The organism is Lactobacillus sp. ESL0677 (genome assembly GCF_029392875.1).
Classification (GTDB): domain Bacteria; phylum Bacillota; class Bacilli; order Lactobacillales; family Lactobacillaceae; genus Lactobacillus.
On sequence record NZ_CP113946.1, the window covers coordinates 634,387 to 692,057 of the forward strand.

Consider the following 57,671-nt stretch of genomic DNA (forward strand, 5'->3'; position numbering starts at 1 on the left):
TCCAGAGCAAATACAACATGGACGACAGGTAAATACGCTTTTCCAACATTCGCAACGCAATACTGAATCATGGTTTAAGCATAAATAGGGGATAACATTAATGAATGAAAAAGAATTTTTTCAATTTGCCAAAAATAAAATATTTTTGTTTCAGAGCGGTTATAATGTTCAAGGAAAAAAAGATGGCCCTATTAATGGTTGGTGGAGAGTTTTTTTAATAGGTGGCGAACCAGAAAACTACCTAACAGTTATCTTTAATGTTGATCATACTTTAACTTATCCTGCTAAATTAGGCTTTCTGCCTGGGGAACGCAAGTGGCAATTTGATGAAAAAAACCAACAAATCAATCTTTTTGATGAATCAGGAACAACTTTACTGTCTGCGTACTCATTACCAGCCGACTTTAATGCTGGTCACTTTATTTTAAATAAGGTTAACGATCCTACTAAAAGATATCTTGCTTTTACAACATTTGATATTTTTAAGAAAAAGCAAAATGCGCCAACTTTTGCTAGCCAACGGGTGGTCTTTTTGTGCGATGGTCAGTCAGTTATGACAGAGCAAGAAATTAATCAGTATACAGTTGAACATTGTTGTGAAATTAATACCATTACTAACAATAAAGTGAGTGTATGGGCGTTGCTTAATCAGGTGTGGGATCTAATTACCCAAGATGAGAAATTAAAGGATCTCTGTGTATTCTTAGAGGGCAGACCTGATTTAGATAAGTCTGCTTTTTCGAAAAAATTAGTAATAAAAACGACAAACAAACATCAGCAGTATATTGCGGGGCCACGTAGTGATGTAATAATTGTTTTGTCACAATTGTTGACTTTGCACTATCGAGAGCGGCTGGCAGAAGGCGCAGAATTACATGCGCCAGTGGAATTGTTAAGTCAGGTAATTACCAATTAAAAATTTAATAACTCAAAAATAACCTTGATAGTTAAGACTATCAAGGTTATTTTATATCTGATAAACCAAATTTTTAATTGCGTCATCGCCAAATTGCTTATCTTGGGCAATTAAAATACCAGCGCAGGCCTCGCTGTCGCTGAGGGCATTATGGTGGTGCCACAACTCTACGCTTAAAGCCTCTGAGACCGTATCCAGCTTGTGGTCATGCAAGTCTGGCTCGAATAACTTACTAGTTTGTAAAGTGTCAATCACAAAGTAATGTGGTTCTTGAATATCGTAGCGCGCTAGGCTTTGGCGCATGACGTTAGTATCAAAGCGGGCATTATGGGCTGCTACTAGCATCCCTGGTTGGTAAAGCTCCTTAATTTGTGGCCATACTTCTGCCATTGTTGGGGCATCTTGCACATCAGTTGCCGTAATGTCATGTATTTGAATGTTGTGCGCATCAAACGGCATTTGCGGATTAATTACAGTATAAAAACGGTCAACTATTTTGTTATTTCGGACCATTACTAGCGCTAGTGAACATGCACTTTCTGGATGATGATTAGCGGTTTCGAAGTCCATTGCAATAAAGTTCATTTTTTCTCCTTAAAAACTTAATTTTAGTATAACATAGGATGAAGCCAGTAGATTAATGCGGTAGAATATAACAAGACAGATTGAAGGGATGTTTGGCTTTGGAATTATTAGATTTAAAAAAGCACGGAATTGACATTAAAGAGCAAGTTCCACTCAGTAAATATACATTTACCAAGACGGGTGGTCCCGCGCAGTACCTTGCTTTTCCCAAAAATGAAACAGAATTAACGCAGTTAGTAATAGCTGCAAAGCAAGAACGGGTTCCTTTAACCGTGATTGGCAATGCATCAAATCTGATTATCCGTGATGGTGGCATTAGCGGATTAGTGCTTATTTTAACAGCAATGAACCAAATTACAGTGGCAGCTGAACAAGTGACGGCTCAAGCTGGCGCACGGATTATTGATACCGCATTTACTGCCGCCCATGCTGGCTTAAGTGGGTTGGAGTTTGCGGCCGGCATCCCCGGTAGTATTGGCGGTGCTGTCTTCATGAACGCCGGTGCTTATGGCGGTGAAACTTGTGAAGCCGTCAAGTCAGTTCGGGTTTTAACGCGAACTGGTGAAGTAAAAACATATACTAAGGAAGAAATGGCCTTTTCTTACCGGCATTCACTGGTTCAGGAAACTGGCGACATTGTCATTGCGGCCACTTTTAAACTAGCGAAATCACCCAAGGCACCAATCTTGGCTAATATGCACTACTTAAATGCCCTGCGGCGCTACAAGCAGCCGCTGGAATACCCCTCTTGTGGTAGTGTCTTTAAGCGGCCGACGGGGCATTATGTTGGGCCGATGATTATTCAAGCTGGCTTGCAGGGGCGCCAAATTGGCGGTGCGCAGGATTCGCTTAAGCATGCTGGCTTTATCGTTAATAAAGGTGGTGCAACAGCAACGGATTATTTGGATTTGATCCATTTAATCCAAAAGGTTATTCAAGAAAAATTTGCCGTTGACTTACAGACTGAAGTTAGAATTATTGGCCAAGCGACTGATTAGAAAGGAGTATTTATGCATTTTAATCTGGCAAATATCTTTACGTGGAGTAATTTTTCGCTAGTGCTCGATGTTTTGATTATTTGGTTTTTGGTTTATCACCTGATTATTTTAATTAGGGGGACCAAGGCTGTGCAACTTGCCAAGGGAATTGTGCTGATTTTTATTGTGCGCATCATTGCTGGCATTTTGCAGCTGCACACAACAACGTGGTTGATTGATCAGATTGTGTCGTGGTCGGTGGTTGGGATTATCGTGATTTTCCAACCAGAAATCCGGCGTGGACTTGAGCACTTAGGTCGATTGCCAATCTTTGGCGGTCGTGAAGAAAGCGCGCACGATGAGTCGATTAAGTTCATCAAGGAATTGGACAAAGCCATTCAGTACATGTCCAAACGAAGAATTGGTGCCCTGATTACTATTCAGCAGGAAACTGGACTTGAGGATTATATTGAAACTGGGATTAAGCTGAACGCCGATGTTACCGGTGAATTATTAATTAACATTTTTATTCCTAACACGCCGCTGCATGATGGTGCGGTAATTATTAATCAGGACCACCAAATTGCCGTGGCCGCTGCATATTTGCCGCTGTCGGACAGTACCATGATTCCTAAACGCCTTGGAACTAGACACCGTGCGGCTGTCGGGATTTCTGAAGTGACGGATGCGATTACCATTGTGGTGTCAGAAGAGACCGGTGGCGTCACAATCACGCGTAATGGGCGCTTCTTACTGGATATGAGCCGTGACGAATACCTGAAATACCTTAAGGCAGAGCTCGTCCCTAAAAAAGAAAAGAATACCAAGTGGTACCAAAAGATATTGGGTAAAATTTGGAAGTGGGGTGCTGACCGATGAAAGATTTTTGGCATAAGTCATGGGTTACGCGGGTAGTCTCTTTGTTAATTGCAGTCTTGCTGGTCATTTATATTAACTACACCCAAGAGGGCTTCATGACTCAGGGACAAGCGGATCGGACTAAGCAGACGGCCACTCAAACGCAAACAGTCAAGGTGCCGCTGCAAGTTTCAGTCGATACCGACAATTACTATGTTGTGGGTTATCCGGCTAAAGTCAGTGTTACTTTGGAAGGATCTAATGCCTTGGTTACCTCAACGGTTAATACGCAGAACTTTCGGGCCTACATTGATTTAACGAATAAAAGTATTGGTGAGCATGATGTTCATGTTCACCTCAGCGGGCTGAGTAATCAGCTGGCATATACAATCAGTCCCAAAATTGTTCATGTGAATATTCAACGACGAAAATCAACGACAATGCCTGTTCAAATAGAGTATAATAAAACTGCTGTGGCCCGTGGTTATAAGTTGGGGAAGGCAAGTGTTGACCCGCAACAGGTTGAGGTGACGGGCGCGCGCGGTGAAGTTGACCAGATTGACCAAATCGTTGCCAAAGTTGTCTTACCTAATGACATTACCCATACGTTTGAGCGACAAGTCAATTTGATTGCCGAAGACCGCAAGGGTCGTCAGCTCAATGTGATTATTGAGCCAGCAACGGCTAAGGTAGTGGTACCGATTTCGATTGCTAAAAAAGAGGTCAAGCTGGAATTGATACCTAAGCATGAAAATACTAGCAAGGTTTACTCGCTGACAGCTAAAAATGATTACGTGACAATCTACGGTAATCAATCAGCACTTAATAAGATTAAGACTTTAGCTGTTCCGGTTGACTTGAGCGCTGTTAATGCGTCGACTACCAAGATGGTGCCGTTAAAGTTGCCGCACGATGTGATTAAGGCAAGTATGCCGCAAGTAAGTGTGCAGATTAAAGTTGCAAATATAAATAATTAAAGTTAGAAAAGAAAGGTTGTTTTTAATGTTAAAGTATTTTGGCACTGATGGTGTGCGCGGAGTCGCAAATCAAGATTTATCCCCAGAATTAGCATTTAAGTTGGGTCGTGATGGCGGCTATGTTTTGACTAAAAATAAAACCAAGGAAGAACAGGCCAAGGTTTTAGTATCACGCGATACGCGGATGTCAGGGCAAATGCTTGAATATGCTTTGATTTCAGGCTTGTTATCAGTTGGAATAGAGGTCTTGGAAGTTGGCGTGATTACCACCCCAGGATTGTCTTACTTAGTCCGTGCCCAAGGTGCCGATGCTGGTGTGCAGATTTCCGCATCACACAATCCAGTTCAAGACAACGGCATTAAGTTCTTTGGTAGCGATGGCTTGAAGTTGTCTGACGAAATGGAAGGCGAAATTGAAAAATTAATCGATGCTAAAGAAGATACTTTACCACGGCCGTCAGCTGCAGGTTTAGGAACTGTGACTGACTTCCACGAAGGTAGCTCCAAGTACCTGCAATTTATCGAAAATACAATTCCTGAAGACCTTGATGGGATTAAAGTTGTGATTGACGGTGCTAATGGTGCTGCCAGCAGCCTAATTTCACGGTTATTTGCTGATTGCGGTGTTGATTTCACCACGATTGCCACTCATCCAAACGGGATGAACATTAACGACCATGTTGGTGCTACGCATACTGAGAAGTTGCAAGAAGAAGTTGTTAAGCAAGGTGCCCAATTAGGGCTGGCTTTTGACGGCGATGCTGACCGCTGTATTGCTGTTGATGAAAACGGCAACGAGGTCGACGGCGACCACATCATGTACGTTTTAGGTACTTATATGGCTGAAGGGGGCCGGCTCAAGAACGACACAATCGTGACTACCGTGATGAGTAACCTTGGCTTCACTAAGGCACTTGAGAGAAAGGGCATCAAAAATGTCCGCACGCAAGTTGGTGACCGGTATGTTTCCGAAGAAATGCGCGCTAACGGCTATAACCTTGGTGGTGAGCAATCAGGTCACGTAATCATGAGCGACTATCACAATACTGGTGACGGGATGTTAACCGGCTTGCATTTGATGCTGGTGATGAAGAAGACGGGTAAGTCATTAACCGACCTCTTGTCTGACTTTAAGGAATACCCACAATGCCTTGTTAATGTTCCTGTTACCGACAAGAAGAGCTGGCGTGAACACCAACCAATCCTTGATGTGATTAAGGAAGTTGAAGCCGACATGGGCGATGAAGGCCGTGTTCTTGTTCGGCCATCAGGTACCCAATCATTGTTGCGGGTAATGGCTGAAGGCCCAACGCAAGAAGAAACTGATGCTTACGTTAAACGCATTACCGATGTTGTTGAACGCGAAATGGGAATTTAAATGCTAAGATCACTAAACTAATAGCAAAAATAATATTAATTAAAAAAGTAACAGAAAAAATTTTTTCTGTTACTTTTTTGGTATGATAGACTTTCTAGGTAATAGTCTATACCAATTATGAACTTTGCTACTTGACCAATTTAATAAAAAAGACTAACATTCCTTGCATAACAAGAAATTAAAGTTTAGTCCATAATTAAGAATTGAACTAGACCAAAGGAGAAAAATATGTGTGGAATTGTTGGTGTTGTTGGTAAATCTGCCCGCGATATTGTGTTAAGCGGCTTAACTAAACTTGAATATCGTGGCTATGATTCGGCCGGAATTTATCTTAATGACTTGCAGGGCAAGGAGTACCTGACTAAGGCGGTCGGTCGCATTCAGAATTTGAAAGAACAGATGACTTCTGATGAACAGGGCTTGGTTGGTATTGGTCATACGCGCTGGGCTACGCATGGTAAACCGACAACGAGTAATGCTCATCCGCAATATGATGAAACTGAACGCTTTTATTTAGTTCATAATGGTGTGATCGAAAATTATCAAGAATTAAAAACTAAGTATTTAGCAAATGTTGAGTTCAAGTCAAATACTGATACGGAAGTGGTTGTCCAATTAATTAGTAAAATTGCCCGCGAGCAGGAAGTTGATCCCTTTACAGCATTAAAGAGTGCGCTGAAATTAATTAAGGGATCGTATGCGATTTTACTTGTAGATAATACTAATCCAAGTCATATTTATGTGGCAAAGAACAAGTCGCCGTTAATGCTGGGACTAGGTGCGGGGTTCAACGTGATTGCTTCAGATGCCTTGTCAGTTCTCGATCAAACTAAGACTTTTGTTGACTTGCATGATGGTGAGGTTGCAGATATAACCAAGGACAATTATGTACTAGAAACAATTGCCGGTACGCCAGTAACGCGTCAGTCGCGGACACTTAATATTGATCCTAATGCTGCCTCCAAAGGGACTTATGAATTTTATATGCTGAAAGAAATTTCTGAGCAACCAGGAGTTCTGCGTCATTTAATGCAATACTACTTAGATGAAAGCGGCGAACCAAAAGTTCCTGCTGAAATTATCACGGCTTTAGCACAAGCCGATAAGTTTTACATTTTTGCAGCTGGTACAAGTTATCATGCAGGTTTGGTAGGTAAGGCATTATTGGAAAAGTATACGGGTGTGCCAACTGAGGTTGGCTTTGCCTCTGAAGCTGGCTATCACTTCCCAATGATGTCACAACATCCGGTTTTAATTTTCTTATCTCAATCTGGTGAGACCGCAGATTCGCGGGTAGTTTTGCAAGAGGCAATTAAGCGTCAGTTACCAAGTTTGACACTGACAAATGTGCCCGGATCAACTTTAGCACGGGAAGCAACTTATGCTATGTCACTTGAAGCCGGCCCTGAAATTGCGGTCGCTTCTACTAAGGCTTATATTGCACAAGTCGCGCTGCAGGCGATTTTGGCTAAAGCAATTGGTGAAAAAAATGAGCAGCAAGTAGCTCGCGATTGGGATTTAAAAACTGACTTGAGTTTAACAGCTGAAGGTATTGAGGAAGTTTTATCTGACGAAAAGAAGATTAAACACCTAACCGATAAGTTGATCGTACCATCACGAAATGCATTTTATATTGGGCGAGGTATTGATTATCCAGTTGCACTTGAGGCAGCTTTGAAGTTGAAGGAAGTTTCCTACATTCAAACTGAGGGTTTTGCAGCCGCGGAATTGAAACACGGAACAATTTCATTAATTGAAAAGGGTACACCAGTGATTGCCTTGATTAATGATCCTGTAACTGCTGACTTAATGCGTGGTAACATCCAAGAAGTAATTGCTCGTGGCGCGAGTGTAATTACGGTGGCTAACAAGGAGTTGGCGCAGGCAAGCGATGATCTGATATTACCTGAGGTTAATTATTACTTGTCACCATTGATTACAGTTGTGGTGGCACAGCTGATTGCCTATTATGCCTCGCGTGATAAGGGGCTTGATGTTGATAAGCCACGTAACTTAGCTAAAAGTGTTACAGTTGAATAATTTGCAAAAAGCTTCCTATTATATAGGGAGCTTTTTAGTATGATCTGACATAGCACATGAATTACTGATTTTTGCTTTGAAAAGCTAGGCAGCCATTAAAAGATAGTCTATTTGAAACAAATTATGGTCGTCGAAATTTTTACAATTTTATAAATGAATTTACATGAAAAAGCCAATTTTTAGCTATACCACAGTTAAGTTTACGTAATACAGATTGTCCGCAGCAGTGCTTAAATCAGGCTTAATAATCAAACTTTGTGAATTAAAAATGTTTCACACACAAGAATCCTATTAAATCGGGATTCTTATTTTGGTGTTTCTAACTATTTCACAATGTAAACCAATTAATATGCTTGTCAGCTTAGAGACTGAAAGCGTCTTTTAAATGACCAAAAGCGCTATAATTATGGTAAGGAGAGTGATAATGATGGAAGCAAGAAGGTGGCTAAGGAAACTGTGGCAACTAAGGAATTGACACCTGCCCAAGAAGAGAAAGCTTTTATGTCACAAACTGATCTAAAGAGTTTAACTATTATGGGCATCAAGTTCTCAACCCAAGAAAATTACTGGAAAACTAGGGACAGCATCCTCAACAGCATCTATGAAGGTCATCACCCAACCATTAGGGACGTCAAGGATGCCTATAAACAATTAGAAGAACATGTACCAATAGACCAAGTTGTAGCAGATATTATTAGCGAGTATCAAAATTAGCATGACTGATTGGATAAAACAAACCTTACAACCTAATGGTACCTTGAAAAATAAGCTAAATATCACTGATGCTGATAAATTAGCGGAGGCAGAATATCGGATTACTCAAGCCAGATATATAGGTGCTTCTCGTTATGAGATTAAAGATGTTAGTGCCCTCAACCAGATCCATGAATATCTTTTTGGCGACATCTATGACTGGGCAGGTAAATATCGACCAGGTGACTACCATAAAGGGAATACCAAATTCTTTCCTAGGAAACTTTTTGAAAATGCCATCAAGGACATTAATAGAAAGATTGACCATATCAATGAGGTAGATTATAAATCTGATAGCGTCCTAGCTGTTGATCTAGCAGACTTACTGCTAGAAGTTAATCAGTTTCACCCTTTTAGGGAGGGCAACCGTCGTACTCAGCGTCTATTTATTATCATGTTAGCAAGGCAAAAGGGCAAGACAATGCATTTGAGCAAAGTAGCTCCTGCCTATGAAGATTACATGACTGCCTGCAAAAGGGACGATAATGACCTAATGGCGCAAGCAATCATGAAAGCTTTCCAGAGAGCCATAGGCTATATGAGTTAACCATTGAACAATAGAAGGTAATGTGTTTCTTTCAGTTTATAATTAGCGCTAGTTAATATTCAGCATGATTGCATACCAATTTTAAACATGTTACAATATTGTTGTAAATAAAAAGAAGTCCTACTACTAATAGAACTTCTTAAACACAGGCTTCCGCTTTTAAAGAGCGGTGGTTAATTATAGTTTAACTAAAGGCTATCCCATAACCTGCCAAAGTTATAAGTGGGATGGTCTTTTTTGTCGTGATGGTTGCTGTCGATGTAAGTCAACATTGCAACTATCAATAATCCAAACTGCAACATTAAAGAAATTGCATCGTGGACGCTCATTAACTGTTATGCCTTTCAATAATTTGTCCCATGTTTCCATAGACAATCATCTCCTTGGAATTAAACAGCCACCGCACTTTAAAACTCTACCTATGTTCAATATCAATTATATCTTTATATTAGTTACTAACGCAAGAACAAAAGTCAAAATAAAGTTCCATCAAAACTATGGTATACTTGTCGTGAGAAAGGTGACTATTTGTAACGCGGTGGCGGTCATAATTGACCGCTTTTTATCTACCCAAAATAATATTATTTGGTTAGGGTGGTTTTTTGTCCCAAGTCTTTTGTATAATAAAGGGGATGAGTATGTGGGAGGCAACTAATGACGATTAAATTAATAGCAGTGGACCTGGATGGTACGTTGTTGACATCGACTAAGCAAATTTTGCCGGAAACGGAAAAGGCTCTTAAGCAGGCAAGCGCGCAAGGAGTCAAGGTAGTGCTGGCAACGGGACGACCATTATCTGGAGTGATGCAGTATAACAAGCAGCTGGGGTTAACAGGTAGTAACCAATATAATATTGTGTTTAATGGTGCCGTAATTCAAAATCTGGCGGGCAAGGTCCTAATGGATATGAAGATGAATTATCATGATTTTACAAATATGTTAAAGCTGCAACGGTTGGCGCATGTTAATTTGCACTTTGAGACGCCGGAGTGCTTTTGGACTTGCGATCGGGACCTTGCAATGCATCTTAATGTCAATGCTGCGGTTAATAATAGTATGATTAAGGTGCGCAAGGTTGAAGAAATCCCGCAAGACTTTACCTTTAATAAGGTGGGCTTTAGTATGATTGCAGATGAGGCAGAGGTTGACAAACTCTGGCATAATATTCCTGAGTGGGCCTTCGCGCAGTATGATGTCGTGCGTAGCTTTGCTAATATGGTGGAACTGAATGTCTTGGGTGCCTCAAAGGGTAACGCCTTAATGGATTTAGCAGCGCGGCTCAAGATTGGGCAACAACAAGTGATGGTCTTTGGCGATCAAGGTAATGACATCTCAATGTTTAATAATCCCGAGTTTACTAAGGTGGCAATGGGCAACGCAACAGAGCAGATTAAGACTAGCGCCGACTATGTTACTGATGATAACGATCATAATGGAATTGCGCGCGCACTTAAAAAGTTCGTTCTATAATAAATTTGAGTTGATAAAATGACAGAAAAGATTAAGGAACATAATATTTCTGAAGCAGAGTGGGAAGTCATGCGGATTGTCTGGACCCTGGGTGCAACACACACGGGAGACATAATTAAGCAGCTACAAGCCAAGAAGGATTGGTCAGAATCAACAATTAAGACCTTAATGGGTCGATTGGTCAAAAAAGGCTTACTAAAAACCCGTAAGGATGGGCGGCGGTTTGTTTATACGGCAACAGTAACGGAAAATCAGATGATGGTTCAAGTTACGACTGAAATGATGAGCCACATGTGCGACATGCACAAGGGTCAAATGCTGATTGAAATCCTGCATGGTATGCCACTGTCGCAGGATGACATTGCAATAATGGAACAAGAATTGGCTCAGAAGGCGAAGACAGCACCTAAAATGGTTGATTGCAATTGTCTTAGCGTTCATGATTGTTAGGTAAGGAAGTATCCTTAATGAGGAAAATATTTGCTTGGATTGTGCGCGTAATCATGGTTATCGTGATTGGCACGTCTGGTTATTTAATGTTGAAGAGTCCTGTCACAGTTGGTGTGCCAGATGTGCGCCAAGTAGCACACGTAGCTTTAAATAAAAGCGCAACTAATGATGAATTACGGGCGTCACTCAAGTTGGCACAAAAAACGGGTTTAGAGAATAAAATTTTGCGTCAATTACCAGAGCAGTATCGTTATGACTTGTCTTATAGTCACTTGTATAACTTAGGGGTTACTTATGAAGCTAATGGTGAATTAACTGCGAAAAATCTGCACATTCCGCAAACTAATAATGTCCAAAAGGTATTTAGCAATTATCTGATAAAGGCGCTTAACCAACAGCTGCAGCGGGATGATAAGCAGCTCGAGCAAGTAATTACGATTTTTCATTGTGTGATTTTGGTGATTTTGTTAGCCTTTCTCTTAGCAGCACTAATGGTAGTCTTTGGTAAGTATGGCGCCGCTCTCGTTCTCTTGCTAGCTGCGATAGGGTCGTTCGGCATGCTGCAGTATTGTGCAGGTCAATTAGCACAAAATTTGCGTGTCCAATTAGCTGTTAACATCAGCTTGGTTACCTCAGAAGAGCTTTGGCTGGCACTCTGGTTGGGGATTGGTGGAGCCATTATCTGGCCAGTCTGCTTGCGCCTAACTAAAAAATAGTGTATATAGTAATGTTATAATAAACTTTAATATAGAAAAAACAGTAGTAAAATTTAAATTTTACTACTGTTTTTGTATTGTATTAATTGATGATCGCGCTTATAATGAAAGCGGAAACAATATTTGGATAGAAAAGGAGATAGTTATGATAGGTAAGAATAACTTTTCGGAAAAGTTGAAACAAATATCAAGTATAAATAAACAGCCACACTTTTCGATTAGGAAGTTAACAGTAGGCGCTGTATCAGTACTATTGGGCTTTAGCTTTGTAGCGATTAACCAGCAAGTGGTTAAGGCTGATATTGCTAGTCCAGCGGTAAGTAAACAAGCAGAGAGTTTAAATACGTACTCTGCTCTCAATAAATTTTTGCGTACAGATGCCGAGACTGATAAAACTTCAAATACTGTCGCAACGGAAAAGCCAGCGATATCGTCAGCTACTGAGCAACAGCCACAAAAACCAGCAGTTAATACTTCTACTACTACATCGATTCCTACAGAAAAGCCAACATCGATTGAGCCACAAAAACCGGCAGTTAACAATGATTTAGCTGAAGCTGCGACTCATTTGCAAACTAACATTGCAACTGCTAACACATTTATGCAGACTGAAAATTATGCTCAGGCAGCTGCAGAAGAGAAAGCTGACTTGCAGTTAGCCGTTAATGATGGTCAAGTAATACTAGATAAGTATAGTAAATTGAATACTGTATCTGATATGCAGGTCCAAGTTAAGACTGAGGTAATAGCAACTGATCAAGTTACTGTAGCAGCTTTGAATGATGCAAGTACAAAAATCAAGCGAGCATTGACTATTATTCTGCAGGAACAAGCAACTAACTCTGTTAAAGTTGCTACTGACGGTGATTGTGATTTGTTGTGGGATGATAATTCTGAGACATTACATGTTATGGCGGGAATAAAGGGTAATCATTTAGCTAATGCCTTGTCTGCTAATTTGACTGAGGACTTATATAGTCAAATAGTTCATATTAAGATCGATGATAACCTTGTTTTACCGGCTAATAGTTCCTTTATGTTTTCAGGACCATCAATTTTTAAAGGCTTAAATTCACTAACAGATATTACTGGTTTGCAAAATTTAGATACTAGTCAGGTAACGAGCATGGCCGATATGTTTGCTGGAGATAGAAATTTGCAAAGCTTAGATTTGACAGGCTTTAATACGTCTCAAGTAACAAATATGGACATGATGTTTGACAGTAATATTAAATTAAAAGCTTTAGATTTAAGCATGTTTGATACCAGTCATGTGGGCAATATGTCCAGTATGTTTAATAATTGTCATAATCTAGTCGAGCTAAATGTAAGTAGTTTTGATACTAGTAATGCTCTCTTTATTTCTGGTATGTTCGGTAACTGTTACGGTTTACGAAGCTTAGACTTAAGTAGTTTTAATACTAGTAAGGCAGAATACTTTAATCTTATGTTCTCCGGCATGGGTTCAAAGTATAATTTTATTTTAACTATGCCAGCACAAAAATTTGCGGTTAACAGTGGTTTGAATGATGGTCGTAGCTTTATCCAGGCAGTTGATGCTGCTGATGGTGGCACCATTACGCATCCAGTAGGAACTATCTATAGCCCAGCAGAATTCCAAGCGTTATATTCTTCAGCTAATCCACCAGCAGAAACGTATGTTATAAATTCGACTCATGATAGTGAGCGTTACACCGCAAGTGCTAAGTCAGCACCGTTATATGCAGCTGCTGGACAAGATCTTGCTAGTGCTAGTGAACAATATTTACAATTTACTGATCAAGCTGATCATTCAGTTAAGCCATTAGCAGAATTAGAAGCAACCACTGATTTATTTAATAAGCAAAATAAGATAGTTACTGCTGTTAAGTGGAGTGGTTCAAAAGTTGATGATCAAGGCCGATTAAGTAAGACAGCTACGGGTGAAGTTAATGTAATGGCAACTATTACTTATGGTGACGGTACGACTGCTAATGTACCCGTAACTTTAAAAGTAGTTAGATCAACTTCTACTTATCATGTTAGCGCTAAAGAAGGTGGAGTGCTTCAATTACATGCTGCCGATATTGGGACTGCTGCGACTAATGACTTGGTAGCCTTCCATGATCCAGCTGCTATTGATCGACTATTATCAGTAAATACAAGTGATGGTAGTGCAATTGATCCAAGCGCTGTAATTGATCACCTAGAGTGGACAAATAATGGTCAGCCGTCAACGGATTATCTTGCAATTAGTAATGGTCAGCCAACTAATTATGCATCAGCTGAAATTAGAGTTGTCTATACCGATGGTAAGAAGTCGAATCCAATCCAGATTAAGGCTGATATTGTTGGTGCAATTTTAAAAAATGATGCAAAAATTACAATGAATTCTAGCTTAAAACCTATTTCAGCAAGTGATAAAGTACCTAATGGTGCTGATTATCTCGACTTAAGTCATTTGGCTGATAAATATCCAGTTACTTATTACACTTGGTCTGATGATCCTGATCAAAATACAGATCTTAATATTAATTATGCTGATAATGGTACAACTAAAAATGCCTATTTGATGATTCATTATCAAGATGGGACGCAGCAAGCTGTGCCAGTAACAATTTTGATTAAGAGCCAGGCAGAAGTAGATCACTTTACCCAAATAGCACCAATCCAAGCACATGAAGCAAATGTTGAAAACACAGTTTTGGAAGCATTTCCTCAATTAACTAACGCTAATAATTGGGGCGAATTATTAAAAGGTAATTTAGATGATGTTAAGAGCATTAGCTGGTCGGATGAGGCAGCAGTTAAACAGTTATTGCAGAAAAAGGGTCAACATAGTGCCCAAATTGTGATTGAGTTTAAGGATGAGTCTAAACAAATAATGGAAGTAACAGTTCAAGTTAATGCAATTAATGCGATTGCCGCTGTGCAAAAAGAATTTCTTTCGAGCTTAACACCAGTTGACCATACGGTCAATGATCTTAAGGCAGTTAATTACCTTGACCTTAGTCAAATTGACTCTAGTCAAGTGACAGCTTATACTTGGTCAGGGGATGCCCAAGATACTACTGATCTTGATGTTAATTATGCTCACAGCCAGGGCGGCAGCTTGATGGCTTATATTATTGTTCATTATCAAGATGGGACTAAGCAGGCAGTGCTAGTACCAGTGAGAATTAAACCACAAAACCTGCAGTGGCAATTTAAGCAGACACAACCAATTACAATGCAGTTGAATGCTGTAGAAGCACCAGCAGAATTCAATAAGCCAAGTACTTTCTTAGCAAATGCTGATTTAATCACCAATATTGCATGGGTAGGTAATCCCGACACGAGCGCAGTTGGCTCAACAACGAGTGCAGTTAAGATAACTTTTGCCGATGGCACTAGTTTGATACATCTCATTCAGATTAATGTAGTTAAGTAGTCCTTTATAATTAGAAAATAATTTTGATAGATCAAGTGTTCTTTGTGAACAACTTGATCTATTTTTTCCCTTATATGACATACTTTTAGCTAGCTACAAAAGCGCCACAAGTCCAGCCAAGATTGCAATAACAGTATTCAAAAGATACTGGACTAAACCCTTTCCTTAGAATTTTACAGTTATAGCTTTTTTCTAAAAACCGTTAGTCCTTCAAACTAGAGCGGTTCTTTCGTGCTTACTTAAGAAGCAAAAACTTATTGCTGTTAGCGTAAAGTATTTGTGGGGAAAATAAAAAATAGAAGAGAACCTTCTGCTAAAATGTAGTTTGAACAAAATTTACATTCAGAAAGGTTTTCTTCTATATGACTAGTTTACTACAAGATTTACAGCTTTTGTTAGATAATTTAACTACTGATACTAATAAGCTGCTGGACTGTCAGCTTACTTTCGATGATGTCTTAGAAACATTCATGCAGAAATTGCGCCATTGGGGTTTAAAGCTAATTGGTTCTTATCTTGAGCAGCTTGATGCTAGTTATAAGCAGTTGCCTAGTCGCAAAAAGCAGTATGAAGTTAAAGCCATGCGTACATGTATTAAGCAGACTTTGTATGGGCAATTAACTTTTAAGCGTACTTATTACCAAGATAAACAAGACCAACATTATTTCTTTTGGCTTGATCAAGCCTTAGCTTTCACCAAGTATAGCCGGATGACCTTAGGCTTTAAGGCGGCTGTTTTAGAAAACGTAGCTAAATATCATTATCAGGCAGCCATTGATTTGCTTAAATACAGTGAAATCCATTCTAAAACAACAGTTATGAACATTGTTCATCGTGAGGGCCCACTACTGCCTAATCAGCCTGATCAGGTGCAAGCACGAAATAAGCAAATTGTTTATTTAGAGGCTGATGAAGATCATGTTGCTTTTCAAGATGGCAGTAACCATTTTATGAAGTTAGTGTACTTACACACGAAGGTTATGATGACAGTCAAAAACGCCATCACTTAATTAAGCCTAAATATTTTACTGGTACTTATGCTGGCGCGGCTAATGAACAGCTGTGGGACGAGGTGCTATGTTATTTAGAAGCCAATTATCCGCAAGCTAAGCAGTTTTATCTTGCTGGTGATGGCGCGCCTTGGATTAAGGCGGGCGCTAAATATTTACCTAACTGTAAGTTTGTCTTGGATCGCTTTCATTTGTTAAAGTATTGCCGTCAAGCCGCTGTTAATACTAAGGCAGCTGCTGCTTATAGTTTATATCATTGGGCTTTAAGCGGTCAGCGGGACAAAGTAGAATTATACTTTAAAACTCGCTTTAGTGATCCCGACTTAACATCAACGCAAATTGCCGCTCTTCACCAAGCTAAAACTTATCTATTAGGTAATTGGCAGGCAATTTTAAATACGCAAGAAGCAGCTTATCAGCGTTGCACCGCTGAAGGTCACATTAGTCATTATTTGTCAGAGCGGCTGAGTTCAAGACCAATGGGCTGGAGTAAGGTAGGAGCTGAAAGTGTAGCCAGAAGCATTATCTTCCAGTTAAATGGCGGCGATATTAGCCAATATTTGCTTAACGAGCAACGAAAAGCTGCTAAAGAGCAAAGAATTAGACAAGTAGACCATCGTTTTAAGGCAAAGAACAGACCGTATTATGAGCATTTTCAAGCAGACTTTGGCGAAACGGCCAAGACACATTATTGGAATCAAGGGATCATTAATGGCGGGCAGATATTTGATTTACCCGAGCAAATAATTTAAAAGCGAAAACTACAAATAGCAGCAGGTAAAGGCTTAAAGTTTATTACCCACAAAAAGTTGACACTAACCTTATTGTCACCAAAATTGCATACTAATTGCACGCGTGCTACAATATAGCTGTAAATAAAAAAGAAGTCCTACGGTAATAGGACTTCTTAACATGAGTTTCCGCTTAAAAGCGGTGACTTCACAGATTTTTTAACAAAAACCGTTAGTCCGTTAAACTAGAGCGGTTTTTTGTATGCTTGAATTTTTTCCAAGCAGCAATACAATGCCGTAACTTGTCCGGTGTCTTGGCAGCAGTATCTAACAAACTATTAAATAGCTTAATAATTCAATTTTTAACTTTATTTGGTGCTTACTTAAGAAGCAAAAATTTATTGCTCACCAAAATTGCATACCAACTTTGAGCGTGCTACAATATAGCTGTAAATAAAAATGAAGCCCTACTGGATATAGGACTTCTTAACATGAGTTTCCGCCTAAAAGCGGTGACTTAACGATGTTTTAATAAAAACCGCCAGCCTATAAACTAGAGCGGTTTTTTTCGTGCTTGGATTTCTTCCAAGCAGCAATACAATGCCGTAACTTTTTTGGTGTTTTCGCAGCATTATCTAACAAACTATTAAATAGCTTAATAATTCGATTAGCTAGCCATAAAAGCACCATAAGCCAAGCAAAGATTGCAATAACGGTATCCAAAAGATACTGGACTAAGTCCTTTCTTTAGGATTTTGCAGTTATAGTTTTTTACACCATACGCATCATCTCCCAGTCGAGAAATTAGTCACCGCGTTCTAGCTTCTACTCATGTTAGATTAATTATAACAAAATAAAGTTGCAATTAGGCAAGTTATTTTTTATTCGGAAGCCAAAACTTATTGCTCACCAAAATTGCATACCAACTTTGACAGTGCTACAATATAGTTGTAAATAAAAGAAGCCCTGTTGGTATCAGGACTTCTTAACATGAGTTTCCGCTTAAAAGCGGTGACTTAACAGTTTTTTCTAAAAACCGCCAGACTACAAACTAGAGCGGTTTTTTTCGTGCTTGAATTTTTTCCAAGCAGCAATACAATGCCGTAACTTTTTTGGTGTTTTCGCAGCAGTATCTAACAAACTATTAAATAGCTTAATAATTCGATTAGCTAGCCATAAGAACACCACAAGTCCAGCAAAGATTGCAATAACGGTATCCAAAAGATACTGGACTAAATCCTTTCTTTAGAATTTTGCGATTACAGCTTTTTACACCATACGCATCATCTCCCAGTCGAGAAATTAATCACCGCGTTCTAGCTTCTACTCATGTTAGATTAATTATAGCAAAATAAAGCTGCAATTAGGCAAGTTATTTTTATTCGGAAGCAAAAAACTTATTGTCACCAAAATTGCATACTAATTGCACGCGTGCTACAATATAGCTGTAAATAAAAAAGAAGTCCTACGGTAATAGGACTTCTTAACATGAGTTTCCGCTTAAAAGCGGTGACTTCACAGATTTTTTAACAAAAACCGTTAGTCCGTTAAACTAGAGCGGTTTTTTGTATGCTTGAATTTTTTCCAAGCAGCAATATAATGCCGTAACTTGTCCGGTGTCTTGGCAGCAGTATCTAACAAACTATTAAATAGCTTAATAATTCAATTTTTAACTTTATTTGGTGCTTACTTAAGAAGCAAAAATTTATTGCTCACCAAAATTGCATACCAACTTTGAGCGTGCTACAATATAGCTGTAAATAAAAATGAAGCCCTACTGGATATAGGACTTCTTAACATGAGTTTCCGCCTAAAAGCGGTGACTTAACGATGTTTTAATAAAAACCGCCAGCCTATAAACTAGAGCGGTTTTTTTCGTGCTTGGATTTCTTCCAAGCAGCAATGCAATGCCGTAAATTATCTGGTGTCTTGGCAGCAGTATCTAACAAACTATTAAATAGCTTAATAATTCGATTAGCTAGCCATAAAAGCGCCACAAGTCCAGCCAAGATTGCAATAACAGTATCCAATAGGGTACTGGACTAAATCCTTTCTTTAGGATTTTGCAGTTATAGCTTTTTACACCATACGCATCATCTCCAGTCGAGAAATTAGTCACCGCGTTCTAGCTCCTACTCATGTTAGATTAATTATAGCAAAATAAAGTTGTAATTAGGTAAGGAATTTTTATTCGGAAGCGAGAATTGCATACTAATTGCACGCGTGCTACAATATAGCTGTAAATAAAAAAGAAGTCCTACGGTAATAGGACTTCTTAACATGAGTTTCCGCATAAAAGCGGTGACTTAATGATTTTTTGTCAAAACCGCTAGTGCTTCAAACTAGAGCGGTTTTTTTCGTGCTTGAATTTTTTCCAAGCAGCAATACAATGCCGTAACTTTTTTGGCGTCTTCGCAGCAGTATCTAACAAACTATTAAACAGCTTAATAATCCGATTAGCTAGCCATAAAAGCACCACAAGTCCAGCAAAGATTTCAATAACAGTATCCAATAGAGTACTGGACTAATACCTTCCCTTAAAATTTTGCAGATATAGTTTTTTACACCATACGCATCATCTCCAGTCGAGAAATTAGTCACCGCGTTCTAGCTTCTACTCATGTTAGATTAATTATAGCAAAATAAAGTTGCGATTAGACAAGTAAATCTAAATATTGACCGGACCTTATCCAGTATGATACTTGCTTGCGGCTAAATTGAAAGGTAACAATAAATAACGAATAGTAAAGTTAATAAAGAGCGCAGTAACGCTTTATTTTTTGTGCTTAAAAATAAATTTAGCTATGCAAAAAGTGATAAAAAAAGCGATTATTTGGGGCTTGGTGACGGCTAAAATTACCGCTAATAGTGGCGGATATTTTTAAGTGTATATTTACATTTTAAAATTTATGTTTTAGAATACCTTTGTATTTGTAAGAAAAAAGTAATACATACAGAGGATAATAAAATATGGTAGGAAAAAACAATTTTAAAGAGAAATTACGGCAAATGGTCACACAAAATAAGCGTGAACACTTTGCAATTAGAAAGTTGACTGTTGGTGCAGTCTCGGTCTTGCTCGGCGTGACCTTCTTAGGGGTAAATAACCAGACGGCTAAGGCCGATACAGTAACATCAACTCCAGCTACGCAGACTAAGAAGCAGCCTGACCTTACAACTTATCAGGCATTAAAGTCATTCTTAAAGAGTGACGATCAGGCAGCACAAGCCAATGCCAAGCCAGCACCGACCACTAATACTAACAAGTCGCAAGCAAATGATGTAACTAGTCAACCAGCACCAACTGCGTCGACGAAGCCAGCAGCCACCACAAATACGACCACTAACATTACCAGTAATGATCCTGCAACAACTAAGCCAACTGCTACAACAAATACAAGTACTGATATTACCAATGATGATAATACAACTACTAAACCAGCAGTAACAACTCAAGATCAGGTTAAGCCGCAAGATGGCACGTTAGATTACAATGGGGTGTCACGAGCTACAACTGATGGTAAAGCTTTCGATAAAACTACTGACTCAACAGTTTATGTTGGTAACTGGAATGATTTATTTAATTCATATACAAATTCAAATATTAGTAAGATTGAAATTATCAATAACATTCAGTTCACGGGTACGCCGGGAATGTCAAGTGGCGTCAATATTAGCATCCCTGGTCGAAATTTGATAGTCGAATCAGGTGGAGACAATATTCCGGCTGGAGGCTATATAATTGACTTTAAAATGTACAGTCCCATAGATCTTGATACAGGTAATAAGGCATTAATGGATATTACATATCATAACTTACAATTATATTGCCAAAGTTTCTTGGGTATTATGAATACAGTTGACCAAACTGATGGCTATTCGAAAGTAACTCTTGACAATGTTAAATTTACAGGTTCTCAAGTTTTATATTCAGGACAATTTACTTATGTTTATATCAAAAATAATTTTAATGCTAATGTTGTAAAATCCTATAAAAACCCACTTGACTCTACTGATACTGCCGATTGGCTTACGCAAGGATCTGATGGTCAACAAGCCTTTGAATTAAGTGAGTCAGGTGAAAAAATAACTTTTACCAAAGGCTGCCATGCAGAACTTTCTACCAGTGATGGTAATGTAATCCAAATGTTCAACCATGCCAGTTCAGAAGACGATATGAGTACTGTTGTAGATCCCAATAATCCTAAAAAGTTCTTGCCACTTATGAGTCAAGTTATTATTCAAAGCGGTGCCGATGTAACCCTTAATCCGCGCCGTAACCCTGCGCAGTGGGATGAAAACCCTCAAACGACCTTCAAATCATCAGGAATTTACTTTCGTCAAGGAACTGTTGGCAGGGTTCAAGTTGATAAAAATGCTAAGTTAACAATTAACGTTGGTTCTGACTTTGATGGGGCTCCAGATGCCTTTACGGGTACTCTTGACCGGCATAAAACGTCTGCAATTGTATTGAATGGTGCCAACGCTAAAATCATTGATGACGGTACTATTAATGTCAACACGAACGGTGACATTAGCAACGTTTCTGTATTAAACGTTCCCGGTAATATACTAATCTACGATGGTGGGGATTTACAGGTTAACCCTGGAGCCGCACTTAATATTATTGGTCGAAATATGCAAAAATTTACCGGTAAGCTACTTTATATCGGAGGTAAAGCTGACTTAGATGGTGGTAGCTTGGATATTGAATTACAAGATGATCCTAATTATCCAAATGATCCTGCTCATGGTGCAGGTGAAAAGAGTATTAACTTAGTTGATGTTGCTAGCAACACGGCCTTAAAGGTTAATAACCCTAAAAAGCTGGTTTTGAATGCCTCACTTAACAAGGCTCCTGGCACTAGTATTATTGGTGATAATGAAATTGATATTACTAATGTTCGGCAAAAATTCGACTTTTCGTCATTGTTCCCTGACTTACCCACCATTACCTTGCCACCTTTCCACTTATTAAAGGTTCAGAAGAACAAGGGTAATGGTCACATTGAGGTCTTGGCTAACGGGATTGAAGTTTTAAACGGTAAGTTGCCATTAAGTGAAACCGCTGTAAACAATATCAGCGATGCTATTACTGCTTATCCTGAAATTGGTCAAGTCTTAATGCAGGCATTTAATGCTGATAGTCTAGCTGACTTGTCGCAAAAACTAGACATACTGATTAATGGTATCAGTTATGATGATCTGTTTGTCCAAATTATTGATCAGGCTTTTTCAGACACTAATAATATTGGTTATAATAATATTTCCATGATCCCGACTAATAGCGGAGGCTTTCTCAATATCGAAGATGATAATGGTATTTTAGGAGAAGCTTCATATCATCAAGATATGAAAGATGGTTCAGTAACAATTAGTGGTAAAATTGTCAACTACGACCCTAACCTTGATGGTCCTAAACAATCTAATAATATGTTTAGTCAAATCATGCCCGTTGGTACTGATGCTTATATTATTGCTAAGATCGGTAATGGTAAAGATGTTTATGTTGATCCTAAGAATGTTATACCTGATCCTTATAAAGAAACTAATGATGGTCAAGATTCTACTAATGTAACCAATGATTTGCCACATACATTTACTGCTAAAGCTAACGCAGATGGGACATTTAGTTTTAAGATACCTGCAGGTACAGTTGTTACGGGAGATACAATTAGTTTAACCCCAGAAGCTAACTTTATCGGGCTAGATCCTGAAGATAAGGATCATACATCAGTTATAGTTCAAATTGGGAATATTGCTGACTTGTCTCAAATTAAGATTTCGGCTGATAACAGTATTGATCAAGGCTTAGAAATTGCTAAACAACGGATTATAGCTTCAGGCTTGTCTGAACCTGACCAGCAAGAATTCTTAGATGCTGTCCAAGATGCCCATGACAATGATGAGTATTACATTGATAATGCAACGACCTTTACCACAGTTAATACTTATCTAACGTACGCTTATGACACTTATAATCAAGAAGGTGCTAAGTCAGAGTTTAAGTATTATGTTCAGCAGTGTGAGCAGAAGTTAAATATTACTGATGCGGATAAAGATATGCAGACAGTCATTAATAATACGATGACCTTATGTAATGGGGCAATTGCCACCTCAATTCATAGTGATCACGTTGAGAGTAAAACAGAGAACTGCCTAACTAATCAGAATCGTGACTGGGCAGAAGGTTATGCATTAGATCGGTTCAAGTGTTGGGTTAATGATCAGATGAGTGCATTAGTTACCAAACAAATGAACACTTGTAAAAATAACCCAAGCTTAAACCTAACAGCTGATCAAATCGCGAGTCTAAAGGATAGATCCCATACAGTCTTAATTTTTGCACAATCAGATGTAACCAGTGCTAGTGATATTGATGTAGTAGTAGAGAAGTATCAGGCAGGTGTAAAGCAGATTAATGACTTCTTTACGACTAATTTAAATAGTATTTCACGTGACCAGGCTATCCAAGGATTGAGAGATGAACTTGCAAAAGTTACTGCTAAAATAAGTAATGGTGAAGGTGAATATGCTAGTTTAACAACTTTACAAAGAAATCAATTGATTTCAGTTGTGAATAATGCAGCTATGACTGGGATTTTGGCTGTTATGAATTGCTCGGATGCTGATGTAACAAATAATTATAATGCTGGTTTAGCTGGTATTGATAATGCAGCTAAACTAACTATATAATACTTTTGTAAAGATACTAAATAACCTAATTGTTAAAAGTAACAATTAGGTTATTTTTGTATTGCAACAGATAAAGATGATGTTTTATAATGAAAGCGAATTCAAGTAAGCGTATATTAAAAGGAGAATTTAGCATGAAAAAGCGAAAATATTCTGAGGCGCAAGGACGTTTTGCAATTAGGAAGTTAACAGTGGGGGTAACTTCTGTCTTATTAGGATTAGTCTGTCTAGGTGTTAATCAGCAAGTAGTTAAGGCTGATACTGAGGCTACGGCACAATCTGCAACTACACAACAAACAAAAGAACTTGATAGTTATCAAGGATTAAACAAATTTCTTAAGACTAAGCAAGATGTGCCAGAAGATACTAGAGCCAATCATGATGCTAATCAAGCAAAGGAAAGTACACCAATTGTTCAATCAGCGCAACCAGTAGAAAAAACGCAATCTGATTTTGATTATCATGCACCATCAAAGCCGACTACTGATGGTGCTGATATTACTACAACTACCGATAAGGAAGTTGGTGTTGCTAATTGGCAAGACTTGTGTGGTGCCTTAGCTAATCCTAACATTATTAAGATTAAAGTAACCCATGATATTACTAATAATGCTAGTCAAGGTGACGGCAATGATGGTGATAAATATATCAAGATGAATCAGGATAGTGTTCGTTATTTAACAATTGAATCGGATCCAGATGCTAACACAAGATACACAATTGACTTTAAACACTTTCGCTTGCGACCACAGAATAATGGTGATGCAAATAAAACGGGTTGTGACTTAACTTTTAGTAATTTAAATTTATGGAGTTCAACGTATTATGGCTTGGTTGAAGCTGAAGAAGTTAATAGTAAGATTACTTTTAATGATATTACTTTCCACGGTAGTCAGATGCTCTATACTGGCAACAAGGGAATTGAAATTCATTATAGAAATCGTGTAGAAGCTGATACAGTATTGCGCTATGACAGTCCAGTTGATAATGAGAGGCAAGTCAATTGGGACGATGATACACAACAGTTGTTAGAGTTACGTGGTGATGGCTCACATTATCAGGAAGTTTACTTTGATGATAACTGTAACTTCACGTCGGCTACTACTGGTGGCAATATTATTGAAATGCATGGTGCTAAAAGTAGTATAGTTGTTGGTATAAATGCTAACGTTACGCTAGCACCCAAGCAAAATAATTTTACTGGTGTTAACGTTGCTCAGAATACTGGTAAGGCATCAGCAATAGACATGTCTGGTCAAGGTAAAATTGTAATTAAACAGTGGGGCACGTTAAACATTAATGTTGGCAGTAGTACCTTTAATGGTCAGCTTGATGCTAAAGCTGCGGCAGCAATTACCATGTTAGATGTTGGCTCTGAGATTATCGTTGTTCGTAATGGCAGGATTAATATTAATACCAATGGTGATATTAGTGATAGTTGGCGTGGACAAGCGAACGCACTTGTTTATACTGCAGGAGTATTAAATATTCAAGGAACATTCACTTTAACAGGCACTAATATGCAGGAATATGCTGGTGCGTTACTCGATGTTGGCAACACTATCAATGTAGATTCGGGCTCATTAATTGTTAAAACGACAGGGACAGGATTAACTGGTGCCGGAATGGGTAAGTATCAGTTGGTTAATGCAGAGAAAGTAAATGGCTTGATGATAAATAATCCTAAGCAAATAGTTATTAATTCACAAGCTAATCCGAACGCGCAGGCATTAAAGGTCAGCCACATTACTCTTAATGATACTAGACGTCAATTTACGTTGCCTGATGCGTCAATAATTACGTTACCACCAGTACATGTAGTGTCAGTTAATTTATCTAATAAAACGGTTAAAGTAAGTCACTTAGAATTGTTAAATGGTGAATTATGTCCTACTCAAAGTACTATTGATCGAATTAATGCTCAAAATGATAGCACCAAAGTTGCAGTAGCAAAATTGTGTGGCTTTAGTGATGTTAGTGCAATGCAGGCTCAGTTACAAAAGGATGTAGATAATAAGGTTGACTTTGATCAAATCTTTACTAATGTAATAGGACAAACTGCAACTGATCCTACTAATCCGGGGTATAACAATATTTCCTTTATTTCAGCTAATCCTAGTGGTTATTTGAATATAGCAGACGATAATGGTATTGTAGGACAAGCTTCTTATCATCAAGACATGAAAGATGGCTCAGTCATCATTACGGGTAAAGTAGTTAATTATAATAACGACATTGATGGCCCTGCTCAGCAAGGTAATATGTTTAGTAATGTGATGCCTGTGGGAACAAGTGCCTATGTAATTGCTCAATTTAGTGATCATAGTGTCTACACGGATCCTAAGCACTTAGTGCAAGATCCTTATGAAAATACTAATGATGGGGAGGATCCTACTAACATAACTGATGATTTGTCACATGAGTTTACTGCTAAGGCTAACGCAGATGGTACATTTAGTTTCAAGATACCTGCAAACTATCCTGAACTGCATAGTGGTATGAGCATTGCTTTGACACCAGAAGCTAATTTTATTGAACTTGATCCTGCAGGAACATTAAAGCCAGCTTCAGTTCAAATTGGGAACATTGCCGACTTGTCTCAAATTAAGATTACGGCTGATAACAATATTGATCAAGGCTTAGAAATTGCTAAACAACGGATTATAGCTTCAGGCTTGTCTGAAGCTGACCAGCAAGAGTTCTTAGATGCTGTCCAAGATGCCCATGACAATGATGAGTATTACATTGATAATGCAACGACCTTTACCACAGTTAATACTTATCTAACGTACGCTTATGACACTTATAATCAAGAAGGTGCTAAGTCAGAGTTCAAGTATTATGTTCAGCAGTGTGAGCAGAAGTTAAATATTACTGATGCGGATAAAGATATGCAGACAGTCATTAATAATACGATGACCTTATGTAATGGGGCAATTGCCACCTCAATTCATAGTGATCACGTTGAGAGTAAAACAGAGAACTGCCTAACTAATCAGAATCGTGACTGGGCAGAAGGTTATGCATTAGATCGGTTCAAGTGTTGGGTTAATGATCAGATGAGTGCATTAGTTACCAAACAAATGAACACTTGTAAAAATAACCCAAGCTTAAACCTAACAGCTGATCAAATTGCGAGTCTAAAGGATAGATCCCATACAGTCTTAACTTTTGCACAATCAGATGTAACCAGTGCTAGTGATATTGATGTAGTAGTAGAGAAGTATCAGGCAGGCATTAAGCAGATTAATGACTTCTTTACAACTAATTTGTATAGTATTTCTAGAAATTCTTACTTAGATGAATTACAAGCATATTCTATTACACAAAAGAACGTGTTAAAGACTCTTAAAAAGTTGCCAAGAGCAACAAGAAATAAGTATAGACTTGAAATAAATAATGTAACTTTAGATAGCTTTAATATAATTTCTGACTGTGATGGTGCAGATTTAACCACCAACTATAATGATTTTAAAGCTAAAGTTGATGCTATAATTAGTGCTGCTACCGCTGAAAATAATAAGTTATAATTGACGGATTAAAGTTGAATACTAAATAACCTAATTGTTGAAAGTAACAATTAGGTTATTTTTGATCTCTTTTACAAGTCCTGCTAATAAATTTAAACAATAAATTAAATTCGCTTTAAGTAATTATGTTTAAAATTCTTTTTTAGAACAAATCTAAATCTTAATAATAAAATTTAAAAATATTATTTCCTGCTTAAATTAAGATATGAATTTTAAAATTGATTTTGTATTGCTTTAACTGGTATTGAAACAAAACGGAGCAAAAATGCTAGTAAATCTTAATGCATGCGGTTGAAATTAATGTTGTGCGGTAATTATTAATAATTTTAAGAAGGTCACCAATAATTGGTGATTTTTTTGTGGGAAAATTAATATTTTTAAAATAATTAAATATAATTTAAAGATTTAAAAGCGATTGCAGTAAAATAATGAAAACTATACAAAAAAAGTTTTTTACAAATTTTCAAAATTAGCTATTTTTTCTTAGTTTTTTGCTAAGTTGTTATTTTATCTTACCGCCATGACAAGATTGGTATCTACAGCAGATGATAGATCCTGTGATAATTCGGTTACAAAGTAGTTGCTGTTATTTTTCACTTGTTAAAAAATGTACAAATATGTATTGAAATACAGTTAAATATAATTATAATTAATACAGTATATCGTTAGCTATATGCTAACCAAAAGCTGCTATTCTAGGTTAGATTATGGTTAGTCAAACTAAAGACTCTGCAATTGCATCAGTCTTTTTTTACGAATTAATGATAATTTTGAAATCGTTAGGGCAAGCTAACAGAGCAGATTTTAAAGTAACTAATAATTAAGTTGTAGGTGGAGATATAATGGTAAATTCAGATCAAAATAACAAGTCAGAAAAGAATTTAACTGCTAAGCAAAAAGCGGAAAGAGCGGAGAAAATCCGCGCATTTAAACGAAACTTATTAACCGCAGGGACTGCCGGTATTGGTGGGATACTTGGCGGCTTATTAAGTGCTCCCCAAACAGCCCATGCCGCTACTAATGTACCGATGGTTAAATTAGCTAACAATAAGCATATCTTAGTTAACGCACAGTCGGCTGCTATTCCAGCTTCTGAAAGTGCGCAGCCATTAAGTGCGCCACAATCAAGTCCAGTTAAGCGGGAGAACTCAACTAATACGACTGAAGCTATCAGCGAACAACAGACTAAGGGGGCTAGCTCCCAGTCTGTCAAGGATGCCTTGATGTCACTTGCCAATGACAATCAATGGACTAAGAGTTCTACTGCTAACTCGGCTACCACAACTACTTCTACAACTAAAACTAATTCCAGTTCTACAACTTCTACTTCTGCTACTGTTTCTAATCAAGCTGCTCAAGCTACTGAGCAAAAGGTAAAGCTAGAGACCCAGGCGGATACTACTAATGAAGAAAGGGATACTGATGACCCAGCTTCGTTAGTTTCTAATTATAACGAGACTCATAAAGAAAATTCTAAGATAAATCAATATGTTTCTAATTCGGAATCTGCTAGCTTTGCTAAAGATAGTAATAATTCTAGTGCTTCAAAGAGCTTGTCAGCAAAGGCATCGACTTCACAATCGATATCGGCTTCGACTGAAGATAGTAAAAACAATAGTCAAAACTCAAATGTTTTACAAAATAATGCTGATTTCTTATCTAATTTGAATAATGTTATAACTTCAAATAACCTATCTAATCTTTCTAAGAGTTATGCGTCAATATCTGCCAGTATTGCCAGTCGCAGCAGCTCGCTAAAGAGTGACATTGACAAGAGTCAATCAGATTCGGCTAGTTTGGCAAGCAATTTAAGTTATCAAGATTCCTCTTCGACAGCGCTTTCTAATAGTCAAGAGCAGAGTGAAGAAGATAGTAATGAACTGGCTTCAGCCCAGATATCAGCCTCAGCCGTTCTCGAATCATCTGGTAGTCTAGATCCTGATATTAGTGCGTCACTCTCTGCCGAAGCAACAAGTGCTAACTCATTGAGTGCTTCTAAGAGCTCAGTAGACTCCGCTAGTCAATCTACTAGCGCTTCAGACAATAAATCATCAAATTCTATTTATAATGGAATTACAAGTAATAACACCAGCTTAAATACTGTAGGGTTTAACTACAATACGTCACGCTTAATGTTTAATGTGGCAAGTAACAAGTTTAATGTGAGTCTTACTGCTAGACAAGAGAGTGATGCTAACTTATCAAACTCGGTTAACAAGTCAGCAATCGCCAGCATGAGTGCTGATACAGCTAAGTTAGAAGAACAGATCGCTACTAGTTTATCGCAGGAGGCTGCGAGTTTAGCAAGCTTGAGTGATGTTTCGTTAAGTCACTCGGCAAGCAACTCAGCTAGTCAGAGTGCTAGTCAGAGTACTTCTAAGGTTACCAGTCAGAATTATTCGGCAGTAGTCTCACATTATCACAACGTCAGTGATAGTAACTCGGCAATGCATGCAGCTGTATCTAATCAGAACTCGAAGAACTTGGCCAGTATGGCGCACAAGGATTCAGCTTCAGCAAGTAACAGTTACTCGGCTTCGCAGCATAAGATTAACTCGATGTTGAGTTCTAACTCGTTAAGTCTGCATAACAGTGAGAGTGGATCCAAGTCAACGTCCGCGATTTTCAGTAAGAGTATGCAGTCATATAACTTGGCTTCTAGCAGTGCCTCGGCTTATGCGGCTTCGGCAAGTAAGTCGGCAAGCAATCACAGTACCAGCTTGAACGCAAGTATGCAGTCGCAGGTTGACCATAACTATTCGAGCTTAACTTCGGCTGCAGGTCAGTTATCGGCTAGTTCGATGGCTGATGCTGTGCTTAAGAACAGTCAGTCTAACTCGAAAGTTAACTCGGCAATCGAGAGTCTGTTGGTTGATAACGCGCAGATGAGTGAGGCAAGTCAGGCAAGTTCAGCAGCCGCGAGTGCGAGTGCGTCAGCCAACAGCATGAGCCAAGACATGAGTGCCAATGCCAGTGCATCAGCCGCAAGTGCTAGTGCGTCGGCTAACAGCATGAGTCAAGACATGAGTGCTTCGGCAGCCAGTGCTAGTGCGTCAGCTAACAGCATGAGTCAAGATATGAGTGCTTCGGCAGCCAGTGCGAGTGCATCAGCAAACAGCATGAGTCAAGACATGAGTGCCTCAGCAGCGAGTGCGAGTGACTCAGCCAATAGTATGAGCCATGATATGAGTGCCTCGGCAGCAAGTGCGAGTGCATCAGCAAACAGCATGAGTCAAGACATGAGTGCCTCAGCAGCGAGTGCGAGTGCCTCAGCCAATAGTATGAGCCATGATATGAGTGCTTCGGCAGCAAGTGCCAGTGCCTCAGCAAACAGCATGAGTCAAGACATGAGTGCCAATGCGAGTGCCTCAGCAGCGAGTGCCAGTGCCTCAGCAAATAGCATGAGTCAAGACATGAGTGCTTCGGCAGCAAGTGCTAGTGCGTCAGCCAACAGCATGAGCCAAGACATGAGTGCCTCGGCAGCAAGTGCGAGTGCTTCAGCTAACAGCATGAGTCAAGACATGAGTGCCTCAGCAGAGAGTGCGAGTGACTCAGCCAATAGTATGAGCCATGATATGAGTGCTTCGGCAGCAAGTGCCAGTGCGTCGGCTAACAGCATGAGTCATGCCATGAGTGCCAATGCCAGTGCTTCGGCAGCAAGTGCTAGTGCCTCAGCCAACAGCATGAGTCATGATATGAGTGCTAGTGCAGCTAGTGCCAGTGCGTCAGCCAACAGCATGAGTCAAGATATGAGTGCTTCGGCCGCAAGTGCCAGTGCCTCAGCCAACAGCATGAGCCAAGATATGAGTGCCAATGCCAGTGCTTCGGCAGCAAGTGCTAGTGCCTCAGCCAACAGCATGAGCCAAGACATGAGTGCCTCGGCAGCAAGTGCCAGTGCTTCAGCCAACAGCATGAGTCAAGACATGAGTGCCTCGGCAGCAAGTGCTAGTGCGTCAGCCAACAGCATGAGCCAAGACATGAGTGCCTCGGCAGCAAGTGCTAGTGCGTCAGCCAACAGCATGAGCCAAGACATGAGTGCCAATGCCAGTGCTTCGGCAGCAAGTGCCAGTGCGTCGGCTAACAGCATGAGTCATGCCATGAGTGCCAATGCCAGTGCTTCGGCAGCAAGTGCTAGTGCCTCAGCCAACAGCATGAGTCAAGATATGAGTGCTTCGGCAGCCAGTGCCAGTGCTTCAGCTAACAGCATGAGCCAAGACATGAGTGCCAATGCCAGTGCTTCGGCAGCAAGTGCTAGTGCCTCAGCCAACAGCATGAGTCATGATATGAGTGCTAGTGCAGCTAGTGCCAGTGCGTCAGCCAACAGCATGAGTCAAGATATGAGTGCTTCGGCCGCAAGTGCCAGTGCCTCAGCCAACAGCATGAGCCAAGATATGAGTGCCAATGCCAGTGCTTCGGCAGCAAGTGCTAGTGCCTCAGCCAACAGCATGAGCCAAGACATGAGTGCCTCGGCAGCAAGTGCCAGTGCTTCAGCCAACAGCATGAGTCAAGACATGAGTGCCTCGGCAGCAAGTGCTAGTGCGTCAGCCAACAGCATGAGCCAAGACATGAGTGCCTCGGCAGCAAGTGCTAGTGCGTCAGCCAACAGCATGAGCCAAGACATGAGTGCCAATGCCAGTGCTTCGGCAGCAAGTGCCAGTGCGTCGGCTAACAGCATGAGTCATGCCATGAGTGCCAATGCCAGTGCTTCGGCAGCAAGTGCTAGTGCCTCAGCCAACAGCATGAGTCAAGATATGAGTGCTTCGGCAGCCAGTGCCAGTGCTTCAGCTAACAGCATGAGCCAAGACATGAGTGCCTCGGCAGCAAGTGCCAGTGCTTCAGCCAACAGCATGAGTCAAGACATGAGTGCCTCGGCAGCAAGTGCTAGTGCCTCAGCTAACAGCATGAGCCAAGACATGAGTGCCAATGCCAGTGCTTCGGCAGCAAGTGCTAGTGCCTCAGCCAACAGCATGAGTCAAGATATGAGTGCCAATGCCAGTGCATCAGCCGCAAGTGCTAGTGCGTCGGCTAACAGCATGAGCCAAGACATGAGTGCCAATGCCAGTGCTTCGGCAGCAAGTGCGAGTGCCTCAGCTAACAGCATGAGTCAAGATATGAGTGCCAATGCCAGTGCCTCAGCCGCAAGTGCTAGTGCTTCGGCTAACAGCATGAGTCAAGACATGAGTGCTTCGGCAGCCAGTGCTAGTGCGTCGGCTAACAGCATGAGCCAAGACATGAGTGCCAATGCCAGTGCTTCGGCAGCCAGTGCGAGTGCCTCAGCTAACAGCATGAGTCAAGATATGAGTGCCAATGTCAGTGCATCAGCCGCAAGTGCTAGTGCTTCGGCTAACAGCATGAGTCAAGACATGAGTGCCTCGGCAGCCAGTGCCAGTGCTTCAGCTAACAGCATGAGTCAAGATATGAGTGCTTCGGCAGCCAGTGCGAGTGCCTCAGCTAACAGCATGAGTCAAGATATGAGTGCCAATGCCAGTGCCTCAGCCGCAAGTGCTAGTGCCTCAGCCAACAGCATGAGCCAAGACATGAGTGCCTCAGCAGAGAGTGCGAGTGACTCAGCCAATAGTATGAGCCATGATATGAGTGCTTCGGCAGCAAGTGCCAGTGCGTCGGCTAACAGCATGAGTCAAGACATGAGTGCCAATGCCAGTGCTTCGGCAGCAAGTGCTAGTGCCTCAGCCAACAGCATGAGTCATGATATGAGTGCTAGTGCAGCTAGTGCCAGTGCGTCAGCCAACAGCATGAGTCAAGATATGAGCGCCTCAGCAGCCAGTGCCAGTGCTTCAGCTAACAGCATGAGTCAAGACATGAGTGCCTCGGCAGCAAGTGCTAGTGCCTCAGCCAACAGCATGAGTCAAGACATGAGTGCCTCAGCAGCAAGTGCTAGTGCCTCAGCTAACAGCATGAGTCAAGATATGAGTGCCAATGCCAGTGCATCAGCCGCAAGTGCTAGTGCGTCGGCTAACAGCATGAGTCAAGACATGAGTGCCTCGGCAGCCAGTGCCAGTGCGTCAGCTAACAGCATGAGTCATGACATGAGTGCTGCTGCTGCCAGTGCCAGTTCAGCAGCTTCTTCGCAAATGGCTGCTAATGCCACTGATCAAGAAAGTAGTTTGGCAGAATCGGCTAGTGCAATGAGTCATGACATGAGTGCCAATGCCAGTGCTTCGGCAGCAAGTGCTAGTGCCTCAGCCAACAGCATGAGTCAAGACATGAGTGCCTCAGCCGCAAGTGCTAGTGCCTCAGCTAACAGCATGAGTCAAGATATGAGTGCCAATGCCAGTGCATCAGCCGCAAGTGCTAGTGCGTCGGCTAACAGCATGAGTCAAGACATGAGTGCCTCGGCAGCCAGTGCCAGTGCTTCAGCTAACAGCATGAGTCAAGATATGAGTGCTTCGGCAGCCAGTGCTAGTGCCTCAGCTAACAGCATGAGCCAAGATATGAGTGCCAATGCCAGTGCCTCAGCCGCAAGTGCTAGTGCTTCGGCTAACAGCATGAGCCAAGACATGAGTGCCAATGCCAGTGCTTCGGCAGCCAGTGCGAGTGCCTCAGCTAACAGCATGAGTCAAGATATGAGTGCCAATGCCAGTGCATCAGCCGCAAGTGCTAGTGCTTCGGCCAACAGCATGAGTCAAGACATGAGTGCCTCGGCAGCCAGTGCCAGTGCGTCGGCTAACAGCATGAGTCAAGACATGAGTGCCAATGCCAGTGCTTCGGCAGCAAGTGCTAGTGCCTCAGCCAACAGCATGAGTCATGATATGAGTGCTAGTGCAGCTAGTGCCAGTGCGTCAGCCAACAGCATGAGTCAAGATATGAGCGCCTCAGCAGCCAGTGCCAGTGCTTCAGCTAACAGCATGAGTCAAGACATGAGTGCCTCGGCAGCAAGTGCTAGTGCCTCAGCCAACAGCATGAGTCAAGACATGAGTGCCTCAGCAGCCAGTGCCAGTGCGTCAGCTAACAGCATGAGTCAAGATATGAGTGCCAATGCCAGTGCATCAGCCGCAAGTGCTAGTGCGTCGGCTAACAGCATGAGTCAAGACATGAGTGCCTCGGCAGCCAGTGCCAGTGCGTCAGCTAACAGCATGAGTCATGACATGAGTGCTGCTGCTGCCAGTGCCAGTTCAGCAGCTTCTTCGCAAATGGCTGCTAATGCCACTGATCAAGAAAGTAGTTTGGCAGAATCGGCTAGTGCAATGAGTCATGACATGAGTGCCTCGGCAGCCAGTGCCAGTGCTTCAGCTAACAGCATGAGTCAAGATATGAGTGCTTCGGCAGCCAGTGCTAGTGCCTCAGCTAACAGCATGAGTCAAGATATGAGTGCCAATGCCAGTGCATCAGCCGCAAGTGCTAGTGCGTCGGCTAACAGCATGAGCCAAGACATGAGTGCCTCGGCAGCCAGTGCCAGTGCTTCAGCTAACAGCATGAGTCAAGATATGAGTGCTTCGGCAGCCAGTGCTAGTGCCTCAGCTAACAGCATGAGTCAAGATATGAGTGCCAATGCCAGTGCATCAGCCGCAAGTGCTAGTGCTTCGGCTAACAGCATGAGTCAAGACATGAGTGCTTCGGCAGCCAGTGCCAGTGCGTCAGCTAACAGCATGAGTCAAGATATGAGTGCCAATGCCAGTGCTTCGGCAGCCAGTGCTAGTGCCTCAGCTAACAGCATGAGTCAAGATATGAGTGCCAATGCCAGTGCATCAGCCGCAAGTGCTAGTGCGTCAGCTAACAGCATGAGTCAAGATATGAGTGCCAATGCCAGTGCTTCGGCAGCCAGTGCTAGTGCCTCAGCTAACAGCATGAGTCAAGATATGAGTGCCAATGCCAGTGCATCAGCCGCAAGTGCTAGTGCCTCAGCCAACAGCATGAGCCAAGACATGAGTGCCAATGCCAGTGCTTCGGCAGCCAGTGCTAGTGCCTCAGCCAACAGCATGAGCCAAGACATGAGTGCCAATGCCAGTGCTTCGGCAGCGAGTGCTAGTGCGTCAGCCAACAGCATGAGCCAAGACATGAGTGCCAATGCCAGTGCATCAGCCGCAAGTGCTAGTGCGTCGGCTAACAGCATGAGTCAAGACATGAGTGCTTCGGCAGCCAGTGCTAGTGCGTCAGCTAACAGCATGAGTCAAGATATGAGTGCTTCGGCAGCCAGTGCGAGTGCATCAGCAAACAGCATGAGTCAAGACATGAGTGCCTCAGCAGCGAGTGCGAGTGACTCAGCCAATAGTATGAGCCATGATATGAGTGCCTCGGCAGCAAGTGCCAGTGCTTCAGCTAACAGCATGAGTCAAGATATGAGCGCCTCAGCAGCCAGTGCTAGTGCCTCAGCCAACAGCATGAGTCAAGACATGAGTGCCTCAGCCGCAAGTGCTAGTGCCTCAGCTAACAGCATGAGTCAAGATATGAGTGCTTCGGCAGCCAGTGCTAGTGCCTCAGCTAACAGCATGAGTCAAGATATGAGTGCCAATGCCAGTGCATCAGCAGCCAGTGCTAGTGCTTCGGCTAACAGCATGAGCCAAGACATGAGTGCCTCGGCAGCCAGTGCCAGTGCTTCAGCTAACAGCATGAGTCAAGATATGAGTGCCAATGCCAGTGCATCAGCCGCAAGTGCTAGTGCTTCGGCTAACAGCATGAGTCAAGACATGAGTGCCTCGGCAGCCAGTGCCAGTGCTTCAGCTAACAGCATGAGTCAAGATATGAGTGCTTCGGCAGCCAGTGCCAGTGCTTCAGCTAACAGCATGAGTCAAGACATGAGTGCTTCGGCAGCCAGTGCCAGTGCCTCAGCCAACAGCATGAGTCAAGACATGAGTGCCTCAGCAGAGAGTGCGAGTGCCTCAGCCAATAGTATGAGCCATGATATGAGTGCTTCGGCAGCGAGTGCCAGTGCATCAGCAAATAGCATGAGTCATGACATGAGTGCTGCTGCTGCCAGTGCCAGTTCAGCAGCTTCTTCGCAAATGGCTGCTAATGCCACTGATCAAGAAAGTAGTTTGGCAGAATCGGCTAGTGCAATGAGTCATGACATGAGTGCTTCGGCAGCCAGTGCCAGTGCGTCGGCTAACAGCATGAGCCAAGATATGAGTGCTTCGGCAGCCAGTGCCAGTGCGTCAGCTAACAGCATGAGTCAAGATATGAGTGCTTCGGCAGCCAGTGCTAGTGCCTCAGCTAACAGCATGAGTCAAGATATGAGTGCCAATGCCAGTGCTTCGGCAGCCAGTGCTAGTGCCTCAGCCAACAGCATGAGCCAAGACATGAGTGCCAATGCCAGTGCTTCGGCAGCCAGTGCTAGTGCCTCAGCCAACAGCATGAGCCAAGACATGAGTGCCAATGCCAGTGCTTCGGCAGCCAGTGCTAGTGCCTCAGCCAACAGCATGAGTCAAGATATGAGTGCCAATGCCAGTGCATCAGCCGCAAGTGCTAGTGCGTCGGCTAACAGCATGAGCCAAGACATGAGTGCCAATGCCAGTGCTTCGGCAGCCAGTGCGAGTGCCTCAGCCAACAGCATGAGTCAAGATATGAGTGCCAATGCCAGTGCATCAGCCGCAAGTGCTAGTGCGTCGGCTAACAGCATGAGCCAAGACATGAGTGCCAATGCCAGTGCTTCGGCAGCCAGTGCTAGTGCCTCAGCTAACAGCATGAGTCAAGATATGAGTGCCAATGCCAGTGCATCAGCCGCAAGTGCTAGTGCCTCAGCCAACAGCATGAGCCAAGACATGAGTGCCAATGCCAGTGCATCAGCCGCAAGTGCTAGTGCGTCGGCTAACAGCATGAGTCAAGACATGAGTGCCTCGGCAGCCAGTGCCAGTGCTTCAGCTAACAGCATGAGTCAAGATATGAGTGCTTCGGCAGCCAGTGCTAGTGCCTCAGCTAACAGCATGAGCCAAGACATGAGTGCCAATGCCAGTGCTTCGGCAGCCAGTGCCAGTGCCTCAGCCAACAGCATGAGTCAAGATATGAGTGCCAATGCCAGTGCATCAGCCGCAAGTGCTAGTGCGTCGGCTAACAGCATGAGCCAAGATATGAGTGCTTCGGCAGCCAGTGCCAGTGCGTCAGCTAACAGCATGAGTCAAGATATGAGTGCCAATGCCAGTGCATCAGCCGCAAGTGCTAGTGCGTCGGCTAACAGCATGAGTCAAGACATGAGTGCCTCGGCAGCCAGTGCCAGTGCTTCAGCTAACAGCATGAGTCAAGATATGAGTGCTTCGGCAGCCAGTGCTAGTGCCTCAGCTAACAGCATGAGTCAAGATATGAGTGCCAATGCCAGTGCATCAGCCGCAAGTGCTAGTGCTTCGGCTAACAGCATGAGTCAAGACATGAGTGCTTCGGCAGCCAGTGCCAGTGCCTCAGCAAACAGCATGAGTCAAGACATGAGTGCCAATGCGAGTGCCTCAGCAGCGAGTGCCAGTGCCTCAGCAAATAGCATGAGTCAAGACATGAGTGCTTCGGCAGCAAGTGCTAGTGCGTCAGCCAACAGCATGAGCCAAGACATGAGTGCCTCGGCAGCAAGTGCGAGTGCTTCAGCTAACAGCATGAGTCAAGACATGAGTGCCTCAGCAGAGAGTGCGAGTGACTCAGCCAATAGTATGAGCCATGATATGAGTGCTTCGGCAGCAAGTGCCAGTGCGTCGGCTAACAGCATGAGTCATGCCATGAGTGCCAATGCCAGTGCTTCGGCAGCAAGTGCTAGTGCCTCAGCCAACAGCATGAGTCAAGATATGAGTGCTAGTGCAGCTAGTGCCAGTGCGTCAGCCAACAGCATGAGTCAAGATATGAGTGCTTCGGCCGCAAGTGCCAGTGCCTCAGCCAACAGCATGAGCCAAGATATGAGTGCCAATGCCAGTGCTTCGGCAGCAAGTGCTAGTGCCTCAGCCAACAGCATGAGCCAAGACATGAGTGCCAATGCCAGTGCTTCGGCAGCCAGTGCTAGTGCCTCAGCCAACAGCATGAGTCAAGATATGAGTGCCAATGCCAGTGCATCAGCCGCAAGTGCGAGTGCGTCGGCTAACAGCATGAGCCAAGATATGAGTGCTTCGGCAGCCAGTGCCAGTGCGTCAGCTAACAGCATGAGTCAAGATATGAGTGCCAATGCCAGTGCATCAGCCGCAAGTGCTAGTGCGTCGGCTAACAGCATGAGTCAAGACATGAGTGCCTCGGCAGCCAGTGCCAGTGCTTCAGCTAACAGCATGAGTCAAGATATGAGTGCTTCGGCAGCCAGTGCTAGTGCCTCAGCTAACAGCATGAGTCAAGATATGAGTGCCAATGCCAGTGCATCAGCCGCAAGTGCTAGTGCGTCGGCTAACAGCATGAGCCAAGACATGAGTGCCTCGGCAGCCAGTGCCAGTGCTTCAGCTAACAGCATGAGTCAAGATATGAGTGCTTCGGCAGCCAGTGCTAGTGCCTCAGCTAACAGCATGAGTCAAGATATGAGTGCCAATGCCAGTGCATCAGCCGCAAGTGCTAGTGCTTCGGCTAACAGCATGAGTCAAGACATGAGTGCTTCGGCAGCCAGTGCCAGTGCGTCAGCTAACAGCATGAGTCAAGATATGAGTGCCAATGCCAGTGCTTCGGCAGCCAGTGCTAGTGCCTCAGCTAACAGCATGAGTCAAGATATGAGTGCCAATGCCAGTGCATCAGCCGCAAGTGCTAGTGCGTCAGCTAACAGCATGAGTCAAGATATGAGTGCCAATGCCAGTGCTTCGGCAGCCAGTGCTAGTGCCTCAGCTAACAGCATGAGTCAAGATATGAGTGCCAATGCCAGTGCATCAGCCGCAAGTGCTAGTGCCTCAGCCAACAGCATGAGCCAAGACATGAGTGCCAATGCCAGTGCTTCGGCAGCCAGTGCTAGTGCCTCAGCCAACAGCATGAGTCAAGATATGAGCGCCTCAGCAGCGAGTGCGAGTGACTCAGCCAATAGTATGAGCCATGATATGAGTGCTTCGGCAGCAAGTGCCAGTGCCTCAGCAAACAGCATGAGTCAAGACATGAGTGCCAATGCGAGTGCCTCAGCAGCGAGTGCCAGTGCCTCAGCAAATAGCATGAGTCAAGACATGAGTGCTTCGGCAGCAAGTGCTAGTGCGTCAGCCAACAGCATGAGCCAAGACATGAGTGCCTCGGCAGCAAGTGCGAGTGCTTCAGCTAACAGCATGAGTCAAGACATGAGTGCCTCAGCAGAGAGTGCGAGTGACTCAGCCAATAGTATGAGCCATGATATGAGTGCTTCGGCAGCCAGTGCGAGTGCGTCGGCTAACAGCATGAGTCATGCCATGAGTGCCAATGCCAGTGCTTCGGCAGCAAGTGCTAGTGCCTCAGCCAACAGCATGAGTCATGATATGAGTGCTAGTGCAGCTAGTGCCAGTGCGTCAGCCAACAGCATGAGTCAAGATATGAGTGCTTCGGCCGCAAGTGCCAGTGCCTCAGCCAACAGCATGAGCCAAGATATGAGTGCCAATGCCAGTGCTTCGGCAGCAAGTGCTAGTGCCTCAGCCAACAGCATGAGCCAAGACATGAGTGCCTCGGCAGCAAGTGCCAGTGCTTCAGCCAACAGCATGAGTCAAGACATGAGTGCCTCGGCAGCAAGTGCTAGTGCGTCAGCCAACAGCATGAGCCAAGACATGAGTGCCTCGGCAGCCAGTGCTAGTGCCTCAGCCAACAGCATGAGTCAAGATATGAGTGCCAATGCCAGTGCCTCAGCCGCAAGTGCTAGTGCGTCGGCTAACAGCATGAGTCAAGATATGAGTGCCAATGCCAGTGCTTCGGCAGCCAGTGCTAGTGCCTCAGCCAACAGCATGAGTCAAGATATGAGTGCCAATGCCAGTGCCTCAGCCGCAAGTGCTAGTGCGTCGGCTAACAGCATGAGCCAAGACATGAGTGCCTCGGCAGCCAGTGCCAGTGCTTCAGCTAACAGCATGAGTCAAGATATGAGTGCTTCGGCAGCCAGTGCTAGTGCCTCAGCCAACAGCATGAGTCAAGATATGAGTGCCAATGCCAGTGCATCAGCCGCAAGTGCTAGTGCGTCGGCTAACAGCATGAGCCAAGACATGAGTGCCAATGCCAGTGCTTCGGCAGCAAGTGCGAGTGCCTCAGCTAACAGCATGAGTCAAGATATGAGTGCCAATGCCAGTGCATCAGCCGCAAGTGCTAGTGCGTCGGCTAACAGCATGAGTCAAGATATGAGTGCCAATGCCAGTGCATCAGCCGCAAGTGCTAGTGCCTCAGCCAACAGCATGAGCCAAGATATGAGTGCCAATGCCAGTGCTTCGGCAGCAAGTGCGAGTGCTGCTGCTTCTAATGCCAGTGCATCAGCAAACAGTATGAGCCATGACATGAGTGCTAATGCGAGTGCTGCTGCTTCCAATGCTAGTGCTTCAGCCAACAGCATGAGTCATGATATGAGTGCTTCGGCAGAAAGTACCAGCCATGATATGAGTGCTGCTGCTTCCAATGCCAGTGCTTCAGCCAACAGCATGAGTCATGATATGAGTGCTTCGGCAGAAAGTACCAGTCATGATATGAGTGCTGCTGCTTCTAATGCTAGTGCTTCAGCAAATAGCATGAGTCATGATATGAGTGCTTCGGCAGAAAGTACCAGCCATGATATGAGTGCTGCTGCTTCCAATGCCAGTGCTTCAGCCAACAGCATGAGCCATGACATGAGTGCTAATGCGAGTGCTGCTGCTTCCAATGCCAGTGCTTCAGCCAACAGCATGAGCCATGACATGAGTGCTAATGCGAGTGCTGCTGCTTCCAATGCCAGTGCTTCAGCCAACAGTATGAGTCATGATATGAGTGCTTCGGCAGAAAGTACCAGCCATGATATGAGTGCTGCTGCTTCCAATGCCAGTGCTTCAGCAAACAGCATGAGCCATGATATGAGTGCTAATGCGAGTGCTGCTGCTTCTAATGCAAGTGCTTCAGCCAACAGTATGAGCCATGACATGAGTGCTAATGCGAGTGCTGCTGCTTCCAATGCTAGTGCTTCAGCCAACAGCATGAGTCATGATATGAGTGCTTCGGCAGAAAGTACCAGTCATGATATGAGTGCTGCTGCTTCCAATGCCAGTGCTTCAGCAAACAGCATGAGCCATGATATGAGTGCTAATGCGAGTGCTGCTGCTTCTAATGCAAGTGCTTCAGCCAACAGTATGAGCCATGACATGAGTGCTAATGCGAGTGCTGCTGCTTCCAATGCTAGTGCTTCAGCCAACAGCATGAGTCATGATATGAGTGCTTCGGCAGAAAGTACCAGTCATGATATGAGTGCTGCTGCTTCCAATGCCAGTGCTTCAGCCAACAGTATGAGCCATGACATGAGTGCTAATGCGAGTGCTGCTGCTTCCAATGCTAGTGCTTCAGCCAACAGCATGAGTCATGATATGAGTGCTTCGGCAGAAAGTACCAGCCATGATATGAGTGCTGCTGCTTCCAATGCCAGTGCTTCAGCCAACAGCATGAGCCATGACATGAGTGCTAATGCGAGTGCTGCTGCTTCTAATGCAAGTGCTTCAGCCAACAGCATGAGTCATGACATGAGTGCTTCGGCAGAAAGTACCAGTCATGATATGAGTGCTGCTGCTTCCAATGCCAGTGCTTCAGCCAACAGCATGAGTCATGATATGAGTGCTTCGGCAGAAAGTACCAGCCATGATATGAGTGCTGCTGCTTCTAATGCAAGTGCTTCAGCCAACAGCATGAGCCATGACATGAGTGCTAATGCGAGTGCTGCTGCTTCTAATGCAAGTGCTTCAGCCAACAGCATGAGTCATGACATGAGTGCTTCGGCAGAAAGTACCAGTCATGATATGAGTGCTGCTGCTTCCAATGCCAGTGCTTCAGCCAACAGCATGAGTCATGATATGAGTGCTTCGGCAGAAAGTACCAGCCATGATATGAGTGCTGCTGCTTCTAATGCAAGTGCTTCAGCCAACAGCATGAGCCATGACATGAGTGCTAATGCGAGTGCTGCTGCTTCCAATGCCAGTGCTTCAGCCAACAGCATGAGCCATGATATGAGTGCTAATGCGAGTGCTGCTGCTTCTAATGCGAGTGCTTCAGCCAACAGTATGAGCCATGACATGAGTGCTAATGCGAGTGCTGCTGCTTCCAATGCTAGTGCTTCAGCCAACAGCATGAGTCATGATATGAGTGCTTCGGCAGAAAGTACCAGTCATGATATGAGTGCTGCTGCTTCCAATGCCAGTGCTTCAGCCAACAGTATGAGCCATGACATGAGTGCTTCGGCAGAAAGTACCAGCCATGATATGAGTGCTGCTGCTTCTAATGCCAGTGCTTCAGCCAACAGCATGAGCCATGACATGAGTGCTAATGCGAGTGCTGCTGCTTCCAATGCCAGTGCTTCAGCCAACAGTATGAGTCATGATATGAGTGCTTCGGCAGAAAGTACCAGCCATGATATGAGTGCTGCTGCTTCCAATGCCAGTGCTTCAGCCAACAGTATGAGTCATGATATGAGTGCTTCGGCAGAAAGTACCAGCCATGATATGAGTGCTGCTGCTTCCAATGCCAGTGCTTCAGCCAACAGCATGAGCCATGATATGAGTGCTAATGCGAGTGCTGCTGCTTCTAATGCGAGTGCTTCAGCCAACAGTATGAGCCATGACATGAGTGCTTCGGCAGAAAGTACCAGCCATGATATGAGTGCTGCTGCTTCCAATGCCAGTGCTTCAGCCAACAGCATGAGTCATGATATGAGTGCTTCGGCAGAAAGTACCAGCCATGATATGAGTGCTGCTGCTTCTAATGCCAGTGCTTCAGCCAACAGCATGAGCCATGACATGAGTGCTAATGCGAGTGCTGCTGCTTCCAATGCCAGTGCTTCAGCAAACAGCATGAGCCATGATATGAGTGCTAATGCGAGTGCTGCTGCTTCTAATGCCAGTGCTTCAGCCAACAGTATGAGCCATGACATGAGTGCTAATGCGAGTGCTGCTGCTTCCAATGCTAGTGCTTCAGCCAACAGCATGAGTCATGATATGAGTGCTTCGGCAGAAAGTACCAGTCATGATATGAGTGCTGCTGCTTCCAATGCCAGTGCTTCAGCCAACAGTATGAGCCATGACATGAGTGCTAATGCGAGTGCTGCTGCTTCCAATGCTAGTGCTTCAGCCAACAGCATGAGTCATGATATGAGTGCTTCGGCAGAAAGTACCAGTCATGATATGAGTGCTGCTGCTTCCAATGCCAGTGCTTCAGCCAACAGTATGAGCCATGACATGAGTGCTTCGGCAGAAAGTACCAGCCATGATATGAGTGCTGCTGCTTCTAATGCCAGTGCTTCAGCCAACAGCATGAGCCATGACATGAGTGCTAATGCGAGTGCTGCTGCTTCTAATGCCAGTGCTTCAGCCAACAGCATGAGCCATGACATGAGTGCTAATGCGAGTGCTGCTGCTTCCAATGCAAGTGCTTCAGCCAACAGCATGAGTCATGATATGAGTGCTTCGGCAGAAAGTACCAGCCATGATATGAGTGCTGCTGCTTCCAATGCAAGTGCTTCAGCCAACAGCATGAGCCATGATATGAGTGCTAATGCGAGTGCTGCTGCTTCTAATGCCAGTGCTTCAGCCAACAGTATGAGCCATGACATGAGTGCTAATGCGAGTGCTGCTGCTTCCAATGCTAGTGCTTCAGCCAACAGCATGAGTCATGATATGAGTGCTTCGGCAGAAAGTACCAGCCATGATATGAGTGCTGCTGCTTCCAATGCCAGTGCTTCAGCCAACAGCATGAGCCATGACATGAGTGCTAATGCGAGTGCTGCTGCTTCTAATGCAAGTGCTTCAGCCAACAGCATGAGTCATGACATGAGTGCTTCGGCAGAAAGTACCAGTCATGATATGAGTGCTGCTGCTTCCAATGCCAGTGCTTCAGCCAACAGCATGAGTCATGATATGAGTGCTTCGGCAGAAAGTACCAGCCATGATATGAGTGCTGCTGCTTCTAATGCAAGTGCTTCAGCCAACAGCATGAGCCATGACATGAGTGCTAATGCGAGTGCTGCTGCTTCCAATGCCAGTGCTTCAGCCAACAGCATGAGCCATGATATGAGTGCTAATGCGAGTGCTGCTGCTTCTAATGCGAGTGCTTCAGCCAACAGCATGAGTCATGATATGAGTGCTTCGGCAGAAAGTACCAGTCATGATATGAGTGCTGCTGCTTCTAATGCTAGTGCTTCAGCAAATAGCATGAGTCATGATATGAGTGCTTCGGCAGAAAGTACCAGCCATGATATGAGTGCTGCTGCTTCCAATGCCAGTGCTTCAGCCAACAGCATGAGCCATGACATGAGTGCTAATGCGAGTGCTGCTGCTTCCAATGCCAGTGCTTCAGCCAACAGTATGAGTCATGATATGAGTGCTTCGGCAGAAAGTACCAGCCATGATATGAGTGCTGCTGCTTCCAATGCCAGTGCTTCAGCCAACAGCATGAGCCATGATATGAGTGCTAATGCGAGTGCTGCTGCTTCTAATGCGAGTGCTTCAGCCAACAGTATGAGCCATGACATGAGTGCTTCGGCAGAAAGTACCAGCCATGATATGAGTGCTGCTGCTTCCAATGCCAGTGCTTCAGCCAACAGCATGAGTCATGATATGAGTGCTTCGGCAGAAAGTACCAGCCATGATATGAGTGCTGCTGCTTCTAATGCAAGTGCTTCAGCCAACAGCATGAGCCATGACATGAGTGCTAATGCGAGTGCTGCTGCTTCCAATGCTAGTGCTTCAGCCAACAGCATGAGTCATGATATGAGTGCTTCGGCAGAAAGTACCAGTCATGATATGAGTGCTGCTGCTTCCAATGCCAGTGCTTCAGCCAACAGTATGAGCCATGACATGAGTGCTTCGGCAGAAAGTACCAGCCATGATATGAGTGCTGCTGCTTCTAATGCCAGTGCTTCAGCCAACAGCATGAGCCATGACATGAGTGCTAATGCGAGTGCTGCTGCTTCCAATGCCAGTGCTTCAGCCAACAGCATGAGCCATGATATGAGTGCTAATGCGAGTGCTGCTGCTTCTAATGCGAGTGCTTCAGCCAACAGCATGAGTCATGATATGAGTGCTTCGGCAGAAAGTACCAGTCATGATATGAGTGCTGCTGCTTCTAATGCTAGTGCTTCAGCAAATAGCATGAGTCATGATATGAGTGCTTCGGCAGAAAGTACCAGCCATGATATGAGTGCTGCTGCTTCCAATGCCAGTGCTTCAGCCAACAGCATGAGCCATGACATGAGTGCTAATGCGAGTGCTGCTGCTTCCAATGCCAGTGCTTCAGCCAACAGTATGAGTCATGATATGAGTGCTTCGGCAGAAAGTACCAGCCATGATATGAGTGCTGCTGCTTCCAATGCCAGTGCTTCAGCCAACAGCATGAGCCATGATATGAGTGCTAATGCGAGTGCTGCTGCTTCTAATGCGAGTGCTTCAGCCAACAGTATGAGCCATGACATGAGTGCTTCGGCAGAAAGTACCAGCCATGATATGAGTGCTGCTGCTTCCAATGCCAGTGCTTCAGCCAACAGCATGAGTCATGATATGAGTGCTTCGGCAGAAAGTACCAGCCATGATATGAGTGCTGCTGCTTCTAATGCAAGTGCTTCAGCCAACAGCATGAGCCATGACATGAGTGCTAATGCGAGTGCTGCTGCTTCCAATGCTAGTGCTTCAGCCAACAGCATGAGTCATGATATGAGTGCTTCGGCAGAAAGTACCAGTCATGATATGAGTGCTGCTGCTTCCAATGCCAGTGCTTCAGCCAACAGTATGAGCCATGACATGAGTGCTTCGGCAGAAAGTACCAGCCATGATATGAGTGCTGCTGCTTCTAATGCCAGTGCTTCAGCCAACAGCATGAGCCATGACATGAGTGCTAATGCGAGTGCTGCTGCTTCCAATGCCAGTGCTTCAGCCAACAGCATGAGCCATGATATGAGTGCTAATGCGAGTGCTGCTGCTTCTAATGCGAGTGCTTCAGCCAACAGTATGAGCCATGACATGAGTGCTTCGGCAGAAAGTACCAGCCATGATATGAGTGCTGCTGCTTCCAATGCCAGTGCTTCAGCCAACAGCATGAGTCATGATATGAGTGCTTCGGCAGAAAGTACCAGCCATGATATGAGTGCTGCTGCTTCTAATGCAAGTGCTTCAGCCAACAGCATGAGCCATGACATGAGTGCTAATGCGAGTGCTGCTGCTTCCAATGCCAGTGCTTCAGCAAACAGCATGAGCCATGATATGAGTGCTTCGGCAGAAAGTACCAGCCATGATATGAGTGCTGCTGCTTCCAATGCTAGTGCTTCAGCCAACAGCATGAGTCATGATATGAGTGCTTCGGCAGAAAGTACCAGCCATGATATGAGTGCTGCTGCTTCCAATGCAAGTGCTTCAGCCAACAGCATGAGCCATGATATGAGTGCTGCTGCTTCTAATGCCAGTGCTTCAGCCAACAGTATGAGTCATGATATGAGTGCTTCGGCAGAAAGTACCAGCCATGATATGAGTGCTGCTGCTTCTAATGCAAGTGCTTCAGCCAACAGTATGAGTCATGATATGAGTGCTTCGGCAGAAAGTACCAGCCATGATATGAGTGCTGCTGCTTCCAATGCTAGTGCTTCAGCAAATAGCATGAGTCATGATATGAGTGCTTCGGCAGAAAGTACCAGCCATGATATGAGTGCTGCTGCTTCCAATGCCAGTGCTTCAGCCAACAGCATGAGTCATGACATGAGTGCTTCGGCAGAAAGTGCCAGTCATGACATGAGTGCTTCGGCAGAGAGTGCCAGCCATGACATGAGTGCCTCGGCAGAAAGTACCAGCCATGACATGAGTGCTTCGGCAGAGAGTACCAGCCATGATATGAGTGCTGCTGCTTCCAATGCCAGTGCTTCAGCCAACAGCATGAGTCATGATATGAGTGCTTCGGCAGAAAGTACCAGCCATGATATGAGTGCTGCTGCTTCTAATGCAAGTGCTTCAGCCAACAGCATGAGTCATGATATGAGTGCTTCGGCAGAAAGTACCAGCCATGATATGAGTGCTGCTGCTTCCAATGCTAGTGCTTCAGCCAACAGCATGAGTCATGATATGAGTGCTTCGGCAGAAAGTACCAGCCATGATATGAGTGCTGCTGCTTCCAATGCTAGTGCTTCAGCCAACAGCATGAGTCATGATATGAGTGCCTCGGCAGAGAGTGCCAGTCATGACATGAGTGCTTCGGCAGAGAGTGCCAGCCATGACATGAGTGCCTCGGCAGAAAGTACCAGCCATGATATGAGTGCTGCTGCTTCTAATGCAAGTGCTTCAGCCAACAGCATGAGTCATGACATGAGTGCCTCGGCAGAAAGTGCCAGCCATGATGCCAGTGATTCAGCAAACAGTATGAGCCATGACATGAGTGCAAATGCAAGTGCTTCAGCATTTGAGATGAGTTCTAGTGCTTCAGCTGCCGCAGCTTCTGAGAGTTTATCAGCTTATGAGATGAGTTCGGCAATGAGCGCTAATTGCTCATTAAAGACTTCGCGGACAACTTCTAAGTCAACGAGTGCCAGTGATTCAGCTTCGCAAGTTGAAAGTGCCTACTCATCAATGAGTGCAAGTAGTAGTACTTCTACTTCAATAAGTAACAGTACAAGTGTTTCTGGCTCGATGAGTGCAAGCACAAGCAAATCTGGTTCCTTAAGTATCAGTACTAGTGGTTCAATATCAGCTAGTGCAAGTATGAGAGCATCTGGTTCACTTAGTCATAGCGCAAGTGAAGTCAAGTCGGCTAGTGTTAGTGCTAGTGAGTCTAAGTCAACTAGTGCAAGTACTTCTGCTTCAGCAGCAGGTATTAAGCCAGCAAGTAATACTCACCATAGTATTATCAAACCAGATAATAATGGTTCAACTTCAGGTAGTAACTCATCGAATAATGGTAGTTCGACCTCAGACAGTAATTCATCGAATAATGGTAGTTCAACCTCAGGTGGTAATTCATCAACTAATGGTGGTTCAATATCAGGCGGTGGTTCGACAACTAGTGGAACTTATACGCCAACATCAACTATTAATACAACTGGTGGTTCAACTACTGGCGGTACGGTAACTGATCAAGATGGTGTCGTCAGAAAATTGCACCACAATGCTTACATTTATGATAATCAGGGTAAACGGATCGGCAAGCTTGATATTGCTAGAGACTCTCTAGTTAAGACCTATGGAGAAAAGGTCATGATTAATGACCGTGCCTTCTACTCGATTGGTGATAATCGCTATATGGCAGCAGGCAACTTTATTGGCTTTGAAGGTAAGCTGCACCACAATGCATATCTCTACGATAAAAACGGTAAACGTGTTGGTAAGACTGTCTTGAAGAAGGGCAAGTGGATTAAAGCCTACGAAACGATTACTGTTAACGGTCGCAAGTTCTATCATTTACGAGATGGTCATTACTTAGCAGCTGGTAATGTGATTGGCTCTGAACGTAAGTTAAAGCACAATGCTTATGTTTATAACAGTAAGGGTCACCGCATCGGTACAGAGGTGTTGAAGAAAGGTAAGAAAATTAAGACATATAGTACTAAGACAATAAAGGGCAGAAAGTGTTATAATATTCGCTATGGTAGATATGTCTTAGCATCAAAATTTAATAAAAAATAAGTTAATTTAGTGATAAAATAAGGTTATAATCTTATGTAAGCTGAATGACGTTAAAAGAGCATTCCGAATATACTTTATTGGGAATGCTTTTTATTTGAAAATTGGAAAATGTAGTTGTCATGAAAAATGTAGTTATTGGTGAATATTTAACAAAAACTCCTGACAAGCCAGTTGATCTTGTGGGTATTTCACAAAAATTAGTAGCCTCTGTTAGTAAGTTTGACATTGAGACGGATATTGTCGTTAATTTTGAAAATAAACAAGAATTACCACCTTTAGTTAAGGTGACGCAGTATCAACCGTTTGCGCACTATCCTTATCAAGGATTAAAATTTTTTTTTACAAGATGGGAATTTGCTTATGAGTATTTATTAGCACATCGTGAGATTGATCAGGCAGCGCTGGTTGATATTGGCGATGTTGAAATGCTGAATTATCCGTTTAATGAGATTGAGGATAACATCTTATATATTGGTGATGAAAATAATGATTTGAACACCTATATTATCAATGATGATAGCAAGCCAGATTACCTAGAAGATTTTACACAAAAAAATAGGTATCTCCAGTTATTAAATGCTGGTGTTCTTGTTGGGACACGTGCAACTTTACTTGAGTTTTTGGGTATTTTTATGAAGCTTTATACTGATGATACTGTTCAGGAATATTTAGATTATGGTGACACTCATTTTGGCTTTTTTGAAATGGCAATTGTTAATTATATTGCGTATACCTTTTTTGATGGTCGGATCTGTCATGGACGTAAGGTGGCAACACGGTTTATGTATAATGATCAATCAGTAAAATCTTGGTTTAAGCATAAGTAAGGAAGGATTAAATGACTGAAGAAGAAGTAATTGCACTTTGTGCAGGACATGACTTTGTCTATAAAACTGGTAATCCAGAAATAATGATTTATTTTGGTCGTAGTGCTGTTTTAATGATTCGACTTAATCCTGATCATACAATTGGTTTTGCCTCACATATTGAGTTTTATCCATCTAGTCGGCACTGGCATTGGGATCAAGTCAATCAGTGCATCTTGTTTACTGATGAAGCAGACAAAAAAGTTATCGAAAAGTACGCACCACCTGTAGTTGAGGCGGGGAAGTATATTAGCTTAGTTTCTTTAACTAAGGAGCATACACGTTATGTTGCTTATTTAACGTTGAATATGTATCCTGCTGTGCAGCCGGCAGCTGAGCTCAGTCGCCAGCGCCTGATGTTAATTGCTGATAAATATGTGGCAGCTAATCGAATAGAGATTAATAAGTATATGATACTTAAGCAAGGCGAGGTAGCTGGTCTTAGTGGTCAAAGTGACTGGGAGTTAATTAATTCGGCTTGGCAGAAGCTTGCCCACGATAGCCAGATTAAGCATGTTTGCTTTTCGTTTAGTGGCTTGCCGCCAGTGACGGTAGAAATTTTTTCTGACGAGCTACAATTTCAGCTTGCAGATAACAAAAATCAGTATATTGCTGGATTACGTCGAGACATTTTGTTACTATTATCACAGTTGCTTATTAAGCATAACCAACAAATAATGGCTGAAGAAAAGCAGCTTAGTCCGGTATTAATGTTAAAGGATTTGATTAAGTAATGATTGAAGATGAATTATTAACTGTACACTTCTTTTTCAGGCCTCAAAGCATGAAATATATTTATATGTATGGTGCTAAAGTTCATTTTGAAGATGAAGATTTGTTATACAGCAATGCGATTGTTTCTCCAGGTAGATCATTAATTTCATGGCATAATGATAATATCGCGTCAGATATTATTTTGCCAGAATTGCCAAATAATGTTGACTATCAATTCAAAATATTTAGTCAGGAAAAGCCAGATAACTCTCTGGCATTAGCATTAACAACTTTTAATGGTAAAGAGCAATTTGATTATAAAATTTTTACAACTAAAGAAGCAAAATTTAGTTTGGAGTCCAAAGAAACAGGGTATCAGTTTGATTTAATAAGTTTGGGCAATTCGCAGCTGCGGTTTCATCATTTATTGCTTGCAAGGGCACCAATTATTGATGACTATACTTTTACGGTTAAAGATATTTGTGCTGTTCGCACAATCTTGGTGCATTATAATCGCGCCCAAAATACCAATAAATTGCATGTCCGGGTTAGGACGCATACTTCAACTATACAGACGATTAGTTTCGCACCAGCAGAAGATCACTTGTTCATTTTTATTCCTGTGCAGGTTAATGGTCAGGGGCAATTTACCGAGCAGCAGTTGGTGGCACTAGCGGCTTATATTGAAGGCTTTAGAGCTAGTGGCAAAGTTTTGCAGATTGAGAATAATCAGTCAACGGCAGCATTAGTTAAGGCAATCAGACAGTATATTAGTAAAAAATAAGGAGAGAAAATGGATTTTTTTGTTAACCAAGCGATGGGGATGGGTAACTCAGGAATTGAGCACTCTGAGTTTTACCGTGCCAAACGATTCGAAGAAGCAGGTATTCCTTACCGCTTCATCTTTTTAGCAGAAGTGCCAGAATTGCATAAGGCAATGGCCAAGTGGCGTCTCAAGAATGAGAATGTCATCAATATGTGGGAGTACTTTGTCTTGGGGGATGACTATTTAAAACATGGTCTAACTGAAACTTTCCCTGCTAAGAAAGTGCGTGTCTTGTCTGATGCTACTAATACGATGCGGATGAACGAATTTTATACTGATTCTGGTTTGCACATTGTGCATCACTTTGTTAAAGAGAAGAACAAGCAAAAGCCTGAAAGTAAGATCTTGATGGTACGTGCATACCAAACACAAATCTTCAGTACCAAGACCGGTGAATTGAAGGTTTCTTATGAAACAATCAATAACGCTCATGAAGAGGGACGCTTGCAAAATATTCACCTATATTCAGAGCGTGGGGAACATCTCTACTTTGCCAATATTGTGCGCTTATACCGTTACTTTTTTGAACAATTGGATCGCTTCTTTGGCGGCAAGAGTAATTTCTATATCGACCGTGGTGATTGGGCTGACGAAGCATTGATGCATGAGCCGATTCCTGATGCTAAGATTATTTACTTAATCCATGCCGACCACTTAGCTGATCGTAATGATCCTGCTAAGCCGTTTTGGAACAATTATTATGAGTACCTACTTGACCATATTAAACATGTTGACCGTATCGTTGTCTCGACTGAGCAACAACGCCAAGATTTGTTAATTGATTTTCCTGATGAAGCTGACAAAATCTGGGCGATTCCGGTTGGGGGCATTAGTGATAAGCCGAAGAAGATTAAAGACCGCAAGCCTGATGGCTTGAAATTAATTACCGCATCGCGATTAGCCAAGGAAAAGCATGTTGATATTGCCGAAAAAGCTGTCATTGAATTACATAATGAGGGTAAGAATGTCAGTTTTGATATTTATGGTGTTGGTGAAGAAAAGAAGCACCTTGAGGAGATTGTAAAGGAAAACCATGCTGAAAGTTATGTTCATGTACGGGGCTTATCACAGCATTTGGAGCTGGTATATCCGCGTCATGATGCGTTTGTTTCAACTTCATTTTCCGAAGGTTTTGGTTTGACGTATATCGAAGCATTAAACGCGGCTTTACCAGTTGTGACGTTTAATGCGCGCTTTGGGGCAACACAATTGATTCGTGATGGTGAAAATGGCTTCATTGAAGACTTTAAGCGTGACGATGAAAAGTATGATGTCGCGCAAATTAAAAAAGGAATCACACGGTTACTCAATGCCGATTATTTAAAACTGCGTCGTAATACGCAAGTTGGAATTGATAAATATCGTAATAGTGCAATTGCAAAAGAGTGGGAGAAGTTAGTCAATGGATTACGAACTAATTAATGAAGTTAATAATTTAGGCGGTAACGTTTTAAAAGCAGTTAAAGCAAGACTAAAACAAAGTAACGGTCAACTGCTCTGTTTAACCTCGATGCCTAATATGCGGAACTTTTTGCAGGCAAACGGTATTAATGGTACAACCTTAATCGACCATCTAACTGGTCGCACCTATGATCCTAAGAGCTATCGGTATTTTAATGAAATTAATATCCCTAGTATGGATTATGTACAAATGCAAAAAGATGGTAGTCTTTTCGTTGATGATCAAGGGATTTTTATTGCGCGAGAATATATGTTTCCTAATACTCGGCGGGCTGCACAAGATATTCGTTATTTGAATCCAGATGGCAGCTATGACTATATTGAAGAGTACGCTTCAGATGGTAAAGTATATAGTCACCTTTATTATGCTAATGGCAAATTAGAAGAGATTGAATTTGTTGATATGCAGGGACAGCCAGTTGTCCGCTATTTTTACTATGAAGGTAACCTTAATTTTGTTACAGTTGAAGATCCTAAAAAACATGAGGTAATTGCGCGATATAATAATTTACTTGATTTTTATGTTGACCAGTTAAGTAAATGGCTGACTAAGGATGATACAGTTAACATTAACTTTTTGGGTGTTGAATTAACTGCGCTGCAGAATACTAAATCGCATAATCAATTTTATCTATCGGAAGACCCAATGGATAATAATGGCAAGGTGCGTGGCAATTTAGCTAGTATTTTAAAGGATATAATTCCATATATTACTACGGTTAAGATGAACAATGCAGCGTACAAGAAATTGCGTCATGCAACAGTACCATTAAAGAAAGCCGAAATTGTCTAATAAATTTTTGAGGTGTGCTAATGAAAAATTCATTGTCCAAAAAAATTGAAGAAGATTTTGCGTATGAAAAGAAGGAGTTGCCTTCAATGAAAGAACGACGCAAAACAAAAGCAGAATTGATGGTAGCGCTGATGAATATTTTGGTTGGTGCCAGCATTTTGGTTGGTATGTTACTACCGCTGCTTAATTTGAAATAATCATGCATATTAGAAATAACCGATACTGGCGGAAAACAAACCAGATTGTAAAATTAAAAGCTGAATATGAACAATTAAGTGATGAAGATTTACAAGCTAAGACTAAAGAATTTCGTAAACGAATTCAGGAAGGTGCATCACTTAGCTCTTTATTAGTTGAAGCTTATGCGGTAGTTTGTGAAGCTGATAAACGAGTCTTAGGATTATCACCTTATGCTGTACAGATTTTTGGTGCAGTTGCCATGCAATATCACAATGTTATTGAAATGAAAACTGGTGAAGGCAAGACCCTAACGGCGACTATGCCAATGTATTTACACGGCTTGAGTGGGAGTGGTAATTTCTTGATTACTTCTAATGGCTATTTGGCTAAGCGTGATGCACTTAATATGGGTCGAGTTTATCGCTGGTTAGGCTTGAGCGTTGGCTATAACGAAGAAACTGAAGAAGAACAGGATCAAATTAAGCAGAAAAAGGTAATCTATAGCAATGATATTGTTTATACAGATGGGGGTACATTTGGCTTTGATTATTTAACTAATAATTTAGTTAGTTCCGCTAATCAGCAATTTATGCCTTCATTTAAGTTTGCTTTAATTGATGAAATTGACGCTGTTTTGCTTGACTTAGCCACTACACCATTAGTCATTTCAGGACGACCTAAGGGTAAGTCTAATTATCCTATCTTGGCTGATAAGTTCATCAAAATTTGTGAAAAAGATGTTGATTATGCCTTAAGTCCGGACAAAAAAAGTGTTTGGTTCTTAGCTGCAGGCATCAAAAAAGCTGAAAAATTCTTTAAAATAAAAAATATTTTAACAAAAGAATATTCAGACTTATACTGTCACCTAATATTTGCGTTGCAGGCCAACAAGATCCAAGTTCGTAATCGTGATTATATTGTTGAAGATAATAAGGTGATCTTGCTTGATAGAAACAGTGGTAGAAAAATGGTGGGAATGCAAATGCAGGCTGGTGTACAGCAGGCAATTGAAACTAAGGAAGGTTTAGAAAATAGCCCACAAGAGCAAGTTATAGCATCGATTACTTATCAGAACTTGTTTCGCTTGTTTCCACAATTAGCAGGAATGACAGGTACGGCTAAGGACGATAAGCAAGAGTTAATGCAGGTTTACCGTTTGAATGTTATTATAGTGCCAACTAATAAGCCAAGTATTAGAAAGGATGAGCCTGACAAGGTTTTTTATACTGCCAAAGCTAAGTTAATGGCATCTTTGGAATTAGTTAAAAAGAGCTACAACCAAGGTAGACCTGTTCTAATTGAAACGGGTTCCTTAACTTTGTCAAATTTATATTCGGAAATGTTACTGCAAGCTCATATTCCACATAGTTTACTGAATGCATGGTCAGTTTCGCAAGAAGCAACAATGATTAAGATTGCTGGTCAAGCTGGAATGATTACGGTTTCAACTTCATTAGCTGGTCGGGGAACCGATATTGTGCTTTCACCAGAAGCAAAAAAGGCTGGCGGCTTACTAGTTGTAGGGACAGAAAAGATGCCTTTGAAACGGATCGATGATCAATTACGTGGTCGTTCTGGTCGTCAGGGTCAAGAAGGAACTACGGTTTTTTATACATCATTACAAGATCAATTAGTTGGTCGTTTTCCTTCCAAAAAGATTGCTAAAAAAATTGCTCGTCATGAGGATGATAAGCAGCAGGAAATTAAGCACAGCGGACGTTATCGGCGCTTTTTCAGACGCCTGCAGAAGAGTGTTAAGTATGAAGAACAATCTTCACGGTTTATGGTTTTAGAATATGGTGAAATTGCTCGTTTGCAACGTGAAGCAGTTTACAAGGTACGTGGTCAAATTATTAAGATGAACCAAGAACTCGATCAAGTTGTGATTCACAGTATGCAAAAAGCAATTAAAAATTTTTTGAGTAATGAAGATTTGTCTTTAGCCGAAATAAATGATTTTGTTTGTGATAATATGACTTCCGAATTTAAAAACGAAACTGAGTTAGAAACGGCTTCGTACAACAAGCGCGAACGCTTTTTAAACAGAACGGCTTTACAGGCTTTGCAAGCTAAGAAGCGAAAGCTTGCTAATGAGGATGCCTGGCAATATTATCTGCAACTAGCCATTGTGAAGGCAATTGATGATGCTTGGGTTGATGAAGTAGATAATCTTGAAGCGTTACGGTCAGTAACAGCGCAAAGGTCAACGGGGCAGACTAACCCATTATTTGAATATCAAAAAGAAGCGTTAGCTAGCTTTAACCGAATGAAGGATGATATTATTCGTAACATTATGCGTAATGTCCTCTGTTCCGAGGTTAGTGGTAGTAGCGTTAAAGGGATGCAGATTTATTTTGCTTAGAAAAGAGAAAGGAACTGGCAACAATGAATAAAAAAGTTCTATACAGGCGTATGCTTTGGACATTATTGTTGGTGACAGTTTATATTTTGGGTCAGTTCATTATCATTCCGTTTGTTAAGCAAAGTGCTGCAGCCCATTATTTAAAAGCTAACACATTAATTAGTATTTTAGGGATGTATACTGGATCACAGACATCTCGGCCTTCTTTGTTAATGCTTGGCATCGGACCATATATGACAACAAATATTGTAGTTCAAGCTGTTAGCTCATTAGACCTGAAAAGTTTACGCCAGGTTTCACAGCATACCTGGGGGATAGTTACTAATTTTTTGAGTTTAATTGTGGCAATATTACAAGCCTTTTTATACGTAACTAATTTTAAAAAAGCGCTGTTACCAATTTATATTGATGGCTATAATATAAGTTTTTACTTAGCAATCATGGTGCTAGTAACAGGGGGAATGATCTCGATTTATTTGGCGAATATTATTTCTGAGCGTGGAATTGGCAATTCAGCAATATTAATGGTGCCACAATTGGTACTATCGTTACCATCATTATTGATTCGTGGCTGGGGTACAAGTCGCTTTAACTTTTCTATTGTTAATCTTATTATTGTAATTTTAACGACCTTAGTAGTTGTGTTCTACGGGTTAGCATTAATTCGAGCAGAGGAGCGCATTCCATTAAGGGAGCCACAATTAATGAGTAGCTTTGCTAAATCTTATTTTCCAATTAGATTGTTGACAGCTGGAGCAATGCCATTTATGTTTTCAACATCAGTATTTATGCTGGTGCCGATGCTAGCTAAAAATAGTTCGTCAAAAGTTAAAAGCATAATTTTTAATATAATGTCAATTGATAAACCAAGTGGAATAGTTTTTTATGCGATTGTTATTATTTTGTTAAACTTTGTCTTTGGTTTAATTACACTTCAACCTAGTGTTAAAGCTCGTAATTTCAAAGAAAATGGCAGTTATTTTTATGAAATAGTTCCCGGTATGCAAACAGAAAAATTTATTATGCATAAGTTTACTAGATTAACTTGGGCAAGTAGTTTAATTTTAATTGTTTTGAGTATTTGGCCCCTGATACTTGGCTTAAAGTGGTCACAAATGGCCAATCTTACGCCATTTATTGGTAACTTATTTATTTTAATTATGATTTTGGATATGATTGAGCAGGAATTTCAAACGCTAAATAGTGAAAAAAAGTACGTAATTGATTTGAAATAGAGTTGATAAAGATGTTAACATTAATCCCTGATTTACATACTAAAAATAAATTTTATCAGGAAAACACATTGCTAAGTTTATCTGCACGGTTGCAAGAAGAACAGATTGATAATCAGCTGTTACTTTTAAGCGATGAAACAGATCAATTCTCGGCCAATTTTATGAGTTCTAAGTCTCAGGTGATTTATTTATTTGATGAAATTCGTGCGATTAAAATTAATGGTTCGCCATTAACGTTGAATGACTTAAATATTCCAGATAAGTACAAGATGGAAGCACTTATTTATGTGTCTTCAACATATATTCAAGTGTTCGATGGTAGTAAAAAGGTTATGGAAGTTGTTTTGAGTAGTAGCGGTGCGCTGCAGCTAGTAACTTACTATGAAGAAAATGGGCAGATAGTCGATCGCTATGATCTGCGCGGCTTTCGTAGTAGCCGCAGTATTTTTAATCAACTGAAGCAGCTAGTTAATAAGCAATGGTTCAATGCAACAGGCGACCTAGTAATGACTCAAAATGAAGATCTAACAGTAACTATTCC

Annotated in this window: 30 protein-coding genes (2 of these 30 only partly in view); 27 read left to right on the forward strand and 3 right to left on the reverse strand. The window is 42.3% G+C overall.

Features of this window, described 5'->3' with window-relative positions:
• Together OZX76_RS03270 and OZX76_RS03275 are read left to right on the forward strand one after the other, a co-directional pair.
• Positions 1–88, forward strand: partial view of a hypothetical protein gene (locus OZX76_RS03270; RefSeq protein ID WP_277180907.1) — the final stretch only. Its footprint begins 641 nt before the window's first position; only the last 88 of its 729 coding nucleotides appear in the window; its start codon lies beyond the left edge, outside the window; it ends in the stop codon at positions 86–88.
• 12 nt (positions 89–100) lie between these two features.
• Positions 101–916: a hypothetical protein gene (locus OZX76_RS03275; RefSeq protein WP_277180909.1), complete on the forward strand. Its 816-nt coding sequence runs from the start codon at positions 101–103 to the stop codon at positions 914–916.
• A gap of 51 nt (positions 917–967) precedes the next feature.
• Here the strand turns inward: OZX76_RS03275 and OZX76_RS03280 are convergent, their stop codons facing one another.
• The gene (locus tag OZX76_RS03280) at positions 968–1,501 is read right to left on the reverse strand and encodes a 3'-5' exonuclease (protein WP_277180911.1); all 534 of its coding nucleotides are present in this window, start codon (positions 1,499–1,501) and stop codon (positions 968–970) included.
• A gap of 98 nt (positions 1,502–1,599) precedes the next feature.
• On the opposite strand from OZX76_RS03280, the gene murB reads away from it, so the two are divergent.
• The 13 genes from murB (at position 1,600) to OZX76_RS03345 (ending at position 16,838) form a co-directional block, all read left to right on the forward strand.
• Complete coding sequence (murB, locus tag OZX76_RS03285) at positions 1,600–2,499, forward strand: UDP-N-acetylmuramate dehydrogenase (protein WP_277180913.1); 900 nt, start codon at positions 1,600–1,602, stop codon at positions 2,497–2,499.
• Positions 2,500–2,511: 12 nt separating this feature from the next.
• The gene (cdaA, locus tag OZX76_RS03290; protein WP_277180915.1) at positions 2,512–3,357 is read left to right on the forward strand and encodes a diadenylate cyclase CdaA; all 846 of its coding nucleotides are present in this window, start codon (positions 2,512–2,514) and stop codon (positions 3,355–3,357) included.
• The gene (locus tag OZX76_RS03295) at positions 3,354–4,313 is read left to right on the forward strand and encodes a CdaR family protein (RefSeq protein ID WP_277180917.1); all 960 of its coding nucleotides are present in this window, start codon (positions 3,354–3,356) and stop codon (positions 4,311–4,313) included. The genes cdaA and OZX76_RS03295 overlap by 4 nt, the downstream gene beginning before the upstream one ends.
• A gap of 25 nt (positions 4,314–4,338) precedes the next feature.
• Positions 4,339–5,691 (forward strand): phosphoglucosamine mutase, encoded by a 1,353-nt coding sequence (glmM, locus tag OZX76_RS03300; protein WP_277180919.1) that lies wholly within the window; start codon positions 4,339–4,341, stop codon positions 5,689–5,691.
• Positions 5,692–5,919: 228 nt separating this feature from the next.
• Positions 5,920–7,731: a glutamine--fructose-6-phosphate transaminase (isomerizing) gene (gene glmS, locus OZX76_RS03305; RefSeq protein WP_277180921.1), complete on the forward strand. Its 1,812-nt coding sequence runs from the start codon at positions 5,920–5,922 to the stop codon at positions 7,729–7,731.
• Positions 7,732–8,172: 441 nt separating this feature from the next.
• The gene (locus OZX76_RS03310) at positions 8,173–8,445 is read left to right on the forward strand and encodes a hypothetical protein (protein WP_277180923.1); all 273 of its coding nucleotides are present in this window, start codon (positions 8,173–8,175) and stop codon (positions 8,443–8,445) included.
• Between the two features lies 1 nt (position 8,446).
• Entirely contained in the window at positions 8,447–9,031 is a 585-nt protein-coding gene (locus tag OZX76_RS03315) for a Fic family protein (protein WP_277180925.1), read from the forward strand.
• Positions 9,032–9,685: 654 nt separating this feature from the next.
• A complete protein-coding gene (locus OZX76_RS03320) occupies positions 9,686–10,501 on the forward strand; it encodes a Cof-type HAD-IIB family hydrolase (protein ID WP_277180927.1) in 816 nt (271 codons plus the stop codon).
• Between the two features lie 18 nt (positions 10,502–10,519).
• Positions 10,520–10,951 carry a CopY/TcrY family copper transport repressor gene (locus OZX76_RS03325; RefSeq protein ID WP_277180929.1) on the forward strand — a complete coding sequence of 144 codons (432 nt, stop codon included), beginning with the start codon at positions 10,520–10,522 and terminating at the stop codon, positions 10,949–10,951.
• 17 nt (positions 10,952–10,968) lie between these two features.
• The gene (locus OZX76_RS03330; RefSeq protein ID WP_277180931.1) at positions 10,969–11,667 is read left to right on the forward strand and encodes a hypothetical protein; all 699 of its coding nucleotides are present in this window, start codon (positions 10,969–10,971) and stop codon (positions 11,665–11,667) included.
• Positions 11,668–11,812: 145 nt separating this feature from the next.
• The gene (locus tag OZX76_RS03335) at positions 11,813–15,076 is read left to right on the forward strand and encodes a BspA family leucine-rich repeat surface protein (protein ID WP_277180933.1); all 3,264 of its coding nucleotides are present in this window, start codon (positions 11,813–11,815) and stop codon (positions 15,074–15,076) included.
• A gap of 362 nt (positions 15,077–15,438) precedes the next feature.
• Entirely contained in the window at positions 15,439–16,086 is a 648-nt protein-coding gene (locus OZX76_RS03340; RefSeq protein WP_277180935.1) for a UPF0236 family protein, read from the forward strand.
• Positions 16,086–16,838, forward strand: a complete 753-nt coding sequence (locus OZX76_RS03345; RefSeq protein WP_277181482.1) for a UPF0236 family protein — start codon at positions 16,086–16,088, stop codon at positions 16,836–16,838. The genes OZX76_RS03340 and OZX76_RS03345 overlap by 1 nt, the downstream gene beginning before the upstream one ends.
• 1,832 nt (positions 16,839–18,670) lie before the next feature.
• On the opposite strand, the gene OZX76_RS03350 is transcribed toward OZX76_RS03345, so the two are convergent.
• Both OZX76_RS03350 and OZX76_RS03355 read right to left on the reverse strand, forming a co-directional pair.
• On the reverse strand, positions 18,671–18,847 hold the full coding sequence (locus OZX76_RS03350) for a hypothetical protein (RefSeq protein ID WP_277180937.1): 177 nt from the start codon (positions 18,845–18,847) through the stop codon (positions 18,671–18,673).
• Positions 18,848–19,146: 299 nt separating this feature from the next.
• Positions 19,147–19,329, reverse strand: a complete 183-nt coding sequence (locus tag OZX76_RS03355; RefSeq protein ID WP_277180939.1) for a hypothetical protein — start codon at positions 19,327–19,329, stop codon at positions 19,147–19,149.
• Positions 19,330–19,787: 458 nt separating this feature from the next.
• On the opposite strand from OZX76_RS03355, the gene OZX76_RS03360 reads away from it, so the two are divergent.
• The 12 genes from OZX76_RS03360 to asp1 form a co-directional block, all read left to right on the forward strand.
• Complete coding sequence (locus OZX76_RS03360) at positions 19,788–23,513, forward strand: YSIRK-type signal peptide-containing protein (protein WP_277180941.1); 3,726 nt, start codon at positions 19,788–19,790, stop codon at positions 23,511–23,513.
• A gap of 134 nt (positions 23,514–23,647) precedes the next feature.
• A complete protein-coding gene (locus OZX76_RS03365) occupies positions 23,648–27,043 on the forward strand; it encodes a pectate lyase-like adhesive domain-containing protein (protein ID WP_277180943.1) in 3,396 nt (1,131 codons plus the stop codon).
• A gap of 842 nt (positions 27,044–27,885) precedes the next feature.
• Positions 27,886–48,693: an SLAP domain-containing protein gene (locus OZX76_RS03370; protein ID WP_277180946.1), complete on the forward strand. Its 20,808-nt coding sequence runs from the start codon at positions 27,886–27,888 to the stop codon at positions 48,691–48,693.
• Positions 48,694–48,812: 119 nt separating this feature from the next.
• The gene (locus OZX76_RS03375) at positions 48,813–49,520 is read left to right on the forward strand and encodes a hypothetical protein (protein ID WP_277180948.1); all 708 of its coding nucleotides are present in this window, start codon (positions 48,813–48,815) and stop codon (positions 49,518–49,520) included.
• An 11-nt stretch (positions 49,521–49,531) separates the two neighbouring features.
• On the forward strand, positions 49,532–50,293 hold the full coding sequence (locus OZX76_RS03380) for a hypothetical protein (RefSeq protein ID WP_277180950.1): 762 nt from the start codon (positions 49,532–49,534) through the stop codon (positions 50,291–50,293).
• Between the two features lie 50 nt (positions 50,294–50,343).
• Positions 50,344–51,057: an accessory Sec system protein Asp3 gene (locus OZX76_RS03385; RefSeq protein ID WP_277180952.1), complete on the forward strand. Its 714-nt coding sequence runs from the start codon at positions 50,344–50,346 to the stop codon at positions 51,055–51,057.
• Between the two features lie 9 nt (positions 51,058–51,066).
• A complete protein-coding gene (locus OZX76_RS03390) occupies positions 51,067–52,521 on the forward strand; it encodes a glycosyltransferase (RefSeq protein WP_277180954.1) in 1,455 nt (484 codons plus the stop codon).
• Positions 52,502–53,353: a hypothetical protein gene (locus OZX76_RS03395; protein WP_277180956.1), complete on the forward strand. Its 852-nt coding sequence runs from the start codon at positions 52,502–52,504 to the stop codon at positions 53,351–53,353. Before OZX76_RS03390 ends, OZX76_RS03395 begins: the two co-directional genes overlap by 20 nt.
• A 20-nt stretch (positions 53,354–53,373) precedes the next feature.
• Positions 53,374–53,550, forward strand: coding sequence for a hypothetical protein (locus OZX76_RS03400; RefSeq protein ID WP_277180958.1), 177 nt, complete (start codon positions 53,374–53,376; stop codon positions 53,548–53,550).
• 2 nt (positions 53,551–53,552) lie between these two features.
• Positions 53,553–55,895, forward strand: coding sequence for a preprotein translocase subunit SecA (secA, locus tag OZX76_RS03405; protein WP_277180960.1), 2,343 nt, complete (start codon positions 53,553–53,555; stop codon positions 55,893–55,895).
• A gap of 23 nt (positions 55,896–55,918) precedes the next feature.
• The gene (locus OZX76_RS03410) at positions 55,919–57,130 is read left to right on the forward strand and encodes a hypothetical protein (protein ID WP_277180962.1); all 1,212 of its coding nucleotides are present in this window, start codon (positions 55,919–55,921) and stop codon (positions 57,128–57,130) included.
• 11 nt (positions 57,131–57,141) lie between these two features.
• Positions 57,142–57,671 carry the 5' portion of an accessory Sec system glycosyltransferase Asp1 gene (gene asp1 / locus OZX76_RS03415; RefSeq protein ID WP_277180964.1) on the forward strand. Its footprint extends 967 nt past the window's final position, so 530 of the gene's 1,497 nt are visible here — the first part of the coding sequence; its start codon is at positions 57,142–57,144; its stop codon lies off the right edge, out of view.

Bases quoted from the DNA above. Each gene is read 5' to 3' on its own strand.
- OZX76_RS03340 (WP_277180935.1), top strand. From the start codon at position 15,439: ATGACTAGTTTACTACAAGATTTACAGCTTTTGTTAGATAATTTAACT.
- cdaA (WP_277180915.1), top strand. From the start codon at position 2,512: ATGCATTTTAATCTGGCAAATATCTTTACGTGGAGTAATTTTTCGCTA.
- secA (WP_277180960.1), top strand. From the start codon at position 53,553: ATGCATATTAGAAATAACCGATACTGGCGGAAAACAAACCAGATTGTA.
- OZX76_RS03275 (WP_277180909.1), top strand. From the start codon at position 101: ATGAATGAAAAAGAATTTTTTCAATTTGCCAAAAATAAAATATTTTTG.
- OZX76_RS03390 (WP_277180954.1), top strand. From the start codon at position 51,067: ATGGATTTTTTTGTTAACCAAGCGATGGGGATGGGTAACTCAGGAATT.
- OZX76_RS03325 (WP_277180929.1), top strand. From the start codon at position 10,520: ATGACAGAAAAGATTAAGGAACATAATATTTCTGAAGCAGAGTGGGAA.
- OZX76_RS03295 (WP_277180917.1), top strand. From the start codon at position 3,354: ATGAAAGATTTTTGGCATAAGTCATGGGTTACGCGGGTAGTCTCTTTG.
- OZX76_RS03370 (WP_277180946.1), top strand. From the start codon at position 27,886: ATGGTAAATTCAGATCAAAATAACAAGTCAGAAAAGAATTTAACTGCT.
- OZX76_RS03375 (WP_277180948.1), top strand. From the start codon at position 48,813: ATGAAAAATGTAGTTATTGGTGAATATTTAACAAAAACTCCTGACAAG.
- OZX76_RS03360 (WP_277180941.1), top strand. From the start codon at position 19,788: ATGGTAGGAAAAAACAATTTTAAAGAGAAATTACGGCAAATGGTCACA.
- OZX76_RS03280 (WP_277180911.1), bottom strand. From the start codon at position 1,501: ATGAACTTTATTGCAATGGACTTCGAAACCGCTAATCATCATCCAGAA.
- OZX76_RS03365 (WP_277180943.1), top strand. From the start codon at position 23,648: ATGAAAAAGCGAAAATATTCTGAGGCGCAAGGACGTTTTGCAATTAGG.
- OZX76_RS03400 (WP_277180958.1), top strand. From the start codon at position 53,374: ATGAAAAATTCATTGTCCAAAAAAATTGAAGAAGATTTTGCGTATGAA.
- OZX76_RS03380 (WP_277180950.1), top strand. From the start codon at position 49,532: ATGACTGAAGAAGAAGTAATTGCACTTTGTGCAGGACATGACTTTGTC.
- OZX76_RS03320 (WP_277180927.1), top strand. From the start codon at position 9,686: ATGACGATTAAATTAATAGCAGTGGACCTGGATGGTACGTTGTTGACA.
- OZX76_RS03385 (WP_277180952.1), top strand. From the start codon at position 50,344: ATGAAATATATTTATATGTATGGTGCTAAAGTTCATTTTGAAGATGAA.
- glmM (WP_277180919.1), top strand. From the start codon at position 4,339: ATGTTAAAGTATTTTGGCACTGATGGTGTGCGCGGAGTCGCAAATCAA.
- OZX76_RS03410 (WP_277180962.1), top strand. From the start codon at position 55,919: ATGAATAAAAAAGTTCTATACAGGCGTATGCTTTGGACATTATTGTTG.
- OZX76_RS03315 (WP_277180925.1), top strand. From the start codon at position 8,447: ATGACTGATTGGATAAAACAAACCTTACAACCTAATGGTACCTTGAAA.
- glmS (WP_277180921.1), top strand. From the start codon at position 5,920: ATGTGTGGAATTGTTGGTGTTGTTGGTAAATCTGCCCGCGATATTGTG.
- OZX76_RS03330 (WP_277180931.1), top strand. From the start codon at position 10,969: ATGAGGAAAATATTTGCTTGGATTGTGCGCGTAATCATGGTTATCGTG.
- OZX76_RS03335 (WP_277180933.1), top strand. From the start codon at position 11,813: ATGATAGGTAAGAATAACTTTTCGGAAAAGTTGAAACAAATATCAAGT.
- OZX76_RS03395 (WP_277180956.1), top strand. From the start codon at position 52,502: ATGGATTACGAACTAATTAATGAAGTTAATAATTTAGGCGGTAACGTT.